We start from the raw sequence: 54657 nt of genomic DNA, 5'->3' as shown, positions 1-54657 counted from the left end.
CCTCCCGCCGTCCGTGCCCTGACCGTCGAGCGAGGAGCCGTCCTGACCGCGCCCGTGCCCCCGCGCACCGCCGATCCCCTCGGCGAGCCGCTGGCCCGGGCCCTCGACGGCGACGAGGGCGCCTTCGGCGAGGTCTGGCGGCTGCTCCACCCGCCGCTGCTGCGCTACCTGCGGGTGCGCGAGCGGGACAGCGCGGAGGACATCGCCGCGGAGACCTGGCTGCACGTCGTGCGCGACCTGCACCGCTTCTCCGGTGGGCCGGCCGAGTTCCGCGCCTGGGTGTTCACCCTCGGCCGGCACCGCGCGATCGACGCCGGCCGCGCCCGGGCCGCGCGCCCCAGCACGCCCACCGCCGAGGTGATCGACATCGGCACCGCGCCCAGCGCGGAGGCCGCCGCACTCGAGCGGGCCGACACCGAGGCGGCCGTCCGTCTGGTGGCCACCTTGCCCGCGGCCCAGGCCGAGATGGTGATGCTGCGGGTGGTGGCCGGGCTCTCGGTGGCCGAGGTCGCCGCGATCGTCGACAAGAAGCCCGGCACGGTGGCGGTCAACGTCCATCGCGCGTTGAAGAAGCTGGCCACGACACAGGAGAGCCGCACCAGGAGGGGGGTGAGCAGATGAGCACGGAGCACGACGACCTTGCGGAGTTCGAGGACTCGAACCTGGTCCGCGCCCTGCGCGCCCCCGGCACGCCCGCCGAGCTGGCCGACGAGGCCCGCTTCGTGGCCGCCTTCGCCTCCGCCCGGCCCGCCGCCCACGACGGTGTCGCCCGCGGCGGCCGTGGCGGCAGGGCCGCGCGCGGCGGGCGGATCGTCGGTCGGGTCGGCGTCGGCGGCGCCGCGCTGCTCGCGACCGTCACCCTCACCGGAGGCATGGCCGCGGCCGCCTATACCCAGCATCTGCCGCCCTCCGTGCAGGCCATCGCCCACGACGCGTTCGGCGGTGTCGGCGTCCCGCCGGCAAGGCCCCTCACCCCCGAGACGACCGCGCCCCGCCCCACGCCCCCGCCCTCCCCCTCGGCTCCGCACCCGACCGAGTCCACCGACCGCCGTACGCCTCAGCAGGGGCACTCGCCCCACGCCGGCTCCTCGACCACCCAGGGCGACCACGGATGGGCCGACGCGGAGAGCGGCAGCCCCACCGACCCCACCGCGCCGACGCCGACCGCTCCGACCTCCGAGACCGGTTCCCCGACGGCAGGCTCCAGCAGCCCCACCAGCCCCTCGACCGGCGACACCGCCCCCACCACCGGCACCCCCGCTCCCCCGGTCAGCGCCACCTCGGTCGGCGCCACGACCTCCGTCCGGCGCGTCGTCACCGGCGGCCGCGCCACCGTCACCGGCCTGGTCCGCGACGACGGCGAGCTCGTCGAGGGCGCCGAGGTGACCCTGCTCCAGCGCCACGGCTCCAGTGCCTGGACCCGCGCGGGCACCGCCGTCACCGGTCAGGACGGCACCGCCATCTTCGCCACCGGCACGCTGCTGGAGACCACCACCTACCGGTTCCGCGTCGAGCTCGACACCGACGGCGACTCCGAGCCCGACGACGTCCTGCTCTCCCGCACCCGCCGGATCGGCGTCCAGCCGATCCTGACCCTGAGCGCCACCGGCGCGATCGTCGACGCCCACACCGTCGGCGCGGGGACCGGCGACGCGATCACCGTCAGCCGGCGCGCCCCCGACGGCCGCCTGGTCCGCATCGGCATCCGGCGGCTCGACGACCAGGGCAACGCGAGCTACGACCTCTCGGGCTACACCGGGCGCGTGCGGGTGCTCGTGCGGGTGCTGCGCACCTCCACCCACACCGCGGTCAAGAGGTGGATCACGGTGCGGGTGCCGCGCGAGCCGAAGGCCCCGCCGAGCACGCCGAGCATGCCCTCGCCGTCGAGCTCGCCGACCGTGGATCCGACCGGCACCCCGAGCGCTACGACCGGCGCTGACACCTCGGGCAGAAGTACGACGACCGGTTCATGAAGGCGACCCGGCGGATCGGCGTACCGCACCGGTCGCAGGGCTCGCCCTCGCGGCCGTAGGCGTGCAGCGAGCGGTCGAAGTAGCCGGACTCGCCGTTGACGTTGACGTAGAGCGCGTCGAAAGAGGTGCCGCCCTGGGCCAGCGCCTCGTTCATCACGTCGCGGGCGTGGGAGAGCAGCTCGACGGCCTTGGCCCGGCTGAGCCGGTCGCCGGGGCGCTCGCCGTGGAGCCGAGCCCGCCAGAGGGACTCGTCGGCGTAGATGTTGCCGACGCCCGAGATCAGGCCCTGGTCGAGCAGCAGCCGCTTGACGCCCGAGGTACGCCGGCGCAGCCGGGCGACGAACAGCTCGTCGTCGAACTCCGGGTCGAGCGGGTCGCGGGCGATGTGGGCGATCTCGGGAGGCAGGACGGCGCCGTCGAGCGAGACGGAGAGCCCGCCGAACATCCGCTGGTCGACGAAGCGCAGCTCGCGGCCGTGGTCGGTGCCGGTGAGCGCGAAGCGCACCCGGAGGTGCCGCTCGGCCGGGGCGTCGACCGGCTGCACCAGCATCTGGCCGCTCATGCCGAGGTGACCGAGGATCGCGTTGCCGTCGTCGAGCGGGAGCCAGAGGTACTTGCCGCGTCGGCGGGCGCCCTCGATCCGGCGGCCGGTCAGCGCGGCCGCGAAGCCGGACGCCCCGCTCGGGTGGCGTCGCACCGGCCGGTCGTGGAGGACGTCGACGGCGGCGATGGTGGCGCCGGTGACGTGGCGCTCGAGGCCGGCACGGACGACCTCGACCTCGGGGAGCTCGGGCATGCGCGCGGTCAGCCGCCGGCGGAGCTCGAGCGGCCGTCGGCGACGGGGCGGCCGTCGGCGTCGAGCCCGAGGGTGGCGGCGATCTCGCCGTACGCCGTCTCGGCGGCGCCCTGTTCGGCCTCCTTCTTGGAGCGGCCGGTGCCGTTGCCGTAGAGCCTGTCGCCGACCCGGACCTGCGCGGTGAAGGTCTTCATGTGGTCGGGACCGTCGTCCTCGATGACGTACTCCGGCACGCCGAGGGACTGGTCGGCGGCCAGCTCCTGCAGCGAGGTCTTCCAGTCGAGGCCCGCGCCGAGGGCGGAGGCCGCCTCGATGAGCGGGTCGAAGAGGCGGTGGACCAGGGTCGAGGAGACCTCGATGCCGCCGCTGAGGTGGACCGCGCCGATCACGGCCTCGACCGTGTCGGACAGGATCGAGGCCTTGTCGCGACCGCCGGTCGCCTCCTCGCCGCGGCCCAGCTTGATGTGGGCGCCCAGCCCGATCTCACGGGCGACGCCGGCCAGCGCGCGGGCGTTGACGACGGCCGCGCGCAGCTTGGCGAGCCGGCCCTCGGAGAGGTCCGGATGCGCCAGGTAGAGCGTCTCGGTGACCACGACGCCCAGCACCGAGTCGCCGAGGAACTCCAGCCTCTCGTTGGTCGGAAGACCACCGTTCTCGTAGGCGTAGGAGCGGTGCGTCATCGCGCGTTCGAGCAGCTCGGGGTCCAGGACCGGATCCCCGAGCGCTCGACGCAGCTCGACGTAGTCGGTGATGCCGCTGACCTGACTCGACTGGCCTGGGTCGACCGGGTGGGTCAGAGGACCTGGCGACGCTCGGCGCGCGCGCCGTACTGGCCGCAGGTGCCGCAGGCGCGGTGCGGGAGGTGCTTGGCGCCGCAGGCCGGGTTGGCGCAGGTCACCAGCGACGGGGCGACAGCCTTCCACTGCGAGCGACGGTGCCGCGTGTTGCTGCGCGACATCTTCCGCTTCGGAACAGCCACTGTCTTCTCCTTGGTTCGGGTGCGCTCGGGGCGAGCGCCTCTTCAGTCCGTGGGGTCTTGCTTGAGCTCGGTCAGCGCCGCCCACCGCGGGTCGATCGCAGCCTCGTGCGTGTGGTCCGGCTCGTCGACGAGTCGCATCCCGCACTCGGGGCACAACCCGGGACAGTCGTCCTGGCACAAGGGCTGGAACGGTAGTGCGAGCACCACCGCGTCCCGCAGCACGGTCTCCAGGTCGAGCAGGTCGTCCTGAAGCATGCTGACCTCGTCGTCCTCTTCTGCTCCCTCGGCGTCACGGATGTCGTCGTAGACGAACAGCTCCTGGAAGGTCACCGTGAGGTCGTCACGGATCGGCTCCAGGCACCGCACGCACTCACCCTCCAGGCCGGCCGAGGCCGTCCCGGTGACGAGCACGCCTTCCATGACCGCCTCCAGGCGCAGGTCGAGCTCGACCGGCGCGCCCTCGGGGACGGAGAGGACTTCGATGCCCAGATCTGCCGGGGCCGGAACCGTCCGCGACACCTGACGCTGGGACCCCGGGCGGCGGCCGAGCTCGCGAGTGTCGAGCACGAGCGGCGCTCTCGGGTCCAGGTTGTTCAGGGGTTCGCTTCCAGGTCCGGGCACAACAGATCAGGTCGATATTAGTCGCGCGGGTCGGAGGCGGCCAAATCAGGCCCCGGTCAGCCCTGCCGCGAGGCGATCTTGGCGGTCAGCCGCGCCTGCACCGCCGGGGGCACCAGGGCCGAGACGTCGCCGCCCAGCATCGCGACCTCCTTGACCAGGCTGGACGACACGTAGCCCAGGCTCGCCGTGGTCGGCACGAAGATCGTCTCCACGCCGGTGAGGTGGGCGTTCATCTGGGCCATCGGCAGCTCGTACTCGTAGTCGTTGCCGCCGCGCAGGCCCTTGACGATGGCGTGGGCGTCGATCTCGCGGCAGAAGTCGACGATCAGGCCGGTGAACCCCATCACCGTCACGTTGGGCAGGTCCGCGCACGCCTCGCGCAGCATCTCGAGCCGCTCCTCGGGGTCGAAGAGCCGGGACTTGGAGATGTTGGTGCCGGTCGCCACGACGAGCTCGTCGAAGAGCCCGGCGGTGCGGCGGAAGATGTCGACGTGGCCGTTGGTGACCGGGTCGAAGGAGCCGGGGCACACCGCGCGGGTCATGGGCCGAGGCTATCGGGCTCGTTCCGCTCGGCCAGCCACAGGTGGGTCTCGCCGTACTTCTTCAGGCAGCGCTTGCCCGCGAGCGGTCGCAGGCCCGCGGGCCAGGCCGGCTCGGGGCTGCGGCGTGAGCGCTCCACGACCACCAGCGCGCCGTCGGCGAGCCAGCCGTGCTCGACGAGGAGCGCGAGATCGGCCGCGACCGCCCCGTCGGACAGCGGGTAGGGCGGGTCGCTGAACACCAGGTCGTACGCCGCCCGCGCGGGCTCGGCGAGCACCGTGGCGACCGAGCGGGCGACCACGTCGGCCACCTCGCACCCGACCGCGCGGGCGTTGGCGCGGACCAGCTCGGCCGTGCGCCGGTCGGCCTCGACGAGGGTCACGGCCGCGGCGCCTCGGGACCAGGCCTCGAGGCCGATCGCACCCGACCCGGCGTACAGGTCCAGGAAGCGCAGGTCGTGGAGCGAGCCGGCCCAGGCCTCGATCGCGGAGAACAGCGCCTCGCGGACCCGGTCGCTCGTGGGGCGGGTCTGGTCGCCCTTGGGGGTCTGCAGCCGGCGGCCGCCGGCGCGGCCGGCGATGATGCGGGTCACGGGCCCTCCTACGACTTGTCCACGAACCCGGCGAGCTGGGACTGCTCGAGCTCGCGCACGGCCGCGGCGAGCTCCGGCGCCTGGCCGAGCTCGGCGTCCGCGTCGAGCAGGCCCTCGGCGGCCTCGCGTGCGGTGAGGATGGTGTCCTCGTCGCGCAGCACCCGCAGGTTCTCCAGGCTGGAGCGGCCGCCGGCCTGCGAGGCGCCGAGAACGTCGCCCTCGCGGCGCATCTCGAGGTCGATCCGACTCAGCACGAAGCCGTCGGTGGTCGAGGCGACCGCCTCCAGGCGCTCCCGGGACGGCGAGTCCGCCTCGGCGTGGCTGACCAGCAGGCACAGCCCGGGCAGGCCGCCACGACCGACCCGGCCGCGCAGCTGGTGGAGCTGGGAGATGCCGAACCGGTCGGCGTCGAGGATCACCATCGTCGTGGCGTTGGCGACGTCGACGCCGACCTCGATCACCGTGGTGGAGACGAGGACGTCGACCTCGCCCGCGGCGAAGGCCCGCATGGTGGCGTCCTTCTCGTCCGCCGGCAGCCGGCCGTGCAGGCCGGTCACCCGGATGCCGGCCAGCGGGCCCTGGGCGAGCCGGCCGACGACCTTCTCGACGGCCGCGGCCGGCGGCCGCGGGGTCTCCTCGGCCGGGGCGTCCTCGTCGGGCACGTCGACGGCGTCGACCTGGCCGGCCTCGGGCTCGTCGCCGGAGATGCGGGGGCACACGACGTAGACCTGGTGGCCCTTGCCGACCTCCTCGCGCACCCGCTCCCACACCCGGCCGATCCAGCCCGGCTGCTCGGCGAGCGGGACGACATTGGTCTGGATCGGCGCGCGGCCCGCGGGCAGCTCGCTGAGGGTGGAGGTCTCCAGGTCGCCGAAGACCGTCATCGCGACGGTGCGCGGGATCGGGGTCGCGGTCATCACGAGGAGGTGGGGCGGCGCGGCGGCCTTGTCGGTGAGCGCCGCCCGCTGCTCGACGCCGAAGCGGTGCTGCTCGTCGACGACGACCAGGCCGAGGTCGGCGAACATCACCTGGTCCTGGAGCAGGGCGTGGGTGCCGATCACCAGGCCGGCCTCGCCGCTGGCGACCCGTGAGAGCGGGCCGGTGCGCTGGGTCTTGGTCATCGAGCCGGTGAGCAGCTCGACGCGCGTCCCCTCGCCGGAGCCGAAGATGGTGCCGCCCTCGCCGAGGTCGCCCAGCATGGCGGCGATCGAGCGGTAGTGCTGCTGGGCGAGCACCTCGGTCGGCGCGAGCAGCGCCGCCTGGCCACCGGAGTCGACGACCCGGAGCATCGCACGGAGCGCGACCAGGGTCTTGCCGGAGCCGACCTCGCCCTGCAGCAGGCGGTTCATGGGGTGCGGCTGGGCGAGGTCGTGCTCGATCTCCCTGCCGATCGACGCCTGGCCGGCGGTGAGCTCGAAGGGCAGCCGGGCGTCGAACGCGGCCAGCACCTCGCTCACTCCCCCGGTGCGCGCCGTCGCGCCCTCCGCGCGCCGGGCCCGGCGACGCCGGCCGAGCACCAGCTGGGTGATCAGGGCCTCCTCGAACCGGAACCGGTGGTGGGCCCGCGCGACCTGGTCGCGGTCGTCGGGCTGGTGGACCCAGTCGTAGGCCTGCTGGATCCCGACGACGTCGTACTCCGCGCGCAGCTCGTCGGGCAGCAGGTCGGCGACCGGCTCCAGGACCTGGCGCGCGAAGGTGACCGCGCGGGCGATGTCCCAGGTCTCGACGCCCTTGGTGAGCGGGTAGATGGGGAACAGCGGGCCGAAGTCGAGCACGTCCTCGACGCCGTCTCCTCCACCCTCGGCCTCGTCGCCCATCCCGAAGATCGTCATCGCCGGGTTGACCAGCTGCCACTGGTCGCGGAACCGGTCGGCCTTGCCGAGGAAGACCCCACGGTTGCCGACCGCGACCCGGCGGGCCTGCCACCCGGCGGTGCCCTGGTTCTTGGCGAAGAAGGTCATCTTCAGCCGCGGGCCACCGGTGCGCAGCACCGCCTCGACGCGGTACGCCGGTCGGCCGGTGCGACGGTCGCGGTAGCTCTTGATCTCGCACTCGGCGATCTCGCCGACCACGCACAGCAGCTGGCCGATCCGCAGGTTGTCGATCCGGGTCAGCGAGCCGGTCTCCAGGTAGCGCCGCGGGAAGTGGCGCAGCAGGTCCCCGACGGTCTGCAGGCCGAGGCCCTCCGCGAACCTCTTGCGCTTGGCCGGGGTGGCCGCGCCGAGGACCGCGGTCAGCGGGGAGTCGAGGGTGATCACCGGTGGTCTCTCATTCGACGGACATCAGCAGCGGGTAGCGCTCCTGGCCACCGTCGTACACCACGACGTCGACATGGGGGTGGAACTCCTCGACCCAGGCCGTCGCGCGGTCGACCAGGCCCTCGCCGTCGACGCCGCTGACGATGGTGACCAGCTCGCCTCCCGCCGCCAGCAGCCGGTCGAGGACGACGAGCGCCACCGCGCCGAGGTCGTCGCCGACGACGGCGAAGTCGCCGGCGATCACGCCGAGGGCGTCACCCGGCTCGCAGGGGCCGGCCATGGTCATCGCCTGCCGGGCGGCGATGGTCACCGCGCCGTGGCGCACGTGGCGGGCGGTCGCGGTCATCTCGGTGACGTCCTGGTCGAACGCGCGACCCGGCTCGTGGACCGCGACCGCCGCCAGGCCCTGGACCTGGGTGTGGGTCGGGATCACCGCGACCCGCAGGCCGCGGGTGCCGTGGTCGGCCTCCGCGGTGCTCGCGGCGGCCAGCGCGGCCCGGATGGTCGGCTCGTCGTTGGGGAGCACCACCACCTCGCGGGCCCCGCACCTGGTGATCGCCTCCAGCAGCTCGCCGGTCGAGGGGCGCCGGCCCGGACCGCCGAGGACGACCTCGGCGCCGGCCTCCTCGAACAGCGCCGCCAGCCCGGGCCCCGCCGCCACCGCGACCACCCGACGGCCCGCGAGGGGGGCCAGGGTGTCGGCGGTGGTCTGGGCCGCGGACTGCGCGGCGATCTGCTCGGCGAAGTGGGTCACCCGGATCCGGTGCGGCCGCCCCGCCTCCAGGCCGACCTCGATCGCGGCGCCGACGTCGTCGGTGTGGACGTGGACGTTCCAGAGCCCGTCGCGGCCCACCACGACCACCGAGTCCCCCAGCTCGCCGAGCCGCTCCCGCAGCCGAGGCGCCTGGTCGTCGTCGGTGTCGAGCAGGTACATCACCTCGTACGCCGGGCCGTCGGCACTCAGCTCGTCGCCCGCCGGCTCCACATGGGGCACCGGGATCAGGTGGCTGCCGAGCGGCGCCGTCACCGGGATCGGCCGGCGACCGGTCAGCACCGTCTCCGCCGCGTCCAGGATCACCGACAGCCCCCGCCCGCCCGCGTCCACCACCCCGGCCTGGGCGAGCACGTCGAGCTGCTCGGGGGTGTGCCCCAGCGCCTCACGGGCCGCGGCGGCCGCGGCCGTGAGCACGTCGCTGCTGCGGGCACCCGGGACGGTGGCGGCCGTCGTACCTGCTTCGGCGGCGGCACGCATCACGGTCAGCATGGTGCCCTCGACCGGCTCCCCCACCGCGGCATAGCTCGCGGCCGAGGCCTGCTGGAGCGCCTCGGCCATGACCACGCCGTTGCGCTCCCGCGGCGTCGCCGCGGCGATCCGGCGCGCGGCGGCACCCAGCATCTCGCTGAGGATCACCCCCGAGTTGCCGCGCGCGCCGAGCAGGGCGCCGCGCGCGAGCGCCGCCAGGGGAACCCCGATGTCGGCCACCCGGTCGGGGTCGTCGGCGTCCTCGCCGAGCGTCGTACGGATGGCGTCGCGGGCCGCGACGACGGTGAGGTACATGTTGGTGCCGGTGTCGCCGTCGGGCACCGGATAGACGTTGAGGGCGTCGACCTCCTCGCGCGCGCCCGCCAGGGCGTCCACCGCGATGTCGACGAACCGGACCACGGACGAGAGCGCGATCCCGCTCCGCCCCTCCCCGGGCACCGTCCGCTCGTCCATCGGGGTCACCCTAGATGAAGCTCCGCCGATTTCGGCGGGCGCGGCCCCGTCGGCTATTCTCGTCCGGTTGCCCGAAGCGCCCTCTGAGCGCGCGGGCCGCCCGTGAACCTTAGATCCGCGATCCAGGAGTGACAACCATGGCCGCCGTGTGCGACATCTGCGACAAGAAGCCGACCTTCGGCAACAACCGGCCGTGGTCGCGCAAGATCACCAAGCGCCGCTTCAACCCCAACATCCAGCGGGTGCGCGCCGTCGTCAACGGCACCCCGAAGCGGATGAACGTCTGCACCGGCTGCCTCAAGGCCGGCAAGGTCTCCCGCTGACCTGACCCACGCACTTCTCCTCGACCCGCCGCTCACCCGCGGCGGGTCGATGTGTTTTGGCCGACCCGGCGGAAAGTGTCGTCCGTAGGCCGCCGACCCGGCAGAAAGTGGCTCGCGCGCCTGCGCACGGTCGGCGAGTTTCTGCGGGTCGGCGCGAAACCGGAGCCAGTTTCTGCCGGGTCGGCGCGAAACCAGAGCCAGTTTCTGCCGGGTCGGCGCGAAACCGGAGCCAGTTTCTGCCGGGTCGGTCAGAAGTGGGTCCACCCCGTCGGCCCGTCGTACGCCGACCCGTCGACTGTGACCGGCAGCTCCCCGCGATCCGACACCGACCCGATCCGCACCCATCCCTCCGGCAGCGCCACCCCCGGCGGGAAGGTGGCGAGCAGCGGGTGGTCCTCTCCCCCGCCGAGGATGAACTGGAGCGGGTCGGCGCCGGTGGCCTGGCCGACGGCGAGCAACGGCTCCGGTACGTCGAACGAGGCGGTCTCGACATCGATCGTGACGCCGGAGTCCTCGGCGAGGTGGGCGGCGTCGGCGAGCAGTCCGTCGGAGACGTCGATCATGGAGGTGGCGCCGGCCTCGGCGGCGACCGGGCCGGCGGCGTAGGGCGGCTCGGGGCGGCGGTAGGCCTCGACCAACACCCGGGGCGAGCGGAAGCCGCGGCCGAGGACGGCGAGGCCGCCGGCGGACCAGCCCTGACGCCCGCACAGCGCGAGCACGTCGCCGGGCGCGGCGCCGGAGCGCCGCACGGGCGAGACGGTGCAGGCGCCGAGGACGGTGACGGAGATGACGACCTGGTCGGCGCGGGTGACGTCACCGCCGACCAGGCCGGCGCCGACGGTGGCGCACTCCTCGGCGAACCCGCGGGTGAAGTCGAGTGCCCACTGGGCCGGCAGGTCGGCGGGCGCCGCGAGGCCGACGGTGAGCCACTGGGCCCGACCGCCCATGGCGTTGATGTCGGAGAGGTTCTGGGCCGCGGCGCGGCGCCCGACGTCGTACGCCTCGACCCAGTCGCGCCGGAAGTGGCGACCCTCGACCAGGACGTCGGTCGACACGACAACATGTCCCTTGCGCACCCGCAGCACCGCGGCGTCGTCGCCGGGGCCGATCAGCACGTCCTCACCGGGCGCGGTGACGGCGACCAGCTCGCCGATCCGGGCGATCAGCCCGAACTCGCCGAGGTCCGCAAGCGTCGTGTCCGGTGCGATCGCGTCAGCCATGGCCCCATCCCACCAGACGTACCCGTGGGTAGCCCGGCCGGCTCGCGAGTTCTGTTCCGCCGGGGGTGCGCGGTAGGTTGAGGCAGTTCCACCACACCTATCCGGCGGGAGCGTGACCCCATGACGGTGCAGGCCTACATCCTGATCCAGACCGATGTCGGCAAGGCGGCCGAGGTCGCGCGCGAGGTCGGTGCGATCGCCGGCGTCACGCTGGCCGAGGACGTCACCGGACCGTACGACGTGATCGTGCGTGCCGAGGCCCGCAACGTCGACGAGCTGGGCAAGCTCGTGGTCTCGAAGGTGCAGAACCTCGAGGGCATCACCCGCACGCTCACGTGCCCCGTCGTCCACATCTGATCCTCGCCGGCCTCGCCGTCCCCGTCGCCCTCGTGGCGGCCGGGTGCGGCGGACCGGTCCCGGTCGACGTACCGAAGCTGTCGGCCGCGGACCAGGACGCCTGCGACGCCTTCGCCGCGGACCTGCCCGACACCCTGTACGACGAGAAGCGGGTCGACATCGAGCCGGCCGACGCCCCCGCCGCGGCGTACGGCGACCCGGCGATCGTGGTCCGCTGCGGTGTCGGCGTGCCGAAGGGCTTCGACGAGACCGCGTCCTGCGAGTCGGCGAACGGCGTCGGCTACTACCTGCCCGACGAGCAGTACACCGACCAGGACCTCGACCTGACCCTCACCACCGCCGGCTACCGGCCGCGGATCGAGATCAGCATCCCCGCGCGCTACCGGCCGAACGCCGGTCCGGCCGCGATGGCGGTGCTGGCGCCGCTGGTCAAGCAGCACCTCACCCTGGTCGACGACTGCGACTGAGCGTCATGACGACGAGCACTGCCCCGCCCTTGGTCGTGCTCGACTGCGACGGGGTGCTCGTCGACAGCGAGCCCCTGGTCCAGCGCGTCGAGATGGCCATGCTCGCCGAGCTCGGATGGCCGATCACGCTGGCCGAGATCCAGGCCCAGCATCTGGGACGCCCGTGGCCGGCCATCCAGGCCAACATCGAGAGCCGGATCGGCCGCCCCCTACCCGCGGACTTCCGCGAGCGCCGGGTCGCGGCCAACGACGCGGTCTTCGCGGCAGAGCTGACGGCGGTGCCGGGCATCGTCGAGGCGCTGGCCCTCCTGGCCGGGGCCGGCCACCTCACCTGCGTCGCGTCGTCCGGCTCCCACCGGCGCATCGAGCGGGTGCTGGGGCTGACCGGCCTGCTCGACCAGTTCCGCGGACGGATCTTCAGCACCGAGGACGTGGCGCGCGGCAAGCCGGCGCCGGACCTGTTCCTGCATGCCGCGGCCCGTGTCGGCGTACCTCCGCAGCGGTGCGTCGTCGTCGAGGACAGCCCCGCGGGCGTGGCAGCCGCCGTCGCGGCGGGCATGCCCGTCGTCGGGTTCGCCGGCGCGACGCCCGCCCCGATGCTGTCCGGAGCGGACGTCGTCATCGACGACATGGCGCGGCTTCCCGCGGCCGTGGCCCGGCTGACGGTCTAGCGCAGCCCGGTGTCGCGCTGCAGGGCCAGGGTGAGCAGCCGGTCGACCAGTTCGCCGTACGTCACCCCGGTCGCGGCCCACATCTGCGGGAACATCGACAGCGGCGTGAAGCCCGGCATCGTGTTGAGCTCGTTGACGACGAGCGATCCGTCGGGCATCAGGAAGAAGTCGACCCGTGCGAGCCCCTCGCAGCCCACCGCCGTGAACGCGGCCGCCGCCATCGCGCGCATCCGCTCCTCGACACCGTCGGGCAGGATCGCTGGGACGTCGAGCTCGGTGTGCTCCTCGGGCAGGTACTTCGCCTCGAAGTCGTAGAACTCGTGCTCGCCGGTGATCCGGATCTCGGCGGGCAGGCTGGTCTCGACGCCGCCGTCGAGGGCCTCCAGTACGCCGCACTCGATCTCGCGGGCACCCTCGGCGGACACCTCGACCAGCACCTTCGGATCGTGCTCGAGCGCGCCCTGGAGGGCGTCGTCGAGCTCGTCGGGCGCATGCGCCTTGGCGATGCCGATGCTGGAGCCGCCTCGGGCGGGCTTCACGAACAGCGGGTAGCCGAGGGCAGCGGCGCGCTCGCGCACCGCCTGCGGGTCGGCCTTCCACTCGCGCGCGGTGACCGTCACGCTCGGCATCACGGGCAACCCGGCGTCCTTGAGGACGACCTTCATGAACGCCTTGTCCATGCTGACCGCGGACGCGAGTACGCCGGACCCGACGTAGCGGACGTCGGACATCTCGAACAGTCCCTGGATGGTGCCGTCCTCGCCCCAGGGGCCGTGCAGCAGCGGGAAGACGACGTCGACGTCGCCCAGCTCGCGCGGCGTCTCCGCGGGCTCGCTGACGACCAGGCCGGTGCCGTCGCTGGTGGGCGCGAGCGCGACGGGGGCACGACCGCCGTCGACAGCGGGCAGCTGGCCGGGACCGGTGATCCGGTGCCGCTGCGGGTCGTCGGCCTCGAGCACCCAGCGGCCGTCGGTGGCGATGCCGATCGGGACGACGTCGTACTTGTCGCGGTCGATCGCCTGCAGCACGCTCCCGGCGGTCACGCACGAGATGGCGTGCTCACTGGAGCGGCCGCCGAAGACGACAGCGACGCGGACACGGCGGCCGGTGGGAGAGCTCATCGGCGAAGACCCTACCTTTGGGACATGTCCGGCTCCGAGTCCGCACCCCGCCCGCCTCGTCCGCTGCACCCCGCGACCGTCGCCGTCACCGCGGGTCGGCCGCCCCATGAGCCCGACCAGCCGATGAACGTGCCGATCACGATGACCTCGACGTACGGCGCGACCGGCGAGCTGGAGTACGGCCGCTACGGCAATCCCACCTGGTCCGCCTTCGAGGATGCCCTCGGCGCGCTGGAGGGTGGCCGGGCGCTGGCGTTCTCGTCGGGCATGGCCGCGGTGACCACGATCCTGGACCTGGTCGGCATCGGCAGCAGCGTGATCGCGCCGCGGCACGCCTACAACGGCTCGGTGACCGCGCTCGCCGACGCCGAGTCCCGGGGCCGGCTGAAGGCGACGCTGGTCGACATCACCGACACCGCCGCCGTCATCGCCGCCCTGCAGGCCGACGAGGACTGCGGTCTGCTCTGGCTGGAGTCCCCCACGAACCCGGCCCTGGAGATCGCCGACATCCCCGCCCTGACCGCGGCCGCGCACGAGCTCGGCATCCGGGTCGTCGTCGACAACACCTTCGCCACTCCCCTGCTCCAGCAGCCGCTGTCGCTCGGTGCGGACATCGTCGTGCACTCGGCCACGAAGTACATCGCGGGGCACAGCGACGTCCTGATGGGCGCGATCGTCGTGCCCGCCGAGGGGACCGACGACGAGGTGTACGGCGCCCTCAAGGGCCGCCGCGACCTGGCCGGCGCCGTACCCGGTCCGTTCGAGGCCTGGCTGGCCCTGCGCGGCCTGCGCACCCTCCACGTCCGCCTCGAGCGGGCCGCCGCCAACGCGTCCGAGCTGGCCCGCCGCCTCGCCGACCACCCCGCCGTAGCGGAGGTCCGCTATCCCGGCTTCGGCGCGATCGTCGCGCCGGTCCTCGCCGGCGGCGCCGACGCCGGCGACTTCCTGGTCCGCGCCACCTCCCTGTGGGTCCACACCACCTCGCTCGGCGGCGTGGAGTCGACCTTCGAGCGCCGGCGCCGGTGGAAGCTCGAGCCCGCGACGATTCCCGAGGGCCTGGTGCGGCTCTCCGTCGGCATCGAGGACGTCGAGGACCTGTGGGCCGACCTGAAGCAGGCGCTCGACAGGATCAACGCATGAGCGAGCTCGCCGCTCGGCTGCGGGCCGACCTCGCCACGGCGATGAAGGCCCGCGATCTCCCGCGGGTGAAGGTGCTGCGGACCATGACGGCCGTGGTCGCGAACGCCGAGGCGGTGCCGGTGACCGAGTCGTCGCGGACGACGAGTGCCGGACCGATCGCCGGCGCGGCCATGGGGCTGGGCGCGGCCGAGGCCGCGCGGCGCGAGCTCACCGATGACGACGTACGGACGCTGGTCGCGGGTGAGAGGGACGAGCGGCTGGCCGCGGCGGGTCAGGTGGAGGCGCAGGCGCCCGAGCGGGCGGCGGAGCTGCGGGCCGCGGCGGAGCTGCTGGCGGCGTACCTCTAGCCCCACCCGTTGCACTGGGCGGGCGTTTCTTGCACTTGTCGGGCGTTGCAATGGCCGCCCAGTGCAGGAATCGCCGGTCGACCGGCGATTCCTGCAGCCGCTCAGCTCAGCTCAGCCTTCGTGTCCCGACTGATGAACGCATCCATCAGCTGCGACGTCGTCATCCGCCCCTGCACCACCTCGTCGACCGCGTCCACGATCGGCGCGTCCACGCCGGTCCGGGCGGCGAGGGCGCGCAGCGACGAGCAGGACTTGGCGCCCTCGGCGACCTGACGGGTCGAGGCGTAGATCTCCTCGACGGTCATCCCCTGGCCCAGCTTCTCGCCGAAGGTGCGGTTGCGCGACAGCGGCGAGGAGCAGGTGGCGACGAGGTCGCCGAGGCCCGCGAGACCCATCAGGGTGAGCGGGTTGGCGCCGAGGTTCATGGCGAGGCGGGCGGTCTCGGCGAGGCCGCGGGTGATCAGCGAGGCGGTGGTGTTGTCGCCGAAGCCCTGGCCTACGGCCATGCCGACGCACAGCGCGACCACGTTCTTGTAGGCGCCGCCGTACTCGCAGCCGAGGACGTCGACGCTGGTGTAGGGCCGGAACGCCGGGGAGTGCAGCCGGCTCTGGAGCCTGGTCGCGACGCTCTCGTCGGCGCAGGCGACGACCGAGGCGGCCGGCTCGCGGCGGGCGATCTCGCGGGCGAGGTTGGGGCCGCTGACGACGGCGATCCGGTCGGCGGCGATGTCGCCGACCTCGGCGATCACCTCCGACATCCGCTTGAGGGTGCCGAGCTCGACGCCCTTCATCAAGGACACGAGGACGGCGTCGGACTCGACGTACGGCAGGAAGGTGGGGAGGTTGTCGCGCAGCGACTGCGACGGTACGGCGAGCACGACGACGTCGGCGCCGGCGAGCGCCTGCTCGGGGTCGTGCGTGGCCGTGATCCGGCGGGGCAGCTCGATGCCGGAGAGGTAGTCGACGTTCTCGTGCCGCTCGTTGATCGAGGCGGCGACCTCCTCGCGCCGCGCCCACATGCTCACGTCGTTGCCGGCGTCGGCCAGCACGATCGAGAACGCCGTCCCCCAGGATCCGGCGCCGAGCACCGCGACCTTGTTGCCCATCAGCTCGCCGCCTTCTTGTTCTTCTTGAACCGGTCGCCGCGCACGGCCATGTCGTAGCGCTCGGCGGGCGCGGTCTCGCCGCGCACCAGCTCGAGCTGATGGGTGATCGCGGTCATGATCCGCTCGGTCGCCTCGTTGACGACGGCGATGGTGCGCTCCTTGGCCCGCAGGTCTTCGAGCTGGACGGGCGGCCCGACCCGCATCACGACCTTGTGGCGGGGCACGAGGTGCGGCCGCTTGGTGTACGGCGGCAGGATCTCGTGGGCTCCCCACTGTCCGACCGGGATCACCGGACAGCCGGTCTCCAACGCGATCCGGGCCGCGCCCGACTTGCCCTTCATCGGCCACATGTCGGGGTCGCGGGTGATCGTGGCCTCCGGGTAGATCACGACGCACTGGCCCTCTCGCACCGCCTCCACCGCGGCGGCGTACGCACCGACGGCGTCCTTGGTCTCCCGCTTCACCGGGATCTGTCCGGCGCTGCGCAGGAAGAAGCCGAGGGCCTTGTTGTCGAAGAGGCCGGACTTGGCGAGATAGCGCGGCTTGTAGCCGTGGTCGTAGACGAGGTGTGCGGCGGTGAGCGGGTCGACGTGGGAGATGTGGTTGAGGGCGATGATGAAGCCGCCGCTCTCGGGGATGTTCTCCCCGCCGATCCATTCGCGCCGGGTGGTCGCCAGGAGCGTGGGCTTGATGATGGGTACGGCGATGTTGAAGGCCCATCCCCGCTTCTCCTGCAGCTTGCGCACACTCACGAGAATGCAGGTTACCGCTCAGTCGCCGTGGGCACTCCGGGGCACGACCGGGCCGCCTGACAGGATTGCGGGGTGTTCACGCGTCCGGGCTCCTTCGCCGTGCTGCTGCCGGTGAAGTCGCCGGGCACGGGCAAGTCCCGGCTCGGGACGCTGCGCGACGACGAGCGCTCGCGGCTCGCGGCCGCGTTCGCGACCGATGTCGTCGACGCCTGCCTGCGGACCTCCGGCGTGGCGGGGGTGCTGGTGGTCAGCGACGACGACGCCTTCGCCGCCACGCTCGCCGCGCGTGGCGCGCGGACCTGTGCGGATCCGGGCGGTGGCCTCAACGCCGCTCTGCGGCACGCGGCTGCCGTGCTGCGTGCCGAACGGCCGGACCTGCGGCCCGTCGCGCTGTGCGCCGACCTGCCCGCGCTCACCTCCGAGGACCTCGCGGCGGCGCTCGTCGACGCCGGCTCGCAGCCGGGGCCGTGCTTCGTGCGCGACGCCGACACGACGGGAACCACGCTCTACTCCGCGGCGTACGACGAGTTCGACCCGCGCTACGGCGTGGGATCGGCCAGTGCCCATGGGGGTTCCGGGGCCCGCGCGCTGGCCGGGGAACTGGTGACGCTGCGTCGCGACGTCGACGACCTGGACAGTCTCACCGACGCGATCGCGCTCGGGCTCGGGCCCGCGTCGACCGCCGTGGTGCGCACGATCGGCTCCCTCCCCCGTCGCCCCTGAGACGCCGAACGGGCCGCACTCGTCGTGGAGTGCGGCCCGTTCGAATGGACGTCGAAGCTGGCGTCAGGCCTTCTTCGCGGTCTTCTTGGCCGGAGCCTTCTTGGCCGGAGCCTTCTTGGCGGGGGCCTTCTTGGCGGCGGGCGCCTTCTTGGCCGGGGCCTTCTTCGCGGGAGCGGCCTTCTTGGCGGCGGGCGCCTTCTTGGCCGGAGCCTTCTTCGCGGGAGCGGCCTTCTTCGCCGGAGCCGCCTTCTTCGCGGGCGCCGCCTTCTTGACGGTGGTGGCCGCCTTCTTGGCCGGAGCGGCGGCCTTCTTGGCGACGGTCGTCGCGGCCTTCTTCGCCGGAGCAGCGGCCTTCTTGGCCGGCTTCGGCAGGGCCGGGAGCTTCTTGGCGCCCGACACGACGTTCTTCAGGTCAGCGCCGGCGCTGAACTTCGGAACGGCCTTCTTCTTGGTCTTCACGCGCTCGCCGGTCTGCGGGTTGCGGACCCAACGGGCGTTGCGGACGGCCTTCTCGAAGGAGCCGAAGCCGGTGATGGCGACCTTCTCGCCCTTCGCGACCTGACGGGTGATCGTGTCGAGAACCGCGTCGAGGGCGTGCGCCGCGTCCTTGCGGCTTCCCTCGAAGCGGTCGGCCAGCGCGTCGATCAACTGAGACTTGTTCACTACCTGTCCTTCCGAAACGCCGCGCCGGGCGTCCCTTGGGCTGTTGCGGCCGAGCCCTCGCCCAGCCGTCCTTTCATGGGAACGCTAGGCACTAGTAGACACGCTCACAATCACCACGCCGAAGTTGGTGCCTCTTTTTTCGTGATTTCTGCGGTATTTCGGCCGTTTCGGGCCCTTTTTCGCCCTGAGCGGCCCTCACGCACCGATCCGGGCGAATCCGGGAAAGCCGACGGGCCGACTCGCGAATGTCGCGAATCGGCCCGTCCCAGAGGGGTTTCAGCCACTACTCAGGCGTGCTGGGTGACCGGCTTCCAGCTCGGTCGACCGCTCTCGTACGCCGCGATGTCGGCCTCGTTGCCGAGCGTGATGCCGATGTCGTCGAGACCGTTGAGCAGCCGGTAGCGGGTGTAGTCGTCGATCTGGAAGGGCGCGACGAGGTCGCCGCAGGTGACCGTGCGGGACTCGAGGTCGACGGTGATCTGCGTGGTGGGGTCGGCCTCGATCGCCGCCCACAGCTGCTCGATCACGTCCTGCTCGACCGGCACCGAGAGCAGCCCGGCCTTGCCGGAGTTGCCGCGGAAGATGTCGGCGAACCGGCTCGACAGCACGACCTTGAAGCCGTAGTCCATCAGCGCCCACACGGCGTGCTCGCGCGAGGACCCGGTGCCGAAGTCGGGACCGGCGACCAGGATCGACACGCCCTGGTACTCGGGCTTGTTGGCCACGAACTCCGGGTCGTTGCGCCATGCGGCGAACAGGCCGTCCTCGAAGCCGGTGCGCGTCACCCGCTTGAGGTAGACCGCCGGGATGATCTGGTCGGTGTCGACGTTGCTGCGACGCAGCGGGAGCGCCGTACCGGTGTGGGAGGTGAACTTCTCCATGACGCTGTCTCCTTCTCAGACCAGCTCGGCGGACAGGTCGGCCGGAGAGGCCAGCGTGCCCTTGACGGCGGTGGCGGCGGCGACGGGGACCGACACCAGGTGGGTACGTCCGCCCTTGCCCTGCCGGCCCTCGAAGTTGCGGTTGGACGTCGACGCGCTGCGCTCCTGCGGGGCGAGCGTGTCGGGGTTCATGCCCAGGCACATCGAGCAGCCCGCACCACGCCACTCGGCGCCGGCCTCGACGAAGACCTTGTCGAGGCCCTCCTCCATGGCCTGGTTGCGCACCCGCACCGAGCCCGGTACGACGAGCAGGCGGGTGCCTTCGGCGACCTTGTGACCCTTGATGATCTCGGCGGCGAGACGCAGGTCCTCGATCCGGCCGTTGGTGCAGGAGCCGACGAAGACGGTGTCGACCTTGACCGAGCGCAGCGGCTGGCCGGCCTCGAGACCCATGTACTCCAGCGCCTTCTCGGCGGCGAGCTTGTCGGAGGGGTCCTCGAAGTCGTCGGGCGAGGGGACGTTGGCGCCGAGCGGCGCGCCCTGTCCGGGGTTCGTGCCCCACGTGACGAACGGCGTCACGTCGGCCGCGTCGATCACGATCTCCTTGTCGAAGGTCGCGTCGGCGTCGGTGACCAGGGTCCTCCAGTGCGCGACGGCGGCGTCCCACTCGGCACCCTTGGGCGCCTCGGCCTTGCCCTCGATGTAGGCGAAGGTGGTCTCGTCGGGCGCGATCATGCCGGCCTTGGCGCCCCACTCGATGGACATGTTGCAGACCGTCATCCGGCCCTCCATCGAAAGCGCCTCGATGGCGGCGCCGCGGTACTCGACGATGTAGCCCTGGCCACCGCCGGTTCCGGTCTGGGTGATCAGGTAGAGGATCAGGTCCTTCGCGGTGACGCCCTCGGCCAGGCTGCCGTTGACGGTCACGGCCATGGTCTTCGGCCGGGCCTGGGGCAGGGTCTGGGTGGCGAGCACGTGCTCGACCTCCGAGGTACCGATGCCGAAGGCGATCGCACCGAACGCCCCATGGGTGCTGGTGTGCGAGTCACCGCAGACGATGGTCATGCCGGGCTGGGTCAGGCCGAGCTGCGGGCCGACGACGTGGACGATGCCCTGCTCGACGTCGCCGAGCGGGTGCAGCCGGACGCCGAACTCCTCGGCGTTCTTGCGCAGCGTGTCGACCTGGGTCTTGCTCACCGGGTCGGCGATCGGCTTGTCCCAGTCCAGCGTGGGCACGTTGTGGTCCTCGGTCGCCAGGGTCAGGTCCGGACGGCGCACCTTGCGACCGGCGAGCCGCAGGCCGTCGAAGGCCTGCGGGCTGGTGACCTCGTGGATGAGGTGGAGGTCGATGTAGAGGAGGTCCGGCTCCCCCGGGGTCGATCGGACGACGTGCTCGTCCCACACCTTCTCCGCCAGGGTCTTGCCCATGACTCGCTCCTCCTCGTTCGGGTCGTCGACGGCACCTCTGCCGCCGACCGAGATCCAGCGTACTCTTGCATCCCAGGATCCGAGACGGCAGTATTGCCATATGGACAACTCGAGCGGCGTCGGCGTACTCGACAAGGCGGCCCTGGTGCTCACCGCACTTGAGTCCGGCCCGGCCACCCTGGCGGGCCTCGTCGCCGGCACCGGCCTGGCCCGGCCGACCGCCCACCGGCTGGCGGTCGCCCTCGAGCACCACCGCCTCGTGGCGCGCGACATGCAGGGCCGCTTCGTCCTCGGCCCGCGTCTTGCAGAGCTCTCCGCCGCCGCCGGCGAGGACCGGCTGCTCGCGACCGCCGGCCCGGTGCTCGCGCGGCTGCGCGACATCACCGGCGAGTCCGCGCAGCTGTGGCGCCGTCAGGGCGACCACCGCGTCTGCGTCGCCGCCGCCGAGCGCCCCTCCGGCCTGCGCGACACCATCCCGATCGGCTCCCAGCTCACCATGCGCGCCGGCTCGGCCGCGCAGGTCCTGCTCGCGTGGGACGACCCGGAGCGGATCCACCGCGGCCTGCAGAACTCCGCCTTCTCCGCCGCCGAGCTCTCCGCGATCCGCCGCCGCGGCTGGGCGCAGTCGGTCGGCGAGCGCGAGCAGGGCGTGGCCTCGGTGTCGGCTCCGGTCCGCTCCCCCGGCGGGAAGGTGATCGCCGCGGTGTCGGTCTCCGGCCCGCTCGAGCGGCTGTCGCGTCAGCCCGGCCGGATGCACGCTCCCGCGGTGCTCGCCGCCGCCGAGCGGCTCTCGGAGTCGCTGCGACGGGCTGCCGCGGAGTAGTCCTCCAGGGCCATACCGGCGGGGTCGACCCAGCAGTACGCTCCGAGGACCCACCCCTTCGGGAGACGCCCATGTCCAGGTCCACCTTCACCGCTCTCACCGCCGCTCTGGCTCTCGCCGCAGCCACCGCCGTCGCCTCCGGTACGCCGGCCGACGCGCGCCCCGCGGCCGGGGAACGCTCGGAGTACGTGCCGATCGCCCCTTGCGGCCTGCCCATCGTCAAGCTCAAGAAGAAGCGTCAGGCCGTGGTTCCTGTCGTCGGCCGGTGCGGCGTTCCCGCGGACGCGGTCGCGGTCGCCCTCGCGATCCAGGCCAAGGGCTCGACGCCGGGGGCGCTGCGGGCCTGGGCCAGCGGCAGCAGCGTCCCGCGCACCCCGGTCCTCGCCTGGTCCGCGGCCCGCAAGGCCGTCGCGACCCAGGCCTCCGTCGCGCTCGGTGGCGGCCAGGTCACGCTGGCCGGAACGAAGGGGAGGACCAGGGTCGACGCCGACGTGGTGGGCTACTACCGCCGGGTCCCGACCAGCCACACGCTGGCGATCAGTCCGTGGGCGATGGTGCTGACCGGCTCCACCACCGCGGGCTACGGGACGACCAACGGCTGCGTCACCAACTTCGACAACACCACGACGGCCAGCGGCAGTGTGCCGCTGACACTGCCCGTCGGGTCGCGGATCACGTCGGTCACGGCGTCGGTCTACGACGGCACCTCCGCCGACACCTACTCCCTGAACCTGGTGCGCTATCTGCCCACCCCGACCGGGCTCACCTCCGACAGCACGACGCCGCTCGGGTCCGGCGGCGCGGGGAGCATCGTCGTGACGACGACCACGACGCCGGTCAACCTGCTGATCGACGCCCAGCACACCTTCGCGATCACGATGTCGAACCTCAGGAACTTCAACAACGGCCTGTGCTCGCTGCAGGTCACCTACGAGGACCCGGCCTGAGCCGGCCCGCTCAGAACAGGGCGTCCTGAGCCGGCACCCGCTCCAGCTCGAGCAGCAGCTGCTTGCGCTCCAGCCCGCCGGCGTACCCGGTGAGCGTGCCGTTGGCGCCGATCACCCGGTGGCACGGGATCACGATGGGGATCGGGTTCGCGCCGTTGGCGGTGCCGACGGCGCGCGAGGCGGCATTCGTCTTGCCGAGCCGGGCCGCGATCTCGCCGTACGACGCGGTCTCGCCGTAGCCGATGCCGAGCAGCTGGGCCCACACCTGGCGCTGCCAGGCGCTGCCCACGGGAGCGAGCGGCAGGTCGAACTCGGTGCGGTCACCGGCGAAGTACTCGGCGAGCTGGGCCGCGGCGGCCGTCAGCACGGGGTGGTCGGCGCCCTCGGCGCCGAGCGGTCGGGCGCCGTCGCGGAACGGCGAGAACTCGATCGCGGTGATCGCGCCGTCCTGCTCGACGAGGCGCAAGGGCCCGATGGGCGATTCGATGACGGTCCACATGGCAGTTCTCATCCTTCCAACGAGGTCCACAGGTGCAGGAGGGCGTAGGAGCGCCACGGCGCCCATGCCTCCGGGGTGAGGTCGGCGCCGGGGTGGCACGCCAGCGCGTTGCGTACGCCGACGTCGGTCGGCAGCCAGATGTCGGGGTGGCCGAGCGCGCGCAGCGCGATGTAGTCGGCCGTCCAGGGGCCGATCCCGGGCAGCGCCAGCAGGCTGCGGCGTACGTCGCCGCGGTCGGGGCCGCGGTCCAGCGCCACCTCGCCCGCCGCGATGGCCGCGCAGAGCCCGACCAGCGCGCGGCCGCGGGCCCGCGGCATCCGGAACTCCTCGGGTGCCAAGGCCGCCACGGTGGCCGCGTCCGGGAACAGGTGGGTGAGCCCGTCGACGCCCGTCGCCACGGGACGGCCGTGCGCGGCGACCAGCCGGGCGGCGGCGGTGCGCGCCGCCACGACGGTGACCTGCTGGCCGAGGACCGCGCGCACCGCCACCTCCGCGCCGTCGACATGCCCCGGCACCCGCAGTCCGGGCCGGGCGGCGACGAGCGGCGCCAGCACCGGATCGGCGGACAGGTGGGCGTCGACGGCCACCGGGTCGGCGTCGGCGTCGAGCAGCGCCCGCATCCGGGCCAGCGCGGCGGTCGTGTCGCGCAGGTCGTCGAGCGCCAGGCGCAGGGGGAGGTACGACGACCCGACACCGTCGAGGTCCGCCAGCTCGACCCGCGCGACACCAGCACCGTGGGGCAGGTCGAGCGTGCGGGCGTAGACGCCGCTGCCGTCGGCCCGCACCTCGGCGACCTCGACGCCGGGGACCGCGCGGTCGGCGAGGAAGCGCAGCAGCGCGGATCCCCGGAACGGCGTACGGACGGCGATCCGGAGGTCGATCGCGCCCGGGACCTGTCCGCCCGCGGGCGCCTTCCGACCGCGCAGCTGGCTGGGCGTGGCGTCGTACACCTCCAGCATGGTGTCGTTGAACTGCCGCACGCTGGAGAAGCCGGCCGCGAACGCGACGTCGGCGAGACTGAGCGTGGTGCTCTCGACGAGCGCCCGCGCGGTCTGGGCGCGCTGGGTTCGGGCGAGCGCGAGCGGACCGGCGCCGAGCTCGCTGGTGAGCAGGCGCGAGAGATGGCGCGAGGTGTAGCCGAGCCGGGTCGCGAGCCCCTCGACTCCCTCGCGGTCGACGACGCCGTCGGCGATCAGCCGCATCGCGCGGCCGGCGACGGTGGCCGCGACGTCCCAGTCGGGGCTGCCGGGCGTCGCGTCGGGCAGGCAGCGCTTGCAGGCGCGGTAGCCGGCGGCCTGGGCGGCGGCGGCCGTGCGGTGGAAGGAGACATTGCGGGACGCGGGGGTGCGGGCCGGGCAGGACGGGCGGCAGTAGATCCCGGTCGAGCGCACGGCGGTGTAGAAGACGCCGTCGAAGCGCCGGTCGCGCGACTGCACGGCGGTGTAGCAGCGCTCGAAGTCGAGCTGCTCCGGCGTGGTCACTGTGCTCTCCATGTCCTCCATCCTGCCGCCCCCCTCCGACAGTCTCTCGCGGAAATCGGACATGACGGTGACCGACCACGGCCCGGTTCTGCCACGCTGCTCCCATGGCGGACGCTCCGATCAACCCTCTCGACCTGCTGCTCAGGTCGCAGCAGATCGCCCTCAAGCTCACCACCGACGTCCTCAAGGGCGTGCGGGACACCGCGGTCACCGGCGTCACGCAGCCCGACGAGCTCGCCCGCCAGGTCGGCGACCTCGCCGGCGCGGTCGCGGGCATGGCGGGGGCCGTCACCAGCCTCGCCGGCGCCACCGCGCAGCCGTTGCAGGACTTCATCGTCCGCCAGCGCGAGCTCGCCGACACCGTGCACACCCTCGCCGAGGCCCAGGCGGAGCTCGCGAGCGTCGTCGCCAAGCTCGCCGAGCGGCACGCCGAGGCCGTCGCCGCGCTGGAGAAGGTCACCGCACCGGTGTTCGCGATCGTCGGCACCGAGCCGACGGCGCCGAAGACGCGGGCGGCGAAGAAGAGCGCGGCGGGTCAGCGCACGAGCAGGAGCACCACGAGCAGCACCAGCGCGACCCCGAAGCCGTAGGCGATCGCCCGGCCCGCCCCGGGAGGCATCTCGGCGACCGCCGGCTCCGGGCCGGCCGGCACGTCCTCGCCCGCGCTGATCCGCCGCACGACGTCGAGCCCGGAGCCGTCGTGGAAGCTGCCGTCGAACCCACCGCCCTGCTGCGGGTCGTAGGCCTCGTAGCCCGTCTCCTCGGCGACCACGTCGACCACCGCGGCGACTGCGGCGTGGAAGGCCGTCGGGTCCGCCTGCTCCCAGTAGGGGTAGCTGACGAACGCGCTGTCGTCGTGCAGGCTGACCTGGACCCCGCCCTGGGCCGCGCTGAGCTCGCCGACGAGCGTGCCGTCCTCACTCGGCGTGAACCGGCTCCAACCGCCGAGCAGCCCGGCGAGACGTCCCTCGATCCGGTCCAGGACGAGGTCCAGCTCGGCACGGTGATCGGGCGAGAGCGGCTCGTCGTCGAGCGCGGACTGCTCGAGCCGGTCGAGGACGTCGTCCCAGTCCTCGCCGGGCGCGCGGGCCGCCAGCGTGATGTCGTAGCTCACCGCGGCATCCTCGCAGAAGCAAGGCGCCGGAGAACGCAGTCGGGCCCGGTCCTGATGGACCGGGCCCGAAGCTGTACCCCCGACCGGATTCGAACCGGCGCTACCTACGTGAGAGGCAGGCGTGCTAGGCCGCTACACAACGGGGGCATTTGCTGTCCGGATCTCTCCGTGACAACGGCGTGAACTCTAGCGATTCCTGGCCTGAGCAGCCAAATCGCGGCTGCGTGACCTCTCTCTCGCGAGAGCCTCGCTGGGATACTAGGACTCGAACCTAGAACGACTGAACCAGAATCAGCTGTGTTGCCAATTACACCATATCCCATGGTTTCGATCCCCCGGCCGAGGCCGGCGAACCGGAGACCTACCTTACCCGTCGGCCGGCTCGGCCTCCAAAATGGCCCCACCCTCGGGTGTCCTCGCGCGGCTCTGGATGCCGAGGCGGCGCGCCGCCCAGAGCGCCAGCAGCAGGTAGCCGACCTCCTGGACGAGGGTCACCGGGATCGACCACCAGCTGCCGCCGGTGGGGTTCAGCGCCGCGGTCATGTCGCTGAAGGCGAGCGCCAGGCCGAAGGCGAGGAAGTTGTTGAGCACGTGCATCGCGATGCCGGCCTCGAGGCCGCCGGTGAGCAGCACGAGCAGCCCGGCGACGATGCCGAACGCGAATCGGTCGAAGAAGACCGGGACGTCCTGGCCCAGGCCGTGGGCGAGCGCGAACAGCAGCGCGGGTACGACGACCGCCACCGCCGCGCCGACGCGCGGACCACCGCGCGCCGCGAGCCCGCCGAACGCCTGCGCGAGGTAGCCGCGGAACACGTACTCCTCCCCCGCGGCCTGCAGCGGCGTCAGCAGCACGATCACCAGCAGGAAGTCGCGCACCGTCGAGGTCCACGGGTTGGCGCCGCCGGTGGTGTCGAGCGAGCCCGCGCCCTGGTCGGGCAGCACGGCGGACACGACCAGGGTGAGGCCGAGCGCGACCACGGACAGGCCCAGGCAGACCGCGAACCAGCGCCAGCGCAGCCGGCCGGCGACCGACGTCACCCAGCCCGGCGTCTGGCCGTGCAGCAGCCGTGCCACCACCCACACCGCCGGGATCGCGGCCGCCCAGCCCAGGTTGACCAGAGCCAGGAAGGACGGGGTCGCGACGTCGCCCGAGAGCTTGTCGACGGCCTCGGTCGAGCTGTCGCCGCCGGCGACGAGCACCAGCGTGACCACGAGGCTCAGCACCAGCTGGCCGGCGAAGAAGATCACCAGCAGCAGGGGGATGCCGGCGAGCGGTCGCCAGGTGCCGGCGGGCCCGCGCCGCTGGAGCTCGTCGTACCTCAGCCCCGGGAGTCCGGCTGGGTCAGCCGAGGGCACGCTGCAACCGCCCGAGGCTGCGGTCGCGGCCGAGGAGCTCCATCGACTCGAAGAGCGGCGGGGAGATCCGGCGCCCGGTGACCGCGACCCGGACCGGCCCGAAGGCGTTGCGCGGCTTGAGGCCGAGGCCGTCGACGAGCGCGCCCTGGAGCGCGGTCTGGATCGCGTCGGTCGACCAGGTGGGCAGCGCCGCAAGCGCGTCGTACGACGCCTGCAGCACCGGGATCCCGGCCTCGCCGATCTGCTTGGCCGCGTCGTCGGGGTCGACCTGGAAGTCGTCCTCGGACACGAACAGGAAGCCGAGCATGCTGCTGGCCTCGGCGAGCTTGTTGATCCGCTCGGCGACCAGCGGCATCGCGAGCTCGAGCAGCTGGGCGTCGGCGTCGGTGACCGGGTCGCTCACGACGCCGTCGCGCTTGAGGAACGGCAGCACCCGGTGGGTGATCTCCTCGACCGACAGCAGCCGCATGTGGGCGGTGTTGATGGCGTCGCACTTCTTGAGGTCGAAGCGTGCGGGGTTGGCAACGACGTCGGTGATGTCGAAGGCCTCCACCATCTCCTCGAGGCTGAAGACGTCGCGGTCGGCCGCGATCGCCCAGCCCAGCAGGGCCAGGTAGTTGAGCAGGCCCTCGGGCAGGTAGCCCTGGTCGCGGTAGGCCAGCGCGTGCGCCTCGGGGTCGCGCTTGGAGAGCTTCTTGTTGCCCTCGCCCATGACATAGGGCAGGTGGCCGAACTCGGGCGTCGCCTTGGCGATGCCGACGGCCTTCAGCGCCTCGTAGAGCGCGATCTGGCGCGGGGTACTCGACAGGAGGTCCTCGCCGCGCAGCACGTGGGTGATCTCCATCAGCGCGTCGTCGACCGGGTTGACCAGCGTGTAGAGCGGGTCGCCATTGGCCCGGCACAGCGCGAAGTCCGGCACGAACTCGGTCTCGAAGGTGACGTCGCCGCGGACCAGGTCGTGCCAGGTGATCGAGCCGTCGGGCATCCGGAAGCGCACGACCGGCTTGCGGCCCTCGGCCTCGAACGCCGCGACCTGCTCGGCGCTCAGGTCGCGGCAGAAGCCGTCGTACCCCTGCACCTTGGAGCCGGCGGCCTTGCGGCGCGCGGCGGCCTCCTCGTTGGTGCAGTAGCAGTCGTAGGTGTAGCTGCTGTCCTTGAGCCGGGCCAGCGCGTCGGCGTACAGGTCGCCGCGCTCGCTCTGCTTGTACGGCGCGAACGGACCACCCACGCCCGGGCCCTCGTCCCAGTCGAGGCCCAGCCAGCGCATCAGGTCGAGGATCGCGTCGAGCGACTCGTCGGTGCTGCGCTCCTTGTCGGTGTCCTCGATACGGAACACGAAGGTGCCGCCGTGGTGGCGGGCGAACGCCCAGTTGAACAGCGCCGTGCGGATCATGCCGACGTGGGGGCTGCCCGTCGGGGACGGCGCCATCCGGACTCGTACCTTGCTCATGCGCGTGCTTCCACCTTGTTCGTGAGGGTTCCGAGGCCGTCGATGGAGATCTCCACCTCGTCGCCGACCTCCATGGGGCCGACACCCTCGGGGGTGCCGGTGAGGATGACGTCGCCGGGCAGCAGCGTCATCACGCTGGAGACGTGGGCGACCAGGGCCGGTACGTCGAAGACCATGTCGGCCGTGCTGCCGTCCTGGACGACGTCGCCGTTGAGGAAGGTCTGCACCCGCCGGCCCTCGGTGAAGTCGTGGGGGTCGAGATCGGTCTCGATCCACGGCCCGAGCGGGCAGAAGGTGTCGAAGCCCTTGGCGCGGGTGAACTGCCCGTCGGAGCGCTGCAGGTCGCGCGCGGTCACGTCGTTGGCGAGCGTGTAGCCGTGGATGACATCGGTGGCCTGGTCGGCCGGGACGTCGCGGCAGATGCGGCCGATGACGACCGCGAGCTCGCCCTCGTAGTGCAGGTCCTGGGTCTGGCGCGGGTAGAGGATCGCGTCGCCGGGCCCGATCACGCTGGTGTTGGGCTTGAGGAACATCAGCGGCTCCGACGGCACCTCGTTGCCGAGCTCGGCGGCGTGGGCGGCGTAGTTGCGGCCGATGCCGACGACCTTGCTGCGCGGCAGCACCGGCGCCAGCAGCCGGACGTCGTCGAGCCGGTACTCCCGCTCGAGCAGCTTGATCCCCTGGTACAGCGGGTCACCGACGAGACCGACGATCACCGCGTCGTCGCCGGGCTGGCCGTACTCGTCGAGGTCGCCGGTCAGGACGCCGTACGACGGCTCCTCGCCTGTCGTGAATCTGACGATGCGCACCCGGTGAGCCTATCGACCTACGCTTGGTCGTCGTGAATGCGGAGGAATGGCGTCAGCGAGCGGCCGACCACGCCGCCCGCATCGACCGGTACGTCGCCCCGCACCTCGCCCGGCGCCAGGCCGCCGTGAAGCACCCGGTCTTCGACTTCCTCTTCACCTACTACTCCTTCCGGCCCGCGCAGCTGCGCCGCTGGCACCCCGGCTTCGGGGTGACCCTGGACGACGCGGCGGAGTACGCGAACCTCAAGGGATACGGAGTCGGGTGTGCCGAGGTGACCCCTGGGTCACCCTCAGCCACCCGACTCACCGTGACCGAGCAGTACCTCGCCTCCCAGCTGACCCTGGTCTCCTCGACCCACCGGCTGCTCACCGCCACCGCCGGCCGCACCCCGCACTTTGGCTGCTTCGGCCTGCACGAGTGGGCCATGGTCTACCGACTCGCCGAGGACGAGACCCGCCACGCCGACTGGCCGCTGCGCCTGGGGCCCACCGGCACCGACGAGGTCGTCGAGGGGCACCGGATCGCCTGCTCCCACTTCGACGCCTACCGCTTCTTCACTCCCCCGGCCCGCCCGCTGAACACCCTCAGTCCGGGCCGCGACGACCGCCCCGACTTCGAGCAGCCCGGCTGCCTACACGCCGGCATGGACCTCTACGGCAAGGTTGCAGTCAGGTTGTCTCCTATGATCTCGTCCGACCTCGTAGCCGACGCCTTCGAACTCGCTTGGGACATCAGGGTCATGGACATGCGAGCCGCCCCCTACGACCTTTCCGGACTGGATCTCGGCGACGACGAGTGGACGCCAATCAAGATCGAGACCCCGGAGGGTAAGCGCGAGTACGCAGATGGGCAGAGGCATCTCTCTGAGAGAGCCGGCCCCATCCGTCAGAAGCTGATTAACGAGTGCCAACGGCTTCTTGGCACTTCGTCAGCGCAGGAAGCCGCCAAACCCTAGGCTGCCGAGCCATGGCACACCTTGACGAGAACACTCTTCAGCGCATGTTTGACGCGGGGTGTGACGCCCTCGAAAGGGGCGCGAACGACCAAGCCATCGAGCTCCTTCAACCAGTCGCCCAGTGGGGCGCGAGCGTCGCTATGTTCAACCTCGCCATCGCCTTGAAGCGGCGCGGCGACCTGAACCGCGCAATCGAGTGGTACACCAAGGCCGCGCGTGCCGGAGATGTCGATGCAATGGCATACCTCGGCTGGATGCACAGGTGGCTCGGGGCGACTGATGAAGCAGCCAATTGGTACCGTGAGGCACAGCGCCACGGGCACCAGCAAGCAGGTCCAGCCCTCGCGGCACTCGCTTTTGACACGACGTCAACGGCCGCCCAAACAGTACGGGCGACGGCCTCTATGGCAGCACGAGCCCACGCTCAACGCGGCTCGATGGAGTTGGCGACTCAGTCCTGGATGACGGCCGCCGAGTCGGGCGACGCCGAGTCGATGTACCAGCTCGGCCTCGCTGCAGAACAGCGACGAGATCTGGGGGAAGCCATCCTCTGGCACAGGGCTGCCAGTCGTGCCGGGTTCGCTCAGGCGGATGCGCGGCTGAACTTCATTGAACAGCAGCGCTGACCAGTCGGCGTCGTCGTGACTCGCCGGCCGCCCGGCCAGCGAGTTGGAACCCCTGGCCTAGACGTGAGGTCAGCTGTCGCAGAAGATCTCGTGAGGCGTGGCTCGCAGTGGCTCAACCAAACTCTCCTGAGTCGCTACTCGCCCGCCCCAAGCACTTGCAGCCACCTGTGCCGTGGTGACGGCCGCTTCACTCTTCCAAGCCGACCAGTTCTTCTTGTCCAAGGTCTCAACTCTGCATCGACGAGCACGCGTGCGTGCGAGCATTCGCGCATGGGAGAGGACCTTGATCGTCTACGCGAAAGCCTCGAAGCGTTCCGGACAGAGCGCGATTGGCAGAAGTTCCACGATGTGAAGAACTTGGCGATGGCCCTGTCAGGGGAAGTGGGCGAGATCTGTTCGCTTCTGCAGTGGACGCATTCGAGCGATCTTGAGGAATGGCTCGCGGACGAGCAGAACCACGCTCGCCTTGCCGATGAGATCGGCGACACACTCGCGTACCTGCTGTACCTCGCCGAAGCTGCGCAGGTGGACTTGGTTGCGGCCTGCGCGAACAAACTGGCGAAGAACCGGAACCGCTACCCGACTGATCTCGCGCGCGGACGCTCAACGAAGTATTCGGACTTGATACGCGAGAAGCCAAGCCCTGCCCGAGGGGAGGCCCTATGACCTCGGTAGTCATCTTGGCAAGTGCCGACAGGACGTCCCAGTCGAACCTTGAACGGACAGTCTTCAACGAGGTCGATATCGACCTCGCGGAGCGCGTTGTCGCACCGGCCGACTCGGCAGCGTTGCGCCACGTCCATCCATCCGGACGGGCAGCGATGTGGGGCATCTGGCCAGCTAAGGACGGGCGCCAAACCCGCAAGTGGCAACAGATCCGTCCGGGCGACACGGCTGCCTTCTCAGGCCCTGGCGGCCTCGTTGCCGCCGCGACGGTCGCGCACGTGTTCCGAAGCCCCCGTCTAGCGCGAAGCCTCTGGGGAGTGGTCGAGCGCGATGGTCAGGAGTTCACCTACGAGCTGATGTTCTCCCTACGAGATGTGCGAACAGTCTTCGTGCCATACGAAGACCTGAACCCGATGCTCGGCTGGAGTGCAGCTGCCACCGTCCGGGAAGCAAATGTGTACTCCGCAGACCGGGCTGCTGGACTCATTGATGCTCTCGGAGGTTCCGGGCCGCAGACCCCTCAGAACCTGCAACGCGAGCCTCCTGGCGTGCAGGTCCTGCCAGTTGAGGCGAGAGACGTCGAGTCATACGTCTTGCAGCGGCCAAATGAGCCTTCGACAGCGGTCCGTCGAGAGGCAGAGCTGGTTCAGACCTACGTCATGTGGCGGTCGGCTTCGGGAGCCGAGACCTGCCGCCATGGGATCAGATTTCCGGAGGGCACGACCCTCTACACAGATCTGTTCGACATCGAGCTCGACGAACTGCTTGAGGCCAAAGCTAGTTCAGCGCGGCACCACGTGCGCACTGGCTTGGGTCAGATCCTCGACTACTCGCGTTTCGTATCCAGCCGGAGTCGGGCGCTTCTGCTCCCGGACGAGCCCATTGATGACCTCAAGGAGCTTCTCACCCAGAACCACGTCGCCGTGGTCTGGCCTCACGGCGATGGATTCGTACGCCTCGAGCCTCAGAGCGAGGACAACCTTGTCGCAGCGGAGGCGGACGCGTGATCGTAGAGAAGTACTGGGCTGGCATCGCGCGCCGGCTTCAGATCGAGTCGGGCGTCATGAACGCACTGATCCCTCACCAGGGCGAGAAGGGAATCGCCAATGAGCTAACTCTGTCGCGACTCGTTGCGGATCTGCTACCGCCGTCGATCGGAGTAGGCACTGGCGTCATCTTCGACAGCACCGGCAAAACCTCGTCCCAGACCGACATCATCTTGTTCGACCAGGGTCAGCAGCCGCGCTTGATGGCCCAGACCAACCAGGTGATGTTCCCAATCGAAACAGTTCGGTTGGCCATCGAGGTGAAGACGAGACTCAGCAAGACTGACATCGAAGAGGACTTCCCAGGCAAGTTGGCCAGGCTTCAGGCGCTGACCCCAACGAGCGGCTCTCATCCCCCGTTTTGTCTGTTCGCCTACTCCTTCGCTGACAGCGACCACAGTCGGGCCACCGAGTTGAGCAACCTCGAGGCGAGCAAAGCACCCGCTCTGTCATGCGTCGTACGCCCCGGTTACGTCCGCACCTCAGATAGGGCTGGTTTCGTCCCCCTTCGCAGCGCAGAGGAAGGCAAGCAGTGGGTCGAACCCGACGCAGGTCAGTCCGGACACCTTGCCATTGTCGACGGAACTGAGTATCCGGTTTTCATGATGGGGCAATACACGGGCCAGCGATACGTGGGCGACCCCGGGCGCGCGTTGCTGATCTTCTGCTTGTCAATGCTGACAGCGCTCGATGGCGGCGCTGGACGCTTCGACTGGTTGACCGCATACACCAGCGAAGACCTCGATGCCGTCGAGCCCGTCAGTTGAGGCAGGGTGCCAGCCCTAGACCGTCCAGATAAGACCGGAGATCGCTGCAAGGTATCGCGAGGGTCGCGCAAGCCTCGCCCAAGGTGATTCGGTCACCCCCGAATCCCGCGTCCTCTGACACCACCGTGGGCGCCAGTCCGGCCTCAGCCTTGGCCGCCGCAAGGCACGCCACTGCGATCTGGCTCTGCTCGCCGGGATCGTCCTCGATCAGCAGGTCCGGAACCTTCGCGAGCAAGGTCATCGGAGTCGATCCTGGGAAGGTAGCTTGCTGCCGTGACCCTGCAACACCCATCAGCCAGATGGTCGCGACTTCTCCTTCGCCGAGTTCCCGACACTCGGCCAGAACAGCATCCGGAAAGGTGAGCCGCCCCGCCGCGACCTCCGCAGTCAGTGCCGCATAGAGGGTGACCCTCTTGTTCGCGAGCACCATCGTTTCGAGTTCGATCACACTGTAGGCGTCGAGGATGTACAGGCTCACCTGTCCCGGCCTCGTGCCAGTGCCGCAACCTCGGCCAGTTCCGGGCCGTTGACGTTCAAGAGACGGCGAGCATCGAGGGACGCGAGCGTGCCTTGCTCCGCCGCGTCGGCAACCAACCGTGCGAAGGCGTAGCCGTACTCGTCTAGCCGGATGGTCGGGACTGTCCGTCCTCCGCCTGGAGCGAAGCCGCCCTCAGGGGACTCTGGACGGTTCTTCTTGACGTAGTCCCCGGTGCCGCTGGGAGCGAGTCCGAGCTGCTCAAGCCGAACGGCTGAAGCATGCCAACTCGTCTTGTACCGATTTGCAACCCGCCGCACCGCATCCGTGTCTTGCGGTGATGTGATCGAGAGCGACTGGCTTGTCCAGTAGCGGAGGAGGTGCTGCCTGGGCATGAGAAAGGCAGCCGCGAACCGATTGCACCACTGCTCTACACCTTTGTCTCCGCCGTAGCACACACGGCGATTGCCTCGAAGGACGTGGCCGAGTTCGTGCATCAGGGTGAAGCTGCGGACACTGCCGAGCTCGTAGTCCTTGTTCACGTAGATCAGGGGCGCCACTGGGTCGGGAAGCGAGAAGCCGCAGAACCGCGAGGTCCCGGCAGACCGAAGCGCGACAAGGACGCCCCGTTCCTCAACCGCCGCACGGAGCGACTTGAAGGCCGCAGACTTGCTGGTGGCATTGACTTGTGTCGCCGTGTCCCAAGCGAGCCATACTCGAACTTGCTCAGCAGCGCGTGCGGGACTGGCCTGATCATCCAACTCGATGTCTTCGGCCCAGGTCGTGGCGTTGCCGAGTAGATCTGCACTGTTGAGTAGATCTCGCGCCACACTCTGGGTACGACGCCCCCAGCGGAGCGCCTGTAGCTCTACCGCACGTTCATCCTCGTTGATGTCCTTCCGAAGCGCGCGACGAAACTCAACTGCGGTCGGGGTCGAGGAAGGCGGCTCCGGCAGCATGAAGAAGAACGGCGACCGGCCGAGCAACTTGCCCAGACGACGCAACTCTCCGAGGTGCGGGCTGACAGCACCTGACAACCACTTCTCGACCTCGTCGCGCGGCTTCTGCGTCGCCGATTCGAGGTCGGAAACGCTGCGCGCGGACTCCAACATCGCCCATTCGAGAACGTCTGGATTGATCGCTGTGCGGACCACGTGGGCACACTAACGCCAGGATTCGACCCTGTATTGAGAACGCTCCGCAACCTGACCGCTCGACGGCGTTGAGCACCACGTCGAAGGCACCGCACGAGCCCAGACAGGCATCGGCCGACCACCGGATTACAGCCAATGCCCACGGTCGACGGCATGTCCGGTAGAACGTGCTAGTGCGCCAGCAACAGGTCGAGGTTTGGGTCCTCGACATCGTCGAGGCCGTTGTCGGGGGAAGTCGCGTTGAGGACGACCGCGTCGAAGCGAAGAGAAAATGGCCGACCGATCATCGCAAGGCGGCTCGGCAGATCGCTGGTCTGGCGAATGCGGCTGGAGGCGAAGCCGCACTATGGATCGTCGGCCTGGACGAGGACGGTCACCTCGTAGCCGACCCCGGCGATGTCGAGCCTGCCGACTGGTGGGCTCAGGTCTCAAAGTACTTCTCGGAGGTCGCCCCAGATCTGAACCTGTTGAGAGTCCCTACGCCGCACGGCACCGTCGCCGCGCTGTGGCTCGAGACGGGCCGCAGTCCCTATGTGGTCACGACCAACGGTCACGGCGGAGTCGACCGTGAAGTGCCGTGGCGTCGAGGAACCAATCTGCGGTCAGCCCATCGCAGCGAGATTCTTCGAGCCGTCGTGGGGGAAGCCGAGGTGCCGCAACTTGACGCAATCTCGGGATGGGTCCGGGCTCTTCGGCGACCTGCGCAGGGGAAGGGGAAGTTCGGCGAAGAGGCACATCCGGTAGGAGTCGAGTTCGAGTACTGGCTTGACGCATACGCCGAGGTTGCTCACCCGGCACGACTGCCCGAATACCGCTGGGCGGCACATGTGACCGTCGGCGGGCAAGACATCGACCTCACCCGTCCAAGCATCCGGGGACCGCAGATGGCGACAGGCTCCAACTCCTTCGGGATACCGACCTCGCAATCCGTGGGTTCGATTGTCTACGTGCAGAACTCAGGTCTGCACGTCAACGGATCAGACAGTTTGGCGTTGTCAGGCCGCCACTTCGTCCCTGACGAAGGCGGTGAACTTGCGGGCATCTGCGCACGGGCTCAGCGAGCAGTCCTCAGCTTCAGACTGCCATTGGCTCTGTCCGCGAGGCGCGCAGCGTTGGATGCACGGATGAGGCGCATTTCGCTCACGGAATCAGAGCAACCGACCTCTTCGGCGTATCGGTACGTCGACGAGCGGCTCGGCGAGTTCGCGATCGGCGGAGGTATCCCCTACCGCTACCAAGGGCGCTACGAGAAGGTCGACTGACCCCAGGCATCCCGGCCAGGGGGTGTGACCCCCGAAGCCACTTCCAGCAGACCGGTACGTCTTAGCATCCGCGCTCCTGCCACGGTTTGGAGGTCCGCAGGTCCCCCCACCTATGTAGCAGTCTCGTGGCAGGGTTTCCTCCGTGTTGAGCATGGTTTCGTGGGTCGTGCCGTCCCCTTGGGTAGCCATCGGCATCTCGACTGTCGCCCTGCTGCTCTCAATGGCGGTCTTCGTCGTCACAGTGAAGACCTACCGAAGAGGCGGCGCGCGGGTCCACGTGTTCAGCCCTGACGATGTCCAACCATCGGCTCGCTCGATTTTCAGGCTCCACCAAGGAATCTGGATGCGGGCTCACGTGCGAAACGCTGGGCTGGCAGCCGTGCAGCTTGTCAATGCGCGCTGGGAAGTGCGGGAAAGCGGGCGATTTAGACTTGGGCCGGGCCAGCATCGTCCCGACCGGAAGACGTCGAGAGACCAGGCCGAAGATCGTGCCGTCTTTCCCCAGACCGTGGCCGGGCATCACCTGTTCGCATGGAAGACGGTTCCGCCGGAGTGGGACCCTGACAAGACTGGGGCATCGGCGTATCGAATGCGACTGGTCGTCCACCTCGGCAACGGCCGGGTTGCCCGCTCACAGTGGATCATCGTCCACATAGGCGCGGACTGGCCTGCCATCAAGCGGCTCGCTTCTAAGCGCCGAATCGTCTGACACCGCAAGCCGCAGCTCGGAGCTCAGCCCGTGGCGCGCAGCCAAGCAGGCTGACAAGCAAAGCCGGAAGCGATGATGCGCACTCTGCCTCAGGCAAGCCGGTTGGGCGATACGCTCACGCCAAATGTGTCTCTAATGGGAGGCCAACCGCGAGGAAGTTGGGAGCGTCGAGGGTGAGCGACCCGTTCGAGTTGGTCAATCTTGGAGACACCTTCGGTGGGTACTACCGAGCCAGCGACGAGGACTGGGCACGCGTCCTGCAGACCGGGCTCGTGGTGCTGGACACCAACGCCCTGCTTGACCTCTATCGCCTGAGCCCGCTGGCGCGAGACGAACTATTCAAAGTTCTTGAAACGCTCAAGGACCGGCTGTTCGTTCCTCACCAAGTCGCGTCGGAGTTCCACAAGCGGAGACTCGATGCCGTAGCTGACCGAATAGCTGAGATTCAGGGAGCGGCGACGACGATGCGCGACCACGCGCAGAAGGTCAGAGGGCTCCTCCGTACCGTTTCCCGGAGGGCTCACGCGGGTGACGCCGCCGTGGATTCGCTTCTAAGCCAGTTCGTCGCTGCCTTCGACGGCGCAAGTGAGTTCGTGGACCAAGTGGCTTCAGAGTACGACCTCGAACCCGAAAGACTCCTACTCAAGTCCGACGATCCCGTCCTGCTGCGCCTCGAGACGGTTCTACAAGGCCGGGTCGCACCGCAACCTCCAGTGCACCAGTTGGAAGCAGATCGGGAGGAAGGCTCGCGGCGCGCCGATGCAGAACTACCTCCGGGGTTCAAGGATGCGAAGAAGGAAGCGAACTCATTCGGCGACTACCTCTGGTGGGCGGAGGTAGTCCGGTATGCCGCAGCGCACCCGGCCGACGTTCTGCTGGTCTGTAACGACGTCGCCAAGGGCGATTGGACCTACGACAAACGCGGTATGCGCGTGGGCCCTGCCACGGAACTGGTTGAGGAGATGGCAGCCGCGACGGGGAGGCACCTGCTGATGTGTACGACCGCCGAACTGCTTGACCGCGCTGCCAAGCATCTGAAGGTCAATATCAGCGCGAACACCGTGTCCGAAACTCGGCACCTTCCCGAAACGCTCATAGAATTCAAGTCGGCGCGAGGCAAGGGCAGCCACCACAGGGTCATCCCTAACCGGCTTCTCCGAGCTCTGATCGGGACTGATCCTCGCCGGCTACAGCCTTGGATCGAGCAGGACTATCTACCAGACCTCGCCGACGACATGTGGCTTTGGGACTCGGTTCGTTCGGCCGCAGTGGTTGCCGAGTGCCTCTCCCAGGAGATGCCTCCAAGATTCATCGCGAACGTTCTCGATGCCCTTGACGAGCGAGTGGCCGGAAAGAACCAACTTGTGGTTGCCAGCGATGGCCAGTGTAGTTGGGTCAGGCGCCGTGACGTCGATGCGTTCGTCGCGCAGTTGGACAAGGAGCCACAAGCCGTTCTCGACTATCGGCTCGTCGACACACGTCTACACCGTCGGCTCAGCGCGTTGGAAGCAAAGTATCCAGGAGACCCGGACCTGCTCGAGGGACTCGACGAGGACGCGCTGATGGTCTATTGGAGCAATGACCTAGCGGGTTGGATCCGTGCGAACACCGGAACCGGGACTTGGTCAGAAGACGAGGCAGGCTGAAGGTCACCCGACCCTCAGCCCGCCAAGTTGGCACGCCCCCGGCAGCGGTCAATGACTACCGCCTAGGAACCCCGCCCGGTTCCCTCCGGATCTGCCGCACGACGGCACTCGGATCGGAGGGCCCGTCGACTGCCGGCCCCCCCTTCAAGGGATCCTTCGCCCCCACCGTCGTCTCGCCTTTGCGAGTCGGACATGCCTCAGACCTTCGCGCTAGAGCGAGCGGTCAACTCGACAGCGACGGCGCTGACGGCGCTCCAGGGACCATGCTGGCTGGTCTCCACCATCACCCCGTGAGATAGCCAAGCACGGCTGTCATGCAGCGTGACCGTGTTCGGCGTAGTCGCACAGATGGCAACGGCGGTGACCTCACCGGTTCCCAGCACGGTGATTCCGTCGCCCCAGGCAGCCGCCGTTTCCCGTAGCGCGGACGCAACACGACTGCGATCGAGGCCGTGCGCTTCATAGGTGACCTTGAAGGCGATCTTGAGCTGCCGGTTGGTCTTCGAGACCACGTCGCTGACAACGCGCGCATCAGCCACGTGGAGGAACAACCGGCCATCCGCGAGGTCACCGAACGCAAAGGAGTCATCGTCGAAGCTGCCGAGCTCCCTCAGTTGGAGGACATCGCCGACAGCCATGGCGAACGTGCGTCCGGCCGCGCGTGCGTTGGATGTGCTTACGACGCCGAGAACCAGATCGCCGGTCGTCACGGGTCCGAGGCGAAGTCGAACCGTGTCCACGAATGCTCCGTTCTGCATTTCTGCGGTCCGCACGGTCACAGTGCCCGGCGCGAGCTTCTCTGTCGGGATACCGGCCTCGTCGCACGCGGAGCGCACCAGTTCCAGGTCGATCGGCGCGTGGGTGCGGCGGCGGAGACGCGTGACCTCGACGTGCCCGACTAGGCCGCCGTCGTCCCGCATCGTGCTCTCGATGACTCGAACGACCACGGCGTGGGTGTGATCCAGCGAATTCACGTCGAAGCCGTCGCCGGTTGTCGCGCCGAACTCGCACTCAAGGTGAGTTCCGAACGCGGCGGCAACGATGTCGCCGAGTTCGATGTGTCGGTCCGAGCCAAGGCTCGCGGTGATGTTTCGGAACGTCTTGCGTGCACCGGCCAGGGCGAGATCGGCGTAGGCGGTCCGTGCCTCAGCCTCGGCGAGATCGGCGAAGGTCGCGCGCGCGTCTGACAGTGGGTCCGCGATCAGCGCCTTGAGACGGTCGAGCCGCTCCGCCGCGTCGGCGGCCGCCTGCTCGCGATCTCGAAGTACCTTCGCGGCTTGGTCGCGCTTCGCCATCAGTGAGGCTCGTTGCCTCTGGAACTTCTTCTCGTGTGCCGCGACGGCGATGGCGACACTGGTCGTGCTGTTGCTGGTAGCAGTCATTGAGTCTTCCTAGGTGGGTGTAGGGAGTCAGTGCCAGCCGTGTCCTTGCACGGCTGACCCGTCGGAGTCGAAGACGACCCCGCAAGATCGGGCTGCTCCGGAGAGCAGATGGCAGCTCGGCCAGAACCAGGTCCGCGAGCAGTCGCAGACGGTGAGCCAACCTGATGCGCCATTGACGCCGTAGGTCGGTTTAACCAAAGTCAGCCAGCCAAGACGAGAGCCCGCCTGCAGTGGACCGCTGGCGGGCTCTCGATTGGGACTACATGTATGAATGATGTTGTTGATGACGGCCTTGGGCAGTCGCTCTGGATATCTTGGAATAACAAACTCCAATAGGGCTGTTGGTGTTTGGGGCCTTCACGGATCTGGGCTGGAAGTCAGAGACGGCAGACATTCGCTGACGCTCATGCCTGCCGTCTATCCGCCCTTGGCCTGGACTAGTCGACTTGGCTATTTCCTTGGTCTAATGTTTGACCTCGAGTGATCCAACTTCTTTCCGCCGTTGGTCTCTAAATAATCAGAGGAACGTCACAAACCCGCAGGTCAGAGCGATGCGGACGAACTATTCCTTCGCTCCTTGCCCGGGTAGACGATCTTTCCGTCGACGAGGGGGCCGAAGTGTCCGGAGCCATCGATGTCTCCCCAGACGTCCCTGTTCCAGCGGAAACGATGGTGGTGGACGCGGCACGCTTTCCAGTTGCCGGGAGGGCGATCGACGTCGACGAGGTGGGCACCCAGGATGATGCACCGAGGACCGGACGTGGGCGCGTACAGGTTCGCCCGCACGCCTTCGGCGATCACCTTCTGGAGAGCACGGATGCTGTAGCGCGAAACCTCTCCGGTTGACCTGTTGTACTTGGGCAACGCCTCAAGCAGGCTGTCACCGGGGAATTGCGCATGCCCGTTGTAGCCAGCACGGTTGACGACGAGGAACCACAACCTCAGGTCCAAGCCGAGGTCTGGCTGCACGCTCGCGTTGTAAGCCTCCCGGCGGTAGATCTTGTGCCAACTATGGCCCTTCGGCTTCTTGTATCCCTTGAAGGGATTCGGCTGGGGCTTATCGGCCGCTGCGGACCTCTGCGCCCACGCGTCATAACCGGGCGTGGTGGTCATCGAGACTCCTGGACAGTCCAGATCTCTTTTCCCGTCCGCTTGCCGCGCTCCCAGTCGCGATAATCCGCGTCCAGGTCCACGGGCCAGAGCGCACGTCGGTGCCGTGGGCGCATAAATGTCAGGTTCCCCATTCACTTCCTCTGTTGTCTTAGTTGCGGGCCATTCCAGCTGTCCCACTGCACCCATGGCGTGCCGGGTTAGGCTGTCACGGCGACTCGGAAGTCCGCCATGCCTCATTCGAAACCAACGCTAATCCGTGATGTGGAATTGCATTCTTGATCACGCATGGATCACAATTTGCGATTGACTCTGGACGTGACGCGAGCGTCCGGCTAAGGCGGAACGGGTTGACTCGTCTCCCCTGGATCGACCGACGCGAGACAACTGAGATCGCCACGACCCCCTGCGGGTAGCAACACCCGGCATATTTGCGATGTTCGCTCGCTATCAGGAACGCCGACGGTCGCTCCACGCCCTGTATGCCTCAACGGACTGACGGACATACAGGATGACAGCCCCACCCCCGACCCGGACAAAGTCAGGGTGCTGCGACGGTGGTTCTCGGCGGCGTCGTTGGCGAAGCGCGGCCGACGAGAGGCCGAGCAATGCTGCGGCCTCGTTTGTGGACAAGTACTGGTCATGTAGAGTTTGAGTTGGCAGCACGAAACCCCCCTTCAAGGGGACGTTGCTCGGATAAGGATTCGCACGCATGGCGGCGGCGGGCGTCACGACATCGCGACAAGCCCTCCACTAGGGATGTCGGTCTTACTAGACAAATCTGCAACCATCAAGTCCGCAACTGCGTCGCGCACTTACTGGGCGGCTCGCCATTCAATCTTGATGTTTTCGTGCTTGCGCAGCGTTTCCCGAGAACGACCTTTACCCGGTCCGACAAACCAGATGGCAGCGCACATCCGTTCCACGACGGGCCGAAACTTGTTGACGTCCCATCCAGCATCATCGGTAGCCCAATCAGCCAAGTGCTCGATGTCGTGAACGAGATCTGCCGAGTGCAGGGCATGGTCGGCTAGAGCGTCCGTGATCTCCGTCAGCCGACGATCCGCCTGCGCAAGTCCTGCGACCAGCGCCTTCCGGTCGACCAAGCCCTCGACGTACATCTCCGCTAGCTCGCCCTTACGGGCGATCAATGCAGCCTCGTCGTTCCGGAGGGCCGCGAGGTCAACGTCACCTTGCGCGGAGGGGTTCAGAGCTTCCTTCCACTGCTCGGCGCGAAAGAGGATCTGCACCCCCACAACACTGTCGGCCCAAGCCGCAGGAAGCGTCGTCCCGTGACACCCCCCGCACTGGTACACCTTGTAGGTCCGTTCGCCCCTCGCGTTACGCCGCCATGCGGCACGCACCGTGTGTTCGCACTTGATGCAACGAGCCAGGCCGGTCAAAAGGTTCTCGCGGTGTCCGAACCCGACCTTTACTTCGCCATCGTGGCGTCGCCGCGAGGGATCGGTGAGTATCCGCGCGACTGCCCTGAAGACATCCTCGTGGACGATCGGCTCCCACCCCGCCCGACCGACCTCGGTCTTGACTTCCTCGTAGCCCCCACTTGGACTCCTTCGTCGCTCGGTGTACTGGTAGATCCCCGCGTTGCGCGGATTCAGGAGTGCCGGCCGGAGGCTTGACGCCTTCCAGGGCTTCCCTACCGGCCTTCGCCCCTCTTGCGCAGCCTTCTTGGCATCGAGATCAAGGCTGCGCTGGGTGACGATGCCGCAGCTTTCTAGATACCGGACTGCCGCCGCGAGCGTCCCACCCTTCAGCAGGTCGGAGTACACCTGACGTAATGCAGGAGCCTCGACCTCATGGTGAGATCCATCGAGGTTGAAGCCAAGTGGCCTCGTTGGCCACCAAGGACGACCGGTGGCCGTCAGACCGCCCCGCTCCTCGACGCGCTGCCGATGAGCCGCCTTCTGCCTAACCGCCTTCTGCTCGCCCTCGTAGGTACTCCACGCAGTCACGGTGCGCGCGACCGCTCGTCCTGCGGGATTGCTGAGATCGAACCAACCCGCCTCCTTGGAGAAGACATCGACGCCGAGTTCAATGACGCGCTCAAGATCGCCGGATATGCGCAGCAGGCGGTCCAGATGCCAGCAAAGGATCGCTTGAGGACGGCTAGCAAGTAGGCGTTCAAACGCTGGCCGCTCGACCCCGGTCGTCGCAGACAGATCGTTGTCGACAAAGACCTGCGCGACGGTCCAGCCGCGAGCCTCGGCGTACTCCCGGCACTCCTTCTCCTGGCGTTCGACGCCGAGTTCCGTGCCGTGCAGGTCAAGGGACAGGCGGGCGTAGATGCTCACCTTGACGGCCGAATCCGCGTTCATGACTGCGACCATAGGGTATATGGATCTCTACAAGCACGCCTTCCGGCTCTCGCCGCTCGTGTCGTCGGACCTGGTCGCCGACTGCTTCGAGCTCGCCTGGGACATCCGCACCCTGGACATGCGCGCGGCGCCCTACGACCTGGCCGACCTGGGGTTCGAGCCGGTGCGGATCGAGACGGCCGAGGGCAAGGCGGCGTACGTCGAGGCGCAGCGTGGGTTCAGCGAGCGGGGCGCGCCGCTGCGGGCGCGGTTGGCGGAGGAGTGCGAGCGGCTGCTGAGGGCGCTACCGGCGTGATCGTGAGCGCGTCGTAGGACTCCTTGACCACCTCGACGTGCTGCCAGGTGCCGATCTCCCGGACGCCGGGATGGGCGCGGATCTCCTCGAGGACGTCGAGCACCGGCCGGGGCTGGCTGTCGGCGACCGTGAGGAGCAGGTCGGCGCGGCCGTAGGTGGTGGCGAGGAAGCGGACCTCGGACAGGGCGAGCAGCGCGGCGACGACGGGATCTGCGGGGCCGGCGAGACGGACGGCGACGCCGGTGACGCGCTGTCCGGCGTACGTCGAGGAGCGGGCCAGGCCGCCGATCCGGATCGCGGCCGAGGCGACCAGGCGGTGCACCCGGCGGCGGACGGCGGCCGGGGTGAGGCCGACGGTGTCGGCGAGGGCGACGTACGACGCCCGGCCGTCGGCCTGCAGCAGGCCGAGCAGGTCGAGGTCGACGTCGTCGAGGTCGCAGGTGACCGGGCCGACCGGGCCGAGCACGTCGCGGTGCACGGCGTCGTAGCTGAGCACGTCGACGCCGGCGACGCCGGGCAGCGCGCGGACCTCGGCGACGGCCGCGGCGAGCTGCGCCCGGTCGGGCTCGCGCAGCTCCAGGACGACCGGCAGCTCGCCGGTGGTCACCGAGACCAGGGTCGCGTCGGTGCGCTCGGCGACCGCCCGGGCGACCGGGAGGGCGGGACCGGAGACGCGCAGCGACAGGTGGGCCAGCTCGCGGTGGCCGAGGAGCTCGGGGTTCACGGCGCCGCGGACGACGACAGCGGTGCTCGCGAGCAGCCGCGCGACCCGGGCGCCCGCGGCGGAGCGGGAGATGCCGGTGCGCTCGGCGACCGTACGGTGGCTGATCCGGCCGTCGGCGGCCAGCAGTGCGACGATCCGGGCGTCGATCCCGTCCACGACTCTCCTCCACCCCGGCTGCAGGTTTTCGCAGCGCGACCTTTGCACCGCCAGGCGCCGGTCGATCAGGCGTTCTGGACAGCACAGGATCCCAGAATCGCCCCCTTCTGCCCAGGGCACCGGCAGATCGATAAACCGGAGGCGAGCACGACCGACCGTTGTGCTTGTCACCCCGCCGGACCGGTCGTAGCGTCAGCCGACCGCACGTTGCGCCGTCCCCAGGAGGAACCGTGACCGACGCCCTGACCGAGACCGCGGTGCTCGCCGCGGCGGACCGCCTGGTGGCCGCCTTCGCGGCGACCGACACGGCGGCGTACTTCGCCTCCTTCCGGCCCGACGCGACGTTCTGCTTCCACACCGAGCCCGCTCGCCTCGACGACCGCGCCGCCTACGAGGCGCTGTGGGCCTCGTGGCTCGCCGACGGCTGGCGGGTCCTCGACTGCGCCAGCAGCGAGCGCAGGGTCCAGCTCCTCGGGGAGAGCGCGATCTTCACCCACACCGTCCGTACGACGCTGCGCCCGGCCACCGGCGTACCCGAGGAGTCCTCGACCGAGCGCGAGACCATCGTGTTCGTCGCGGGTCCCGACGGTCTGCTCGCCGTCCACGAGCACCTCTCCACCGTTCCCGAGTGAGGACCCGATGAGCACCGAGACCGACGAGCCGACGCCCGCCACCACGCCCGCCGCCCCGCCGCCCGCGACCACGATCGAGGTCAACGGCATCGCGCCGATCCCCGACGACGAGCGCTCCGCCTCGCCGCTCGACCTGTTCCGGCTGATCTTCGGTGGCGCGAACACCTTCGCGACCGTCGTCCTCGGCACCTTCCCGATCGTCTTCGGGCTGTCCTTCTGGCAGGGCGTCGCGTCGATCCTGATCGGCCTGCTGGCGGGCGCCGCGCTGCTCGCGCCGATGGCGCTGTTCGGTGCCCGCAACGGCACCAACAACGCGGTCTCGTCGTCGGCGCACCTCGGCGTCCACGGCCGGGTGGTCGGCTCGTTCCTGTCGTTGCTGACCGCGCTCGCGTTCTTCTCGATCTCGGTCTGGTCGTCCGGCGACATGCTGATCGGCGCCGCGCACCGGGCGATCAAGGTCCCCGAGAACGACCTCAGCCTGGCCGCCGGCTACGGCCTGTTCGCCGTGCTGGTGCTGGCGGTCTGCATCTACGGCTTCCGCTTCATGCTGCTCGTCAACAAGGTCGCCGTCGTCGCGACGACGGTGCTGTTCGTGCTCGGCATCATCGCCTTCGCGGGCGACTTCGACGCGGGCTACCAGGGCACCGCCACCGGCGAGCTGTTCTGGCCGGCTTTCGTCGGCGCGATCCTGATCGTGATGTCGAACCCCGTCTCCTTCGGCGCCTTCCTGGGCGACTGGTCGCGCTACATCCCGCGCGCCACCCCGCCGCGCCAGCTGATGGGTGCCGCCTTCGGCGCGCAGCTCGCCACGCTGGTGCCCTTCCTGTTCGGGCTCACCACCGCGACCATCGTCGCGACCGCCGAGCCGGAGCTCTTCGCGGCGGGCAACTACGCCGGCGGCCTCCTCGCGATCTCCCCCGGCTGGTTCATGCTCCCCGTCTGCGCGATCGCCGTGATCGGCGGCCTGTCCACGGGCACGACTTCGCTCTACGGCACCGGCCTCGACTTCTCGAGCGTCTTCCCGCGGTTCAACCGGGTCCAGGCGACGACGTTCATCGGCGTCTTCGCGATCGCGTTCATCTTCGTCGGCCGCTTCGCCATCGACGTGGTCACCAGCATCAGCACCTTCGCCGTGCTCATCGTCGTGTGCACCGCGCCGTGGATGGTCGTGATGATGATCGGCTGGTACACCCGACGCGGCTGGTACGACTCCGACTCGCTGCAGGTCTTCAACCGCCGCCAGCGCGGCGGCCGCTACTGGTTCGCCCACGGCTGGAACTGGCGGGCGATGGGCGCCTGGCTGGTCTCGGCCGGCATCGGGCTGATGTTCGTCAACCTGCCCGGGCAGTTCGTCGGCTGGCTGGGCGACCACGCGAACGGCATCGACCTGAGCATCCCGGTCAGCCTGGGCCTGGCCGCGGTGCTCTATCTCGCGGCGCTGCGGGTCTTCCCCGAGCCGGCCGACGCGTTCGGCCCGGAGGGCCCGCGGCTGGTTCCGGCCGGGCCGGCCGCCAACCACCCGATCGTCGGGGACTGACCCGCCACCGGAGCGGTGCGGCTCAGCGCGCCGCGATCCCGTCGTACATCACGGCGCGGATCGCGGCGCTGAGCCGCTCCTGCTGCGCGGGAGCGGGGTCGCGCATGCCGGCCAGGACCGAGCCGAGGATCATCCCGTTGATCGCCTGGGCGGTCGGCTCGACGTCGAGGTCGGGGCGCAGGTAGCCGAGCCGGACGCCGTGCTCGAGGTACGCCGCGGTGAGCGGTGTGGTCGTCGCGAACAGGTCGAGCATCCGCTCGCGCATGGCGTCGTCGATGCCGGCCGCGGACAGCAGCAGCTGGGCCACCCGGGGGTCCTCGCTGAAGATCTGGGCGAGTGCGGTGCCGATCCGCGCGGTCTGCGCGCGGTACTCCTCCAGGGTGCTGACCGCCTCCGGCGCGTTCTCGGCGCCGAGTGCGGCGACGATGCGCCCGATCAGGTCGTCGATGACGTGCTCGACGATGTCGCGCTTGTTCTCGAAGTAGCGGTAGAAGGTGCCGTGCCCGATGCCGAGGCGCGCGGCGATGTCGGCGATCCCGGTGGCGTGGTAGCCCTGCTCGGCGAAGCAGGTGAACGCGGCCTCGATGATCTCGCGCCGGGTCTCGGCCTTGCGCCGCTCCAGCCGCGAGAGCCCCTCCGTGGTCGCCGTCATGGCACCCGAGCCTATTGCAATCAGCCGGATCTGACGATACGTTCCGAAACTGACATTCGATTCCGTTTCTGATCCGAGGTGGTCGCATGGGGCGCGCACTCGTCATCGGCTGCGGCGGCAGCCTGGGCTTCGCCTGGACCGCCGCCGTGCTCGCCGAGCTCGACCGGCAGGGCTGGGATCCCGGCACCGCCGACGTCCTGATCGGCACCTCGGCCGGGGCCGAGCTGGTCGCCCGCCTCGGCGCCGGGATGCCCGCGGCCGCCCTCCAGGACGACGCCGGCGACCCGCCGCGGGCACTCCCACCGCTGCCCCGGCCGGGCCTGCCGGGGCTCGGCCTGACCCGGGCCGCGCTGACCGGACGCGCGGACCTGCTCGCCGGCCTGGCCGGGCTGCTGCCGCGCGGCGGCGGCGACCCGCGGTGGCTCGTCGACCTGGGCGACCGGCTGGCCGACCCGGCCACCGGATGGGTCACGCATCCCCGGACCTGGCTGGTCGCGGCGGACGCCCGCACCGGCGTACGGGTGCCGCTCGGTCGCGCCGACGCCCCGGACGCCACGCTCGGGCAGGCGATCGCCGCGTCCTGGGCGATCCCCGGCTGGTTCCCGCCGGTGCGGATCGGCGGGCGCGCCTATCTCGACGGCGGCGCGGTCTCGCCGACGTCCGCCGACCTCCTGCTCCCCCAGGTGCGCGACGGGAGCATCGACGAGGTCGTCGTGGTCGCGCCGATGTCGAGCCACGGCGGCGCCCGGGCCCGGGGGGCCGAGCGCGTCGAGCGGCTGCTCCGGCACCCGATGACCCGCCGCGTCGACCGCGAGGTGGCGCAGCTGCGCGCCGCCGGCGCCCGCGTCGTCCGGATCGAGCCGACGCCCGCCGACCTCACCGCGATGGGCGCCAACTTCATGGACGGCTCGCGCCTCCCCCGCGTCCGCGAGACGGCCGTCCGCACCGCCCCCACCCTCGTCGCGCCGCTGGAGGTCGTCCGATGACCCCTCCCACCCCCATCGACCTGGCCGGCGCGCACGTCGCGATCACCGGCGGCGCGCGCGGCATCGGCCGGGCCACCGTCGAGGCCTTCCTCGCCCGCGGCGCGCGGGTCTCCTTCGGCGATCTCGACCTCGAGGTCGCCCAGGCCACGGCCGCCGCGACCGGCGCGAGCGCGCACCACCTCGACGTCGCCGACGCCGCGTCGTACGACGCCTTCGTCACCGCCGCCGAGGCCGAGCACGGCCCGGTCGACGTCCTCGTCAACAACGCCGGCGTGATGCCCAACGGCGCCTTCCTCGAGATGGACCCCGCGCTCGACCGGCTGATGCTGGAGGTCAACGTGCACGGCGTCCTCCACGGCCTGCGCCGGGTGCTGCCGGGCATGGTCGAGCGCCGCCGCGGCCACGTCGTCAACGTCGCGTCGCTGGCCGGCAAGTTCCCGATCCCGGGGCTCGCGGTCTACAACGCGAGCAAGTACGCCGTCGTCGGGCTCACCGCCGCCACCCGGCTCGAGATGGCGCCGCACGGCGTCACCCTCACCGCCGTGCTGCCCTCCGCGGTCGACACCGACCTCGCGTCCGGCCTCGACATGAAGCCGATCCCCAAGGTCTCCCCCCAGCGGATCGCCGACGCGATCGTCGGATCCGTCCGCGGCCGCGAGGCCGAGATCGCCGTGCCCCGCTATGTCGGCGCGCTCGCCGCCGGCACGACCCTCGTCCCGACCGGCGTCCTCGACCGGATCCGCAAGGTGGTCCGCGACGACCGCGCCCTCCACACCGACGCCACCGAACGAGCCGGCTACACCGAGCGACTGAGCAACGCCGCCGCCACCGAGAGGACCTCCCGATGAACCAGCTCCACGACGCCGTCATCGTCGGCGCCGGCTTCGGCGGCATGGGTGCCGCGATCGAGCTCCTCCGCCAGGGGTACGACGACCTGGTGATCCTCGAACGGGAGGACGACCTCGGCGGCACCTGGCACGTCAACCGCTATCCCGGCCTCGCCGTCGACATCCCCAGCTCGACGTACTCCTACTCGTTCGAGCCCAATCCCCACTGGTCGCGGCTGTTCGCGCCCGGTGCCGAGCTCAAGAAGTACGCCGAGCACGTCGCCGACAAGTACGACCTGCGCCGCCGGATGCGCTTCGGCACCGTCGTCACCCGGGCGGTCTGGGACGAGGACACCTCCACCTGGGCCGTCCACCTCGAGAGCGGCGAGGTCGTCCGCGGCCGCTTCCTGCTGACCGCGACCGGCTTCCTCTCCCAGCCCAGGCTGCCCGACATCGCGGGCATCGACGACTTCCGGGGGACCGTCGTCCACACCACGCGCTGGGACGACGACGTCGAGCTCACCGGCAAGCGGATCGGCATCATCGGCACCGGCGCGACCGCCGTCCAGCTCATCCCCGAGCTCGCCAAGGTCGCCGACCACCTCACCGTCTACCAGCGCACGCCGATCTACGTCTCCCCCAAGCTGGACGGCCCGGTGCCTGGCCTGGTCCGCGGTGCGTTCGCCAAGGTGCCGCTCACCCAGCGCGCGACGCGCCTGGTCGGTACGTCGATCCTCGAGGTCATGATGGTCGCCGGCGTGCTCCACTTCCGCGACCTGCCGTGGGCCAACGCGCTCGGCAAGCGGGTGTGTGAGGCCCACCTCAGGCGGCAGGTGCGCGACCCGGAGCTCCGGGCGAAGCTCACCCCGGACTACGACTTCGGCTGCAAGCGGCCGACCTTCTCCAACACCTACTACCCGACCTTCACCCAGCCCCACGTCGACCTCGAGACCACCTCCATCGACCACGTCGACGCGGGCGGCATCGTCACCGCCGACGGTCGTCGTACCGACCTCGACGTGCTCGTCCTGGCGACCGGCTTCAACCTGTGGGACACCAACTTCCCCGCGATCCAGGTGATCGGCCGTGAGGGCCGCGACCTCAGGAAGTGGTGGCGCGAGCACCGGTTCAGCGCCTACGAGGGCATCACCGTGCCGAAGTTCCCCAACTTCCTCTCGCTCAACAGCCCCTACTCCTACTCCGGCCTGTCCTACTTCACGACCATCGAGTCCCAGATGGCGCACATGGGGCGGCTGCTGACCGCGATGCGCGAGCGGGACGCGGCCGGCTTCGAGGTCACCGAGGAGGCCAACACGGCCTTCCTCGACCGGATGACCGGACTGCTCGGCAACTCCGTCTTCAACGCCGGCTCCTGCGCGACCGCGCGCAGCTACTACTTCAACCAGCACGGCGAGGCGGTCCTGCTGCGGCCCACCTCGACCGTGTCGGCGTACCGCGAGGCGACCCGGTTCCCGCTCGACGACTACACCTACCTCCCAAAGGAGGTAGCCGCGTTGCCGGTGTGATCGCCCTCACCTACCGTTGAGGCCATGGCGCTCGACCTCGCACGCACGCTCGCGGAGTTCCACGCCGCCGGACGCAGCGACATGACCTTCGGCGGGCCGGTCACCCCCGGCGGCACGGCCATCGACGTCACCGCGCTCCACGGCGCCAAGACCAACTCGCTGCGCGGCCTGCGGGTGCGCAGCGGCTACGGCCTCGGCGGCAAGGCGCTGCTCCTCGGCCGCCCCGCGTCGGTGACCAGCTACTTCGACGCGCGCGGGATCACCCACCAGTACGACGTACCGGTGCGCGCCGAGGAGCTCGAGACCGTCACCGCCCTCCCGATCATGGTCGACCGCGCGCCACGCGTCGTCGTCTATCTCGGCCACCGCACCCAGGTCCACCTCGGCGACGTCTGGTACGACGCCTTCCTGCCCCTCGTGCGCCGCGTCGAGCGCGAGCTCGCCGTCGAGGACGAGGTACGCCGCCGGCTCGCCGGCCTCGAGCCCGCCACCCGACCGGCGACATCCGAGGTGGCGCTCACCCGCGCCGACCTGCGCGACATCTCCGACGAGCTCGCCGCCCTCGCCACCCTGGTCCAGGACGAGACCCTGCGTGCTCGCCTCGAGGAGGTCCGCTGCCGGGTCGAGCAGGGCCGCACGCCTGCTCCGCCTGCTGCTCCCGGGGCCGGGCGCGCGATCGCGCCTCCGACCGGGCTCGCCGCGCGCGAGATCGACGTGCTCGCCCAGGTCGCGCTCGGCCAGAGCAACCGCGAGGTCGCCGCGTCTCTCGGACTCGTCGAGAGCACCGTGAAGTCGTACCTCAAGAACGCGATGCGCAAGCTGCACGCCGCCAACCGGGTGCACGCCGTACGACTGGCGCGCGAGGCGGGCGTCATCGACTGAGCGACCACGGCCCGCCTGAGCCGGGGGGACGCAACGCGCGTCGGCTAGCGTCGCCGCGTGCCTGCACCCCAGAACCGCGTCGCCATCGTCACCGGAGCCAGCCGTGGGCTGGGCAAGGGGATCGCCCTCGCCCTCGGCGACGCGGGCTACACCGTCTACGTCACCGGCCGCAGCGTCGCCCCGGGGTCACACGATCTCGGGGGCACGATCGGCGAGACCGCGGCAGCGGTGACCGAGCGGGGCGGGACCGGGATCGCGGTCGTGTGCGACCACCGCGACGACGCGGCGGGGGCCGCCCTGGTAGAGCAGGTGCGACGGGAGCGGGGCGGGCTCGACCTGCTGGTCAACAATGCGTTCGCCGTGCCCGACGACATCACCGCGAGCGGTCACTTCTGGGAGAAGTCGCTGGACGCGGTGGCGACCTTCGACGTCGGGCTGCGCTCGACGTACACGATGACCTGGCACGCCACTCCCCTGCTGCTGGACTCGGCGGCCCGCGCGCCGCTGGTCGTGAACATCTCCGGCTTCGGCGCGGTCTGCTACCTCCACGGGCCGGCGTACGGCGCGGTCAAGGCGGGGGTGGACAAGATGACCCATGACATGGCGGTCGATCTCGCCGACTGCGGGGTCAGCGTGATCTCGCTCTGGCCGGGGCTGCTGCGCACCGAGCGCACGATGCGCGTCGTCGACGCCGACCCGGACCTGTACGCCGACTCGCTGCCGATGATGGAGCATCCCGAGCTCACCGGCCGGGTCATCGCCGCCCTCGACTCGGGACCGGACGGCGCCAAGCAGGAGAGGTCGGGACGGGCCCTGATCGGCGCCGAGCTGGCCGTCGAGCTGGGCGTGACCGACGTCGACGGCCGCGTCCCGCTCTCCCGCCGCGAGCTGCTCGGCGGTCCGCCCACCTACAGCGACGCGGTGGTCCGCTAGGAGTGAGCCCGGCGATCAGCCTGGTCTCAGGATCGCGCGCTTTGATGGCCGCATCGGCCGTGTCGCGCGACGCGGCGCCAGGGGGACAGCATGTCGCTCACCGGACCGATCTTCCTCGACGGGATCATCGCCCTGACCGTCGCCGCCTTCGTGGCGGTCGTCTGGCTGTGGCCGCGGCTGACCCGCGGCACCCCCTGGCACGTCGCCGGCCGGGTCGGCTCGCTGGCGACGGTCAACCTGCTGGTGCTGCTGGTGGCGGCCACCCAGCTCAACGCGACGTACCTGTTCTTCGCGAACTGGGCCGACCTGCGCGGCGCGCTCACCGGCGACGTCACCCAGACCTCCCAGCACCGGGGCGGCGCGGAGCAGGCAGCCCCCAACATCCCGGTGCGCGGGCGGGCCGAGCCGGTGGCGACCGATCCGGTGCCGCTGGCCGTCGGCCCGTCCGGGCTCGCCGACTACGTCGTGCACGGCGCCGCCAGCGGGCTCACCGGGAAGGTGCTGGTCCAGCTGCCGCCGGGCTATGCCTCAGCGCCGACCGCGCGCTTCCCGGTGCTCGAGGCCTTCCACGGCTACCCGAGCGACCCGCCCAGCTGGGTCAGCGTCTTCCACCTGCCCCAGCAGGTCGACCAGGAGGTGGCCGCGCACCGGCTCCGGGCGCCGTTGGTCGTGATGCCCCAGATCGAGTTCCCCCGCGGCGTCGACACCGAGGGCGTCGACGGCGGCGCCGGCCGGCCGCTGGTGGAGACCTGGCTGACCCGCGACGTGCCGGCCTGGCTCGGGCAGCACTTCCGGGTGGTCGCGAACCGTGACGCGTGGGCGAGTGTCGGCTACTCGGCCGGGGGCTTCGACGCTGCCATGGCCACGGTCCTGCATCCGGCGCAGTACGGCGCGGGGATCGTGCTGGGCGGCTACTTCCGCCCCGAGTTCGGACCCTTCTACGAGCCCTTCGGCCCGACCAGCGCGGCGGCCCGGCACTACGACCTCGTCCGCGCGGTGGCCGAGCGCCACCCGCCGGTGTCGCTGTGGCTGGAGACCTCGCACGCCGATCCGGTGAGCTACCAGTCCAGCGCCCGCTTCCTCCGGGTCACCCGGACGCCCACGGCGGTCCATGCCGTGATCCTGCAGAACGCCGGCCACCGCGACTCGGTGTGGATCAACCTGCTCCCGCAGGCGCTGCGCTGGCTGGGGCGGAACGTGGCGGGCTTCCGTCCGTGACGGTGCCGGCCGCGAGCAGCGCCCGCGCGATCAGGTCGTGGCCCGCGGCATTCGGATGGTCACCGTCGTCGGCGAGCAGCTCGGTCGGGTCCGAGCCGGCGTCGCGGAAGGCCGCGGCCAGGTCGACGTAGCGCGCCCCGGCGGCGTCGGACACCGTGTGGATCACCGCGTTGGCGCGCCGGGTCAGCGCTCGTGCGGCGGAGAGTCCCTCCGGGCCGTAGTCCTCCCGCGCGACGTCGCCGTCCTCGAAGACGTTCCAGTAGCCGGTCACCAGCACGGTCGTCGGCCGCGCGCCGCGCAGGGCGCGGATCGTGCCCAGAGCGGCGGTGAGACGCTCGCGGAGCGCGGTGAGCTCGTCGCCGACGCAGTCGGCTTCGTCCGGCGAGCAGCGCCCGCCGACGATGTCGTCGTGCTGGTCGCCGAAGTCGTTGGCACCGATGGTGAGCAGCACGATGTCGGCCCGGCGTACGACGGCCCGCAGGTCCGGGTCGTCGAGCTCGTCGAGCAGGTCCGCGGAGTCGCTGCCGCCGACCGCGCGATTGTCGACGGTGACCCGGGTGTGTGTCGCGGTGCCGAGCAGCTCGCCGTACCGCACCGGGTAGGGCTCGCAGTCGCACGCGTTGCCGGCCGGGACCGAGTCGCCGAGGGCGAGCACGTAGGCCCCCGGCCGGGCCGTCGGCCCGGTGGCGCCGACCTGGACCGGCGCCGGCTCGCGGACCGCCACCACCAGCCCCCAGGCGACCAGCACCAGGACCAGTGTGGCCAGACAGCGCCCGACCACGGGCCGGATCACGGGTGGGCTCAGCCGCCCATCGCGTTGGGGTTGCGCCACTGGCGCTCGAACGGCAGCCGCCAGGCGTACGGCGCCACCAGCTGGTGGATCTGGTTGGGGCCCCAGCTGCCCTGTCGGTAGGGCCGGACGACGGGCGGGTTCTCGAGCAGCGGCTCGGAGACCTCCCACAGCCGCTCGATGCCCTCGGCGGAGGTGAACAGGGTCTGG

Annotated in this window: 59 protein-coding genes and 2 tRNA genes (2 of these 61 cut by a window edge); 29 read left to right on the top strand and 32 right to left on the bottom strand. The window is 70.3% G+C overall.

Annotated features, from left to right (window positions below):
* On the top strand, positions 1-621 hold the 3' portion of the coding sequence (locus tag JOD66_RS22755; protein ID WP_204839089.1) for an RNA polymerase sigma factor. The gene continues 27 nt to the left of window position 1, outside the view; only the last 621 of its 648 coding nucleotides appear in the window; the start codon falls outside the window, past its left edge; it ends in the stop codon at positions 619-621.
* Positions 618-1973, top strand: coding sequence for a hypothetical protein (locus tag JOD66_RS22750; protein ID WP_204839088.1), 1356 nt, complete (start codon positions 618-620; stop codon positions 1971-1973). Before JOD66_RS22755 ends, JOD66_RS22750 begins: the two co-directional genes overlap by 4 nt.
* On the opposite strand, the gene mutM is transcribed toward JOD66_RS22750, so the two are convergent.
* The 8 genes from mutM to JOD66_RS22710 form a co-directional block, all read right to left on the bottom strand.
* Positions 1924-2769 (bottom strand): bifunctional DNA-formamidopyrimidine glycosylase/DNA-(apurinic or apyrimidinic site) lyase, encoded by an 846-nt coding sequence (gene mutM / locus JOD66_RS22745; protein ID WP_204839087.1) that lies wholly within the window; start codon positions 2767-2769, stop codon positions 1924-1926. The two genes, JOD66_RS22750 and mutM, sit on opposite strands and share 50 nt — an antisense overlap.
* A gap of 8 nt (positions 2770-2777) precedes the next feature.
* Entirely contained in the window at positions 2778-3449 is a 672-nt protein-coding gene (gene rnc / locus JOD66_RS22740; protein WP_275579840.1) for a ribonuclease III, read from the bottom strand.
* A 113-nt stretch (positions 3450-3562) separates the two neighbouring features.
* Complete coding sequence (rpmF, locus tag JOD66_RS22735; RefSeq protein ID WP_038680298.1) at positions 3563-3748, bottom strand: 50S ribosomal protein L32; 186 nt, start codon at positions 3746-3748, stop codon at positions 3563-3565.
* 42 nt (positions 3749-3790) lie between these two features.
* Positions 3791-4315 (bottom strand): YceD family protein, encoded by a 525-nt coding sequence (locus JOD66_RS22730; RefSeq protein WP_307823666.1) that lies wholly within the window; start codon positions 4313-4315, stop codon positions 3791-3793.
* 110 nt (positions 4316-4425) lie between these two features.
* Positions 4426-4911 (bottom strand): pantetheine-phosphate adenylyltransferase, encoded by a 486-nt coding sequence (coaD, locus tag JOD66_RS22725; protein WP_204839086.1) that lies wholly within the window; start codon positions 4909-4911, stop codon positions 4426-4428.
* Positions 4908-5501 carry a 16S rRNA (guanine(966)-N(2))-methyltransferase RsmD gene (gene rsmD, locus JOD66_RS22720; RefSeq protein WP_204839085.1) on the bottom strand — a complete coding sequence of 198 codons (594 nt, stop codon included), beginning with the start codon at positions 5499-5501 and terminating at the stop codon, positions 4908-4910. The genes coaD and rsmD overlap by 4 nt, the downstream gene beginning before the upstream one ends.
* Before the next feature lie 8 nt (positions 5502-5509).
* Positions 5510-7759 carry an ATP-dependent DNA helicase RecG gene (locus tag JOD66_RS22715; RefSeq protein ID WP_204839084.1) on the bottom strand — a complete coding sequence of 750 codons (2250 nt, stop codon included), beginning with the start codon at positions 7757-7759 and terminating at the stop codon, positions 5510-5512.
* A 10-nt stretch (positions 7760-7769) separates the two neighbouring features.
* Positions 7770-9476, bottom strand: a complete 1707-nt coding sequence (locus JOD66_RS22710) for a DAK2 domain-containing protein (RefSeq protein WP_204839083.1) — start codon at positions 9474-9476, stop codon at positions 7770-7772.
* A gap of 137 nt (positions 9477-9613) precedes the next feature.
* On the opposite strand from JOD66_RS22710, the gene rpmB reads away from it, so the two are divergent.
* Positions 9614-9799 carry a 50S ribosomal protein L28 gene (gene rpmB, locus JOD66_RS22705; RefSeq protein ID WP_179724818.1) on the top strand — a complete coding sequence of 62 codons (186 nt, stop codon included), beginning with the start codon at positions 9614-9616 and terminating at the stop codon, positions 9797-9799.
* A gap of 248 nt (positions 9800-10047) precedes the next feature.
* Here the strand turns inward: rpmB and JOD66_RS22700 are convergent, their stop codons facing one another.
* Positions 10048-11019, bottom strand: a complete 972-nt coding sequence (locus JOD66_RS22700; RefSeq protein ID WP_204839082.1) for a thiamine-phosphate kinase — start codon at positions 11017-11019, stop codon at positions 10048-10050.
* A 120-nt stretch (positions 11020-11139) separates the two neighbouring features.
* Between JOD66_RS22700 and JOD66_RS22695 the strand changes: the two genes are divergently transcribed.
* The 3 genes from JOD66_RS22695 to JOD66_RS22685 are packed head-to-tail and all read left to right on the top strand — an operon-like array spanning position 11140 to position 12514.
* On the top strand, positions 11140-11376 hold the full coding sequence (locus tag JOD66_RS22695; protein ID WP_204839081.1) for an Lrp/AsnC family transcriptional regulator: 237 nt from the start codon (positions 11140-11142) through the stop codon (positions 11374-11376).
* Complete coding sequence (locus tag JOD66_RS22690) at positions 11355-11843, top strand: DUF3515 domain-containing protein (protein WP_204839080.1); 489 nt, start codon at positions 11355-11357, stop codon at positions 11841-11843. The genes JOD66_RS22695 and JOD66_RS22690 overlap by 22 nt, the downstream gene beginning before the upstream one ends.
* Positions 11844-11848: 5 nt before the next feature.
* Positions 11849-12514 (top strand): HAD family hydrolase, encoded by a 666-nt coding sequence (locus JOD66_RS22685; RefSeq protein ID WP_204839079.1) that lies wholly within the window; start codon positions 11849-11851, stop codon positions 12512-12514.
* Here JOD66_RS22685 and JOD66_RS22680 read toward each other — a convergent pair.
* On the bottom strand, positions 12511-13635 hold the full coding sequence (locus JOD66_RS22680; protein ID WP_204839078.1) for a D-alanine--D-alanine ligase family protein: 1125 nt from the start codon (positions 13633-13635) through the stop codon (positions 12511-12513). The two genes, JOD66_RS22685 and JOD66_RS22680, sit on opposite strands and share 4 nt — an antisense overlap.
* A 24-nt stretch (positions 13636-13659) precedes the next feature.
* Between JOD66_RS22680 and JOD66_RS22675 the strand changes: the two genes are divergently transcribed.
* Positions 13660-14775, top strand: coding sequence for a trans-sulfuration enzyme family protein (locus JOD66_RS22675; protein ID WP_204839077.1), 1116 nt, complete (start codon positions 13660-13662; stop codon positions 14773-14775).
* Complete coding sequence (locus JOD66_RS22670) at positions 14772-15122, top strand: GatB/YqeY domain-containing protein (RefSeq protein ID WP_204839076.1); 351 nt, start codon at positions 14772-14774, stop codon at positions 15120-15122. Before JOD66_RS22675 ends, JOD66_RS22670 begins: the two co-directional genes overlap by 4 nt.
* 101 nt (positions 15123-15223) lie before the next feature.
* Here JOD66_RS22670 and JOD66_RS22665 read toward each other — a convergent pair whose 3' ends face one another.
* Both JOD66_RS22665 and JOD66_RS22660 read right to left on the bottom strand, forming a co-directional pair.
* Positions 15224-16228: an NAD(P)H-dependent glycerol-3-phosphate dehydrogenase gene (locus JOD66_RS22665; protein ID WP_204839075.1), complete on the bottom strand. Its 1005-nt coding sequence runs from the start codon at positions 16226-16228 to the stop codon at positions 15224-15226.
* Positions 16228-16980 (bottom strand): lysophospholipid acyltransferase family protein, encoded by a 753-nt coding sequence (locus JOD66_RS22660; protein ID WP_204839074.1) that lies wholly within the window; start codon positions 16978-16980, stop codon positions 16228-16230. Before JOD66_RS22660 ends, JOD66_RS22665 begins: the two co-directional genes overlap by 1 nt.
* 72 nt (positions 16981-17052) lie before the next feature.
* Between JOD66_RS22660 and cofC the strand changes: the two genes are divergently transcribed.
* A complete protein-coding gene (gene cofC / locus JOD66_RS22655) occupies positions 17053-17703 on the top strand; it encodes a 2-phospho-L-lactate guanylyltransferase (protein ID WP_204839073.1) in 651 nt (216 codons plus the stop codon).
* Positions 17704-17766: 63 nt separating this feature from the next.
* On the opposite strand, the gene JOD66_RS22650 is transcribed toward cofC, so the two are convergent.
* The 3 genes from JOD66_RS22650 to leuC all read right to left on the bottom strand — a co-directional run bounded on the left by JOD66_RS22650 (position 17767) and on the right by leuC (position 20675).
* A complete protein-coding gene (locus tag JOD66_RS22650) occupies positions 17767-18366 on the bottom strand; it encodes an HU family DNA-binding protein (RefSeq protein ID WP_204839072.1) in 600 nt (199 codons plus the stop codon).
* Between the two features lie 287 nt (positions 18367-18653).
* Positions 18654-19247, bottom strand: coding sequence for a 3-isopropylmalate dehydratase small subunit (leuD, locus tag JOD66_RS22645; RefSeq protein WP_204839071.1), 594 nt, complete (start codon positions 19245-19247; stop codon positions 18654-18656).
* Positions 19248-19262: 15 nt separating this feature from the next.
* Positions 19263-20675: a 3-isopropylmalate dehydratase large subunit gene (gene leuC, locus JOD66_RS22640; RefSeq protein ID WP_204839070.1), complete on the bottom strand. Its 1413-nt coding sequence runs from the start codon at positions 20673-20675 to the stop codon at positions 19263-19265.
* A 100-nt stretch (positions 20676-20775) separates the two neighbouring features.
* Between leuC and JOD66_RS22635 the strand changes: the two genes are divergently transcribed.
* Positions 20776-21498 (top strand): IclR family transcriptional regulator, encoded by a 723-nt coding sequence (locus JOD66_RS22635; protein ID WP_139622247.1) that lies wholly within the window; start codon positions 20776-20778, stop codon positions 21496-21498.
* A 71-nt stretch (positions 21499-21569) separates the two neighbouring features.
* A complete protein-coding gene (locus JOD66_RS22630; RefSeq protein ID WP_204839069.1) occupies positions 21570-22445 on the top strand; it encodes a hypothetical protein in 876 nt (291 codons plus the stop codon).
* 10 nt (positions 22446-22455) lie between these two features.
* On the opposite strand, the gene JOD66_RS22625 is transcribed toward JOD66_RS22630, so the two are convergent.
* Positions 22456-22944 (bottom strand): methylated-DNA--[protein]-cysteine S-methyltransferase, encoded by a 489-nt coding sequence (locus JOD66_RS22625; protein WP_204839068.1) that lies wholly within the window; start codon positions 22942-22944, stop codon positions 22456-22458.
* Between the two features lie 8 nt (positions 22945-22952).
* On the bottom strand, positions 22953-24437 hold the full coding sequence (locus tag JOD66_RS22620; protein ID WP_204839067.1) for an AlkA N-terminal domain-containing protein: 1485 nt from the start codon (positions 24435-24437) through the stop codon (positions 22953-22955).
* Positions 24438-24529: 92 nt separating this feature from the next.
* On the opposite strand from JOD66_RS22620, the gene JOD66_RS22615 reads away from it, so the two are divergent.
* Positions 24530-25015, top strand: a complete 486-nt coding sequence (locus JOD66_RS22615) for a hypothetical protein (protein WP_204839066.1) — start codon at positions 24530-24532, stop codon at positions 25013-25015.
* Here the strand turns inward: JOD66_RS22615 and JOD66_RS22610 are convergent.
* The 6 genes from JOD66_RS22610 to JOD66_RS22585 form a co-directional block, all read right to left on the bottom strand.
* Entirely contained in the window at positions 24961-25539 is a 579-nt protein-coding gene (locus tag JOD66_RS22610) for a hypothetical protein (RefSeq protein WP_204839065.1), read from the bottom strand. The genes JOD66_RS22615 and JOD66_RS22610 overlap by 55 nt on opposite strands.
* A gap of 74 nt (positions 25540-25613) precedes the next feature.
* Positions 25614-25686, bottom strand: a tRNA-Glu gene (locus JOD66_RS22605).
* A gap of 103 nt (positions 25687-25789) precedes the next feature.
* Positions 25790-25861, bottom strand: a tRNA-Gln gene (locus tag JOD66_RS22600).
* A 44-nt stretch (positions 25862-25905) separates the two neighbouring features.
* Positions 25906-26895, bottom strand: coding sequence for a CPBP family intramembrane glutamic endopeptidase (locus JOD66_RS22595; protein ID WP_204839064.1), 990 nt, complete (start codon positions 26893-26895; stop codon positions 25906-25908).
* A complete protein-coding gene (gene gltX, locus JOD66_RS22590; RefSeq protein ID WP_204839063.1) occupies positions 26882-28345 on the bottom strand; it encodes a glutamate--tRNA ligase in 1464 nt (487 codons plus the stop codon). The genes JOD66_RS22595 and gltX overlap by 14 nt, the downstream gene beginning before the upstream one ends.
* Complete coding sequence (locus JOD66_RS22585) at positions 28342-29154, bottom strand: fumarylacetoacetate hydrolase family protein (protein WP_204839062.1); 813 nt, start codon at positions 29152-29154, stop codon at positions 28342-28344. The genes gltX and JOD66_RS22585 overlap by 4 nt, the downstream gene beginning before the upstream one ends.
* A 32-nt stretch (positions 29155-29186) precedes the next feature.
* On the opposite strand from JOD66_RS22585, the gene JOD66_RS22580 reads away from it, so the two are divergent.
* From JOD66_RS22580 to JOD66_RS22560, 5 genes are all read left to right on the top strand, one after another.
* Positions 29187-30110: a 3-methyladenine DNA glycosylase gene (locus JOD66_RS22580; protein WP_307823664.1), complete on the top strand. Its 924-nt coding sequence runs from the start codon at positions 29187-29189 to the stop codon at positions 30108-30110.
* 11 nt (positions 30111-30121) lie between these two features.
* Complete coding sequence (locus JOD66_RS22575) at positions 30122-30736, top strand: SEL1-like repeat protein (protein ID WP_204839060.1); 615 nt, start codon at positions 30122-30124, stop codon at positions 30734-30736.
* 270 nt (positions 30737-31006) lie between these two features.
* Positions 31007-31402: a nucleotide pyrophosphohydrolase gene (locus JOD66_RS22570; protein ID WP_204839059.1), complete on the top strand. Its 396-nt coding sequence runs from the start codon at positions 31007-31009 to the stop codon at positions 31400-31402.
* A gap of 317 nt (positions 31403-31719) precedes the next feature.
* On the top strand, positions 31720-32409 hold the full coding sequence (locus JOD66_RS22565) for a hypothetical protein (RefSeq protein ID WP_204839058.1): 690 nt from the start codon (positions 31720-31722) through the stop codon (positions 32407-32409).
* The gene (locus JOD66_RS22560) at positions 32406-33215 is read left to right on the top strand and encodes a DUF6602 domain-containing protein (RefSeq protein WP_204839057.1); all 810 of its coding nucleotides are present in this window, start codon (positions 32406-32408) and stop codon (positions 33213-33215) included. Before JOD66_RS22565 ends, JOD66_RS22560 begins: the two co-directional genes overlap by 4 nt.
* Here JOD66_RS22560 and JOD66_RS22555 read toward each other — a convergent pair.
* Together JOD66_RS22555 and JOD66_RS22550 are read right to left on the bottom strand one after the other, a co-directional pair.
* Entirely contained in the window at positions 33208-33693 is a 486-nt protein-coding gene (locus tag JOD66_RS22555) for a hypothetical protein (protein WP_204839056.1), read from the bottom strand. The genes JOD66_RS22560 and JOD66_RS22555 overlap by 8 nt on opposite strands.
* Positions 33690-34844: an ImmA/IrrE family metallo-endopeptidase gene (locus JOD66_RS22550; protein ID WP_204839055.1), complete on the bottom strand. Its 1155-nt coding sequence runs from the start codon at positions 34842-34844 to the stop codon at positions 33690-33692. The genes JOD66_RS22555 and JOD66_RS22550 overlap by 4 nt, the downstream gene beginning before the upstream one ends.
* A 173-nt stretch (positions 34845-35017) precedes the next feature.
* On the opposite strand from JOD66_RS22550, the gene JOD66_RS22545 reads away from it, so the two are divergent.
* The 3 genes from JOD66_RS22545 (at position 35018) to JOD66_RS22535 (ending at position 38461) form a co-directional block, all read left to right on the top strand.
* Complete coding sequence (locus JOD66_RS22545; protein WP_204839054.1) at positions 35018-36106, top strand: AlbA family DNA-binding domain-containing protein; 1089 nt, start codon at positions 35018-35020, stop codon at positions 36104-36106.
* A 142-nt stretch (positions 36107-36248) separates the two neighbouring features.
* Complete coding sequence (locus JOD66_RS22540; RefSeq protein WP_204839053.1) at positions 36249-36815, top strand: hypothetical protein; 567 nt, start codon at positions 36249-36251, stop codon at positions 36813-36815.
* A gap of 173 nt (positions 36816-36988) precedes the next feature.
* Positions 36989-38461: a PIN-like domain-containing protein gene (locus JOD66_RS22535; protein ID WP_204839052.1), complete on the top strand. Its 1473-nt coding sequence runs from the start codon at positions 36989-36991 to the stop codon at positions 38459-38461.
* Between the two features lie 197 nt (positions 38462-38658).
* Here the strand turns inward: JOD66_RS22535 and JOD66_RS22530 are convergent, their stop codons facing one another.
* From JOD66_RS22530 to JOD66_RS22520, 3 genes are all read right to left on the bottom strand, one after another.
* Entirely contained in the window at positions 38659-39843 is a 1185-nt protein-coding gene (locus JOD66_RS22530; RefSeq protein WP_204839051.1) for a hypothetical protein, read from the bottom strand.
* A 543-nt stretch (positions 39844-40386) separates the two neighbouring features.
* Positions 40387-40956 (bottom strand): hypothetical protein, encoded by a 570-nt coding sequence (locus tag JOD66_RS22525; RefSeq protein ID WP_204839050.1) that lies wholly within the window; start codon positions 40954-40956, stop codon positions 40387-40389.
* An 812-nt stretch (positions 40957-41768) separates the two neighbouring features.
* Positions 41769-43289, bottom strand: a complete 1521-nt coding sequence (locus tag JOD66_RS22520; RefSeq protein WP_204839049.1) for a recombinase family protein — start codon at positions 43287-43289, stop codon at positions 41769-41771.
* Between the two features lie 19 nt (positions 43290-43308).
* Here JOD66_RS22520 and JOD66_RS22515 point away from each other — a divergent pair, with 19 nt between their 5' ends.
* Complete coding sequence (locus JOD66_RS22515) at positions 43309-43584, top strand: hypothetical protein (RefSeq protein ID WP_307823663.1); 276 nt, start codon at positions 43309-43311, stop codon at positions 43582-43584.
* On the opposite strand, the gene JOD66_RS22510 is transcribed toward JOD66_RS22515, so the two are convergent.
* Positions 43508-44464 (bottom strand): Lrp/AsnC family transcriptional regulator, encoded by a 957-nt coding sequence (locus tag JOD66_RS22510; protein WP_204839048.1) that lies wholly within the window; start codon positions 44462-44464, stop codon positions 43508-43510. The genes JOD66_RS22515 and JOD66_RS22510 overlap by 77 nt on opposite strands.
* Before the next feature lie 230 nt (positions 44465-44694).
* On the opposite strand from JOD66_RS22510, the gene JOD66_RS22505 reads away from it, so the two are divergent.
* Positions 44695-45096, top strand: coding sequence for a YybH family protein (locus JOD66_RS22505; RefSeq protein WP_307823662.1), 402 nt, complete (start codon positions 44695-44697; stop codon positions 45094-45096).
* 7 nt (positions 45097-45103) lie between these two features.
* Positions 45104-46633 (top strand): purine-cytosine permease family protein, encoded by a 1530-nt coding sequence (locus JOD66_RS22500; protein WP_204839047.1) that lies wholly within the window; start codon positions 45104-45106, stop codon positions 46631-46633.
* Between the two features lie 22 nt (positions 46634-46655).
* Here the strand turns inward: JOD66_RS22500 and JOD66_RS22495 are convergent, their stop codons facing one another.
* Entirely contained in the window at positions 46656-47285 is a 630-nt protein-coding gene (locus JOD66_RS22495) for a TetR/AcrR family transcriptional regulator (protein ID WP_204839046.1), read from the bottom strand.
* A gap of 86 nt (positions 47286-47371) precedes the next feature.
* On the opposite strand from JOD66_RS22495, the gene JOD66_RS22490 reads away from it, so the two are divergent.
* The 6 genes from JOD66_RS22490 to JOD66_RS22465 all read left to right on the top strand — a co-directional run bounded on the left by JOD66_RS22490 (position 47372) and on the right by JOD66_RS22465 (position 53657).
* Positions 47372-48271: a patatin-like phospholipase family protein gene (locus JOD66_RS22490; RefSeq protein ID WP_204839045.1), complete on the top strand. Its 900-nt coding sequence runs from the start codon at positions 47372-47374 to the stop codon at positions 48269-48271.
* Complete coding sequence (locus tag JOD66_RS22485; protein WP_204839044.1) at positions 48268-49119, top strand: SDR family oxidoreductase; 852 nt, start codon at positions 48268-48270, stop codon at positions 49117-49119. Before JOD66_RS22490 ends, JOD66_RS22485 begins: the two co-directional genes overlap by 4 nt.
* Positions 49116-50624 carry a flavin-containing monooxygenase gene (locus tag JOD66_RS22480; protein ID WP_204839043.1) on the top strand — a complete coding sequence of 503 codons (1509 nt, stop codon included), beginning with the start codon at positions 49116-49118 and terminating at the stop codon, positions 50622-50624. Before JOD66_RS22485 ends, JOD66_RS22480 begins: the two co-directional genes overlap by 4 nt.
* Before the next feature lie 24 nt (positions 50625-50648).
* Positions 50649-51506, top strand: a complete 858-nt coding sequence (locus JOD66_RS22475) for a helix-turn-helix transcriptional regulator (RefSeq protein WP_204839042.1) — start codon at positions 50649-50651, stop codon at positions 51504-51506.
* A gap of 57 nt (positions 51507-51563) precedes the next feature.
* The gene (locus JOD66_RS22470; RefSeq protein ID WP_204839041.1) at positions 51564-52439 is read left to right on the top strand and encodes an SDR family NAD(P)-dependent oxidoreductase; all 876 of its coding nucleotides are present in this window, start codon (positions 51564-51566) and stop codon (positions 52437-52439) included.
* 90 nt (positions 52440-52529) lie between these two features.
* Positions 52530-53657: an alpha/beta hydrolase gene (locus JOD66_RS22465; RefSeq protein WP_204839040.1), complete on the top strand. Its 1128-nt coding sequence runs from the start codon at positions 52530-52532 to the stop codon at positions 53655-53657.
* Here the strand turns inward: JOD66_RS22465 and JOD66_RS22460 are convergent.
* Together JOD66_RS22460 and zwf are read right to left on the bottom strand one after the other, a co-directional pair.
* A complete protein-coding gene (locus JOD66_RS22460; protein ID WP_204839039.1) occupies positions 53596-54450 on the bottom strand; it encodes an SGNH/GDSL hydrolase family protein in 855 nt (284 codons plus the stop codon). The two genes, JOD66_RS22465 and JOD66_RS22460, sit on opposite strands and share 62 nt — an antisense overlap.
* Before the next feature lie 8 nt (positions 54451-54458).
* Positions 54459-54657, bottom strand: the end of a protein-coding gene (zwf, locus tag JOD66_RS22455; RefSeq protein WP_204839038.1) for a glucose-6-phosphate dehydrogenase. 1250 nt of this gene lie beyond the right edge of the window; 199 of the gene's 1449 nt are visible here — the last part of the coding sequence; its start codon lies beyond the right edge, outside the window; its stop codon occupies positions 54459-54461.

The organism is Nocardioides nitrophenolicus (genome assembly GCF_016907515.1).
GTDB lineage: Bacteria > Actinomycetota > Actinomycetes > Propionibacteriales > Nocardioidaceae > Nocardioides > Nocardioides nitrophenolicus.
Note: the sequence above shows the minus strand (reverse complement) of the source record. Positions and strands in the feature narration are given on the sequence as shown.

What these genes read in the sequence shown, in the direction of transcription:
- JOD66_RS22710 (WP_204839083.1), bottom strand. Translation starts at nt 9,476, where the DNA reads ATGGACGAGCGGACGGTGCCCGGGGAGGGGCGGAGCGGGATCGCGCTC.
- JOD66_RS22530 (WP_204839051.1), bottom strand. Translation starts at nt 39,843, where the DNA reads ATGACTGCTACCAGCAACAGCACGACCAGTGTCGCCATCGCCGTCGCG.
- gltX (WP_204839063.1), bottom strand. Translation starts at nt 28,345, where the DNA reads ATGAGCAAGGTACGAGTCCGGATGGCGCCGTCCCCGACGGGCAGCCCC.
- JOD66_RS22500 (WP_204839047.1), top strand. Translation starts at nt 45,104, where the DNA reads ATGAGCACCGAGACCGACGAGCCGACGCCCGCCACCACGCCCGCCGCC.
- JOD66_RS22570 (WP_204839059.1), top strand. Translation starts at nt 31,007, where the DNA reads ATGGGAGAGGACCTTGATCGTCTACGCGAAAGCCTCGAAGCGTTCCGG.
- JOD66_RS22615 (WP_204839066.1), top strand. Translation starts at nt 24,530, where the DNA reads ATGGCGGACGCTCCGATCAACCCTCTCGACCTGCTGCTCAGGTCGCAG.
- JOD66_RS22670 (WP_204839076.1), top strand. Translation starts at nt 14,772, where the DNA reads ATGAGCGAGCTCGCCGCTCGGCTGCGGGCCGACCTCGCCACGGCGATG.
- JOD66_RS22665 (WP_204839075.1), bottom strand. Translation starts at nt 16,228, where the DNA reads ATGGGCAACAAGGTCGCGGTGCTCGGCGCCGGATCCTGGGGGACGGCG.
- JOD66_RS22675 (WP_204839077.1), top strand. Translation starts at nt 13,660, where the DNA reads ATGTCCGGCTCCGAGTCCGCACCCCGCCCGCCTCGTCCGCTGCACCCC.
- JOD66_RS22625 (WP_204839068.1), bottom strand. Translation starts at nt 22,944, where the DNA reads ATGTGGACCGTCATCGAATCGCCCATCGGGCCCTTGCGCCTCGTCGAG.
- JOD66_RS22635 (WP_139622247.1), top strand. Translation starts at nt 20,776, where the DNA reads ATGGACAACTCGAGCGGCGTCGGCGTACTCGACAAGGCGGCCCTGGTG.
- leuC (WP_204839070.1), bottom strand. Translation starts at nt 20,675, where the DNA reads ATGGGCAAGACCCTGGCGGAGAAGGTGTGGGACGAGCACGTCGTCCGA.
- JOD66_RS22750 (WP_204839088.1), top strand. Translation starts at nt 618, where the DNA reads ATGAGCACGGAGCACGACGACCTTGCGGAGTTCGAGGACTCGAACCTG.
- JOD66_RS22680 (WP_204839078.1), bottom strand. Translation starts at nt 13,635, where the DNA reads ATGAGCTCTCCCACCGGCCGCCGTGTCCGCGTCGCTGTCGTCTTCGGC.
- coaD (WP_204839086.1), bottom strand. Translation starts at nt 4,911, where the DNA reads ATGACCCGCGCGGTGTGCCCCGGCTCCTTCGACCCGGTCACCAACGGC.
- JOD66_RS22480 (WP_204839043.1), top strand. Translation starts at nt 49,116, where the DNA reads ATGAACCAGCTCCACGACGCCGTCATCGTCGGCGCCGGCTTCGGCGGC.
- JOD66_RS22495 (WP_204839046.1), bottom strand. Translation starts at nt 47,285, where the DNA reads ATGACGGCGACCACGGAGGGGCTCTCGCGGCTGGAGCGGCGCAAGGCC.
- JOD66_RS22575 (WP_204839060.1), top strand. Translation starts at nt 30,122, where the DNA reads ATGGCACACCTTGACGAGAACACTCTTCAGCGCATGTTTGACGCGGGG.
- rnc (WP_275579840.1), bottom strand. Translation starts at nt 3,449, where the DNA reads ATGACGCACCGCTCCTACGCCTACGAGAACGGTGGTCTTCCGACCAAC.
- rpmB (WP_179724818.1), top strand. Translation starts at nt 9,614, where the DNA reads ATGGCCGCCGTGTGCGACATCTGCGACAAGAAGCCGACCTTCGGCAAC.
- JOD66_RS22700 (WP_204839082.1), bottom strand. Translation starts at nt 11,019, where the DNA reads ATGGCTGACGCGATCGCACCGGACACGACGCTTGCGGACCTCGGCGAG.
- JOD66_RS22630 (WP_204839069.1), top strand. Translation starts at nt 21,570, where the DNA reads ATGTCCAGGTCCACCTTCACCGCTCTCACCGCCGCTCTGGCTCTCGCC.
- JOD66_RS22685 (WP_204839079.1), top strand. Translation starts at nt 11,849, where the DNA reads ATGACGACGAGCACTGCCCCGCCCTTGGTCGTGCTCGACTGCGACGGG.
- leuD (WP_204839071.1), bottom strand. Translation starts at nt 19,247, where the DNA reads ATGGAGAAGTTCACCTCCCACACCGGTACGGCGCTCCCGCTGCGTCGC.
- JOD66_RS22475 (WP_204839042.1), top strand. Translation starts at nt 50,649, where the DNA reads ATGGCGCTCGACCTCGCACGCACGCTCGCGGAGTTCCACGCCGCCGGA.
- JOD66_RS22465 (WP_204839040.1), top strand. Translation starts at nt 52,530, where the DNA reads ATGTCGCTCACCGGACCGATCTTCCTCGACGGGATCATCGCCCTGACC.
- JOD66_RS22695 (WP_204839081.1), top strand. Translation starts at nt 11,140, where the DNA reads ATGACGGTGCAGGCCTACATCCTGATCCAGACCGATGTCGGCAAGGCG.
- JOD66_RS22490 (WP_204839045.1), top strand. Translation starts at nt 47,372, where the DNA reads ATGGGGCGCGCACTCGTCATCGGCTGCGGCGGCAGCCTGGGCTTCGCC.
- JOD66_RS22620 (WP_204839067.1), bottom strand. Translation starts at nt 24,437, where the DNA reads ATGGAGAGCACAGTGACCACGCCGGAGCAGCTCGACTTCGAGCGCTGC.
- JOD66_RS22525 (WP_204839050.1), bottom strand. Translation starts at nt 40,956, where the DNA reads ATGACCACCACGCCCGGTTATGACGCGTGGGCGCAGAGGTCCGCAGCG.
- mutM (WP_204839087.1), bottom strand. Translation starts at nt 2,769, where the DNA reads ATGCCCGAGCTCCCCGAGGTCGAGGTCGTCCGTGCCGGCCTCGAGCGC.
- JOD66_RS22485 (WP_204839044.1), top strand. Translation starts at nt 48,268, where the DNA reads ATGACCCCTCCCACCCCCATCGACCTGGCCGGCGCGCACGTCGCGATC.
- JOD66_RS22515 (WP_307823663.1), top strand. Translation starts at nt 43,309, where the DNA reads ATGGATCTCTACAAGCACGCCTTCCGGCTCTCGCCGCTCGTGTCGTCG.
- JOD66_RS22520 (WP_204839049.1), bottom strand. Translation starts at nt 43,289, where the DNA reads ATGAACGCGGATTCGGCCGTCAAGGTGAGCATCTACGCCCGCCTGTCC.